Source organism: Citrobacter sp. Cc139, from assembly GCF_030334645.1.
GTDB classification, from domain to species: domain Bacteria; phylum Pseudomonadota; class Gammaproteobacteria; order Enterobacterales; family Enterobacteriaceae; genus Citrobacter; species Citrobacter werkmanii.
The window spans coordinates 1-55814 of record NZ_JAOWDM010000090.1; the positions used below are offsets into that span (position 1 = coordinate 1).

67 protein-coding genes, 2 tRNA genes, 1 other RNA gene and 2 pseudogenes (1 of these 72 running past the window's edge) are annotated in these 55814 nt (G+C 49.9%); 23 read left to right on the plus strand and 49 right to left on the minus strand.

The window, feature by feature from the left end; translation table 11 throughout:
• The 18 genes and pseudogenes from OGV69_RS16105 to OGV69_RS16190 all read right to left on the minus strand — a co-directional run.
• A partial coding sequence (locus OGV69_RS16105; RefSeq protein WP_286469409.1) for a phage tail length tape measure family protein occupies window positions 1-746 on the minus strand: 746 nt, incomplete at its 3' end.
• Window positions 724-1002 (minus strand): phage tail assembly protein T, encoded by a 279-nt coding sequence (locus tag OGV69_RS16110; protein ID WP_008322441.1) that lies wholly within the window; start codon window positions 1000-1002, stop codon window positions 724-726. The genes OGV69_RS16110 and OGV69_RS16105, both read right to left, overlap by 23 nt.
• 50 nt (window positions 1003-1052) lie before the next feature.
• A pseudogene (gene gpG, locus OGV69_RS16115) lies at window positions 1053-1460 on the minus strand (phage tail assembly chaperone G).
• A 36-nt stretch (window positions 1461-1496) separates the two neighbouring features.
• Complete coding sequence (locus tag OGV69_RS16120) at window positions 1497-2234, minus strand: phage tail protein (RefSeq protein WP_286469410.1); 738 nt, start codon at window positions 2232-2234, stop codon at window positions 1497-1499.
• A gap of 7 nt (window positions 2235-2241) precedes the next feature.
• Window positions 2242-2640 (minus strand): phage tail terminator protein, encoded by a 399-nt coding sequence (gene gpU, locus OGV69_RS16125; RefSeq protein ID WP_008784478.1) that lies wholly within the window; start codon window positions 2638-2640, stop codon window positions 2242-2244.
• Window positions 2637-3191 (minus strand): phage tail protein, encoded by a 555-nt coding sequence (locus tag OGV69_RS16130; protein WP_069324624.1) that lies wholly within the window; start codon window positions 3189-3191, stop codon window positions 2637-2639. Before OGV69_RS16130 ends, gpU begins: the two co-directional genes overlap by 4 nt.
• A gap of 12 nt (window positions 3192-3203) precedes the next feature.
• Window positions 3204-3479 carry a DNA breaking-rejoining protein gene (locus tag OGV69_RS16135; protein WP_008784476.1) on the minus strand — a complete coding sequence of 92 codons (276 nt, stop codon included), beginning with the start codon at window positions 3477-3479 and terminating at the stop codon, window positions 3204-3206.
• Window positions 3472-3798 carry a DUF2190 family protein gene (locus tag OGV69_RS16140; RefSeq protein ID WP_008784475.1) on the minus strand — a complete coding sequence of 109 codons (327 nt, stop codon included), beginning with the start codon at window positions 3796-3798 and terminating at the stop codon, window positions 3472-3474. The genes OGV69_RS16135 and OGV69_RS16140 overlap by 8 nt, the downstream gene beginning before the upstream one ends.
• Window positions 3799-3889: 91 nt before the next feature.
• Window positions 3890-5914: a ClpP-like prohead protease/major capsid protein fusion protein gene (locus tag OGV69_RS16145; protein WP_074458518.1), complete on the minus strand. Its 2025-nt coding sequence runs from the start codon at window positions 5912-5914 to the stop codon at window positions 3890-3892.
• Complete coding sequence (locus OGV69_RS16150; protein WP_069324625.1) at window positions 5859-7364, minus strand: phage portal protein; 1506 nt, start codon at window positions 7362-7364, stop codon at window positions 5859-5861. The genes OGV69_RS16145 and OGV69_RS16150 overlap by 56 nt, the downstream gene beginning before the upstream one ends.
• Window positions 7361-7576, minus strand: a complete 216-nt coding sequence (locus OGV69_RS16155) for a DUF6148 family protein (protein ID WP_069324714.1) — start codon at window positions 7574-7576, stop codon at window positions 7361-7363. The genes OGV69_RS16150 and OGV69_RS16155 overlap by 4 nt, the downstream gene beginning before the upstream one ends.
• Window positions 7573-9675 carry a phage terminase large subunit family protein gene (locus tag OGV69_RS16160; protein WP_069324626.1) on the minus strand — a complete coding sequence of 701 codons (2103 nt, stop codon included), beginning with the start codon at window positions 9673-9675 and terminating at the stop codon, window positions 7573-7575. The genes OGV69_RS16155 and OGV69_RS16160 overlap by 4 nt, the downstream gene beginning before the upstream one ends.
• Entirely contained in the window at window positions 9675-10163 is a 489-nt protein-coding gene (locus OGV69_RS16165) for a DUF1441 family protein (RefSeq protein ID WP_069324627.1), read from the minus strand. The genes OGV69_RS16160 and OGV69_RS16165 overlap by 1 nt, the downstream gene beginning before the upstream one ends.
• 230 nt (window positions 10164-10393) lie before the next feature.
• A complete protein-coding gene (locus OGV69_RS16170) occupies window positions 10394-10621 on the minus strand; it encodes a hypothetical protein (protein ID WP_065680538.1) in 228 nt (75 codons plus the stop codon).
• 275 nt (window positions 10622-10896) lie between these two features.
• Window positions 10897-11256, minus strand: a complete 360-nt coding sequence (locus tag OGV69_RS16175) for a hypothetical protein (RefSeq protein WP_065680537.1) — start codon at window positions 11254-11256, stop codon at window positions 10897-10899.
• 146 nt (window positions 11257-11402) lie between these two features.
• Entirely contained in the window at window positions 11403-11858 is a 456-nt protein-coding gene (locus OGV69_RS16180; RefSeq protein WP_069324628.1) for a DUF2514 domain-containing protein, read from the minus strand.
• A complete protein-coding gene (locus tag OGV69_RS16185; protein WP_069324629.1) occupies window positions 11855-12403 on the minus strand; it encodes a lysozyme in 549 nt (182 codons plus the stop codon). Before OGV69_RS16185 ends, OGV69_RS16180 begins: the two co-directional genes overlap by 4 nt.
• Window positions 12375-12653 (minus strand): phage holin, encoded by a 279-nt coding sequence (locus tag OGV69_RS16190; RefSeq protein ID WP_003832349.1) that lies wholly within the window; start codon window positions 12651-12653, stop codon window positions 12375-12377. Before OGV69_RS16190 ends, OGV69_RS16185 begins: the two co-directional genes overlap by 29 nt.
• 477 nt (window positions 12654-13130) lie before the next feature.
• Between OGV69_RS16190 and OGV69_RS16195 the strand changes: the two genes are divergently transcribed.
• On the plus strand, window positions 13131-14123 hold the full coding sequence (locus tag OGV69_RS16195) for an SDH family Clp fold serine proteinase (RefSeq protein ID WP_069324630.1): 993 nt from the start codon (window positions 13131-13133) through the stop codon (window positions 14121-14123).
• Between the two features lie 216 nt (window positions 14124-14339).
• Here the strand turns inward: OGV69_RS16195 and OGV69_RS16200 are convergent, their stop codons facing one another.
• From OGV69_RS16200 to OGV69_RS16225, 6 genes are all read right to left on the minus strand, one after another.
• Window positions 14340-14690, minus strand: a complete 351-nt coding sequence (locus OGV69_RS16200; RefSeq protein WP_069324631.1) for an antiterminator Q family protein — start codon at window positions 14688-14690, stop codon at window positions 14340-14342.
• Window positions 14691-14701: 11 nt separating this feature from the next.
• Window positions 14702-15742: a DUF968 domain-containing protein gene (locus OGV69_RS16205; protein WP_069324632.1), complete on the minus strand. Its 1041-nt coding sequence runs from the start codon at window positions 15740-15742 to the stop codon at window positions 14702-14704.
• On the minus strand, window positions 15739-16098 hold the full coding sequence (locus tag OGV69_RS16210) for a RusA family crossover junction endodeoxyribonuclease (protein ID WP_069324633.1): 360 nt from the start codon (window positions 16096-16098) through the stop codon (window positions 15739-15741). The genes OGV69_RS16205 and OGV69_RS16210 overlap by 4 nt, the downstream gene beginning before the upstream one ends.
• Before the next feature lie 2 nt (window positions 16099-16100).
• A complete protein-coding gene (locus OGV69_RS16215) occupies window positions 16101-16301 on the minus strand; it encodes a hypothetical protein (RefSeq protein WP_069324634.1) in 201 nt (66 codons plus the stop codon).
• 127 nt (window positions 16302-16428) lie between these two features.
• Window positions 16429-16674, minus strand: a complete 246-nt coding sequence (locus OGV69_RS16220; protein ID WP_074458519.1) for a hypothetical protein — start codon at window positions 16672-16674, stop codon at window positions 16429-16431.
• 45 nt (window positions 16675-16719) lie between these two features.
• On the minus strand, window positions 16720-16941 hold the full coding sequence (locus tag OGV69_RS16225) for a DinI-like family protein (RefSeq protein ID WP_069324635.1): 222 nt from the start codon (window positions 16939-16941) through the stop codon (window positions 16720-16722).
• 292 nt (window positions 16942-17233) lie between these two features.
• Here OGV69_RS16225 and OGV69_RS25225 point away from each other — a divergent pair, with 292 nt between their 5' ends.
• Window positions 17234-17581, plus strand: a complete 348-nt coding sequence (locus OGV69_RS25225; RefSeq protein WP_069324636.1) for a colicin E1 family microcin immunity protein — start codon at window positions 17234-17236, stop codon at window positions 17579-17581.
• Window positions 17582-17595: 14 nt separating this feature from the next.
• Here OGV69_RS25225 and OGV69_RS16230 read toward each other — a convergent pair whose 3' ends face one another.
• The 8 genes from OGV69_RS16230 to OGV69_RS16265 all read right to left on the minus strand — a co-directional run bounded on the left by OGV69_RS16230 (window position 17596) and on the right by OGV69_RS16265 (window position 22387).
• Window positions 17596-18870 carry a colicin-like pore-forming protein gene (locus tag OGV69_RS16230; protein WP_176722614.1) on the minus strand — a complete coding sequence of 425 codons (1275 nt, stop codon included), beginning with the start codon at window positions 18868-18870 and terminating at the stop codon, window positions 17596-17598.
• Window positions 18871-19019: 149 nt separating this feature from the next.
• On the minus strand, window positions 19020-19223 hold the full coding sequence (locus OGV69_RS16235; protein WP_069324638.1) for a hypothetical protein: 204 nt from the start codon (window positions 19221-19223) through the stop codon (window positions 19020-19022).
• The gene (locus tag OGV69_RS16240; RefSeq protein WP_069324716.1) at window positions 19220-19558 is read right to left on the minus strand and encodes a DUF977 family protein; all 339 of its coding nucleotides are present in this window, start codon (window positions 19556-19558) and stop codon (window positions 19220-19222) included. Before OGV69_RS16240 ends, OGV69_RS16235 begins: the two co-directional genes overlap by 4 nt.
• A 5-nt stretch (window positions 19559-19563) precedes the next feature.
• Window positions 19564-19980, minus strand: coding sequence for a PerC family transcriptional regulator (locus OGV69_RS16245; protein ID WP_065944701.1), 417 nt, complete (start codon window positions 19978-19980; stop codon window positions 19564-19566).
• Window positions 19981-19995: 15 nt separating this feature from the next.
• Window positions 19996-20541 (minus strand): replication protein P, encoded by a 546-nt coding sequence (locus tag OGV69_RS16250; RefSeq protein WP_082031712.1) that lies wholly within the window; start codon window positions 20539-20541, stop codon window positions 19996-19998.
• Window positions 20453-21364 carry a DnaT-like ssDNA-binding domain-containing protein gene (locus OGV69_RS16255; RefSeq protein ID WP_069324717.1) on the minus strand — a complete coding sequence of 304 codons (912 nt, stop codon included), beginning with the start codon at window positions 21362-21364 and terminating at the stop codon, window positions 20453-20455. The genes OGV69_RS16250 and OGV69_RS16255 overlap by 89 nt, the downstream gene beginning before the upstream one ends.
• 252 nt (window positions 21365-21616) lie before the next feature.
• Window positions 21617-22171, minus strand: a complete 555-nt coding sequence (locus OGV69_RS16260; RefSeq protein WP_069324640.1) for a toxin YdaT family protein — start codon at window positions 22169-22171, stop codon at window positions 21617-21619.
• 3 nt (window positions 22172-22174) lie between these two features.
• The gene (locus OGV69_RS16265) at window positions 22175-22387 is read right to left on the minus strand and encodes a helix-turn-helix domain-containing protein (protein ID WP_003832309.1); all 213 of its coding nucleotides are present in this window, start codon (window positions 22385-22387) and stop codon (window positions 22175-22177) included.
• Between the two features lie 105 nt (window positions 22388-22492).
• Between OGV69_RS16265 and OGV69_RS16270 the strand changes: the two genes are divergently transcribed.
• The 7 genes from OGV69_RS16270 (at window position 22493) to OGV69_RS16300 (ending at window position 28163) form a co-directional block, all read left to right on the plus strand.
• Window positions 22493-22873, plus strand: coding sequence for a helix-turn-helix domain-containing protein (locus OGV69_RS16270; protein ID WP_069324641.1), 381 nt, complete (start codon window positions 22493-22495; stop codon window positions 22871-22873).
• Window positions 22874-23091: 218 nt separating this feature from the next.
• A complete protein-coding gene (locus tag OGV69_RS16275) occupies window positions 23092-23307 on the plus strand; it encodes a hypothetical protein (protein WP_074458522.1) in 216 nt (71 codons plus the stop codon).
• A gap of 161 nt (window positions 23308-23468) precedes the next feature.
• Window positions 23469-23807: a hypothetical protein gene (locus tag OGV69_RS16280; RefSeq protein ID WP_135107954.1), complete on the plus strand. Its 339-nt coding sequence runs from the start codon at window positions 23469-23471 to the stop codon at window positions 23805-23807.
• Window positions 23808-23818: 11 nt separating this feature from the next.
• The gene (locus OGV69_RS16285; RefSeq protein ID WP_032944383.1) at window positions 23819-24145 is read left to right on the plus strand and encodes an RrF2 family transcriptional regulator; all 327 of its coding nucleotides are present in this window, start codon (window positions 23819-23821) and stop codon (window positions 24143-24145) included.
• Window positions 24146-24286: 141 nt separating this feature from the next.
• Window positions 24287-26758: a 3'-5' exonuclease gene (locus OGV69_RS16290; protein WP_074458523.1), complete on the plus strand. Its 2472-nt coding sequence runs from the start codon at window positions 24287-24289 to the stop codon at window positions 26756-26758.
• A gap of 51 nt (window positions 26759-26809) precedes the next feature.
• Window positions 26810-27043, plus strand: a complete 234-nt coding sequence (locus tag OGV69_RS16295) for an excisionase (protein WP_044691230.1) — start codon at window positions 26810-26812, stop codon at window positions 27041-27043.
• Window positions 27036-28163 (plus strand): phage integrase Arm DNA-binding domain-containing protein, encoded by a 1128-nt coding sequence (locus tag OGV69_RS16300; protein ID WP_069324642.1) that lies wholly within the window; start codon window positions 27036-27038, stop codon window positions 28161-28163. The genes OGV69_RS16295 and OGV69_RS16300 overlap by 8 nt, the downstream gene beginning before the upstream one ends.
• A 45-nt stretch (window positions 28164-28208) precedes the next feature.
• Here the strand turns inward: OGV69_RS16300 and ompW are convergent, their stop codons facing one another.
• A complete protein-coding gene (gene ompW, locus OGV69_RS16305; protein WP_069324643.1) occupies window positions 28209-28847 on the minus strand; it encodes an outer membrane protein OmpW in 639 nt (212 codons plus the stop codon).
• 283 nt (window positions 28848-29130) lie between these two features.
• Between ompW and OGV69_RS16310 the strand changes: the two are divergent.
• The 4 genes and pseudogenes from OGV69_RS16310 to yciA all read left to right on the plus strand — a co-directional run.
• Window positions 29131-29217 (plus strand): annotated as a pseudogene (locus tag OGV69_RS16310) (YkgJ family cysteine cluster protein); the annotation flags it as partial.
• 28 nt (window positions 29218-29245) lie between these two features.
• Window positions 29246-29989: a YciC family protein gene (locus OGV69_RS16315; RefSeq protein WP_038640992.1), complete on the plus strand. Its 744-nt coding sequence runs from the start codon at window positions 29246-29248 to the stop codon at window positions 29987-29989.
• A gap of 53 nt (window positions 29990-30042) precedes the next feature.
• Window positions 30043-30582: a septation protein A gene (locus OGV69_RS16320; RefSeq protein WP_069324644.1), complete on the plus strand. Its 540-nt coding sequence runs from the start codon at window positions 30043-30045 to the stop codon at window positions 30580-30582.
• Window positions 30583-30746: 164 nt separating this feature from the next.
• Window positions 30747-31148 carry an acyl-CoA thioester hydrolase YciA gene (gene yciA / locus OGV69_RS16325; RefSeq protein ID WP_038640996.1) on the plus strand — a complete coding sequence of 134 codons (402 nt, stop codon included), beginning with the start codon at window positions 30747-30749 and terminating at the stop codon, window positions 31146-31148.
• An 87-nt stretch (window positions 31149-31235) separates the two neighbouring features.
• Here the strand turns inward: yciA and tonB are convergent, their stop codons facing one another.
• Complete coding sequence (tonB, locus tag OGV69_RS16330; protein WP_038643203.1) at window positions 31236-31952, minus strand: TonB system transport protein TonB; 717 nt, start codon at window positions 31950-31952, stop codon at window positions 31236-31238.
• 224 nt (window positions 31953-32176) lie between these two features.
• Between tonB and OGV69_RS16335 the strand changes: the two genes are divergently transcribed.
• On the plus strand, window positions 32177-32473 hold the full coding sequence (locus OGV69_RS16335; RefSeq protein ID WP_006684292.1) for a YciI family protein: 297 nt from the start codon (window positions 32177-32179) through the stop codon (window positions 32471-32473).
• Between the two features lie 50 nt (window positions 32474-32523).
• On the opposite strand, the gene OGV69_RS16340 is transcribed toward OGV69_RS16335, so the two are convergent.
• The gene (locus tag OGV69_RS16340) at window positions 32524-32697 is read right to left on the minus strand and encodes a YciY family protein (protein ID WP_087856120.1); all 174 of its coding nucleotides are present in this window, start codon (window positions 32695-32697) and stop codon (window positions 32524-32526) included.
• 142 nt (window positions 32698-32839) lie between these two features.
• Here OGV69_RS16340 and cls point away from each other — a divergent pair, with 142 nt between their 5' ends.
• Together cls and OGV69_RS16350 are read left to right on the plus strand one after the other, a co-directional pair.
• Entirely contained in the window at window positions 32840-34300 is a 1461-nt protein-coding gene (gene cls / locus OGV69_RS16345) for a cardiolipin synthase (protein ID WP_038641094.1), read from the plus strand.
• Window positions 34301-34334: 34 nt separating this feature from the next.
• Window positions 34335-34664: an HI1450 family dsDNA-mimic protein gene (locus OGV69_RS16350; protein ID WP_003020691.1), complete on the plus strand. Its 330-nt coding sequence runs from the start codon at window positions 34335-34337 to the stop codon at window positions 34662-34664.
• Between the two features lie 33 nt (window positions 34665-34697).
• Here the strand turns inward: OGV69_RS16350 and OGV69_RS16355 are convergent, their stop codons facing one another.
• The 7 genes from OGV69_RS16355 to ychE all read right to left on the minus strand — a co-directional run bounded on the left by OGV69_RS16355 (window position 34698) and on the right by ychE (window position 42737).
• Window positions 34698-35534 (minus strand): ion transporter, encoded by an 837-nt coding sequence (locus OGV69_RS16355; RefSeq protein WP_069324645.1) that lies wholly within the window; start codon window positions 35532-35534, stop codon window positions 34698-34700.
• A gap of 46 nt (window positions 35535-35580) precedes the next feature.
• Window positions 35581-36585 (minus strand): murein tripeptide/oligopeptide ABC transporter ATP-binding protein OppF, encoded by a 1005-nt coding sequence (gene oppF / locus OGV69_RS16360; protein ID WP_069324646.1) that lies wholly within the window; start codon window positions 36583-36585, stop codon window positions 35581-35583.
• Window positions 36582-37595: a murein tripeptide/oligopeptide ABC transporter ATP-binding protein OppD gene (oppD, locus tag OGV69_RS16365; RefSeq protein WP_038641097.1), complete on the minus strand. Its 1014-nt coding sequence runs from the start codon at window positions 37593-37595 to the stop codon at window positions 36582-36584. The genes oppF and oppD overlap by 4 nt, the downstream gene beginning before the upstream one ends.
• A gap of 11 nt (window positions 37596-37606) precedes the next feature.
• Complete coding sequence (oppC, locus tag OGV69_RS16370; RefSeq protein ID WP_008784950.1) at window positions 37607-38515, minus strand: oligopeptide ABC transporter permease OppC; 909 nt, start codon at window positions 38513-38515, stop codon at window positions 37607-37609.
• Window positions 38516-38529: 14 nt separating this feature from the next.
• Window positions 38530-39450 (minus strand): oligopeptide ABC transporter permease OppB, encoded by a 921-nt coding sequence (gene oppB, locus OGV69_RS16375; protein ID WP_003020708.1) that lies wholly within the window; start codon window positions 39448-39450, stop codon window positions 38530-38532.
• A gap of 234 nt (window positions 39451-39684) precedes the next feature.
• A complete protein-coding gene (oppA, locus tag OGV69_RS16380; RefSeq protein WP_069324647.1) occupies window positions 39685-41316 on the minus strand; it encodes an oligopeptide ABC transporter substrate-binding protein OppA in 1632 nt (543 codons plus the stop codon).
• A 773-nt stretch (window positions 41317-42089) separates the two neighbouring features.
• Entirely contained in the window at window positions 42090-42737 is a 648-nt protein-coding gene (ychE, locus tag OGV69_RS16385) for an NAAT family transporter YchE (RefSeq protein WP_038643209.1), read from the minus strand.
• Between the two features lie 487 nt (window positions 42738-43224).
• Between ychE and adhE the strand changes: the two genes are divergently transcribed.
• Window positions 43225-45903 (plus strand): bifunctional acetaldehyde-CoA/alcohol dehydrogenase, encoded by a 2679-nt coding sequence (gene adhE / locus OGV69_RS16390; protein WP_038641104.1) that lies wholly within the window; start codon window positions 43225-43227, stop codon window positions 45901-45903.
• A gap of 239 nt (window positions 45904-46142) precedes the next feature.
• Here adhE and tdk read toward each other — a convergent pair whose 3' ends face one another.
• Window positions 46143-46760 carry a thymidine kinase gene (gene tdk, locus OGV69_RS16395; protein ID WP_038641106.1) on the minus strand — a complete coding sequence of 206 codons (618 nt, stop codon included), beginning with the start codon at window positions 46758-46760 and terminating at the stop codon, window positions 46143-46145.
• 631 nt (window positions 46761-47391) lie between these two features.
• On the opposite strand from tdk, the gene hns reads away from it, so the two are divergent.
• Window positions 47392-47805: a histone-like nucleoid-structuring protein H-NS gene (hns, locus tag OGV69_RS16400; protein WP_003020723.1), complete on the plus strand. Its 414-nt coding sequence runs from the start codon at window positions 47392-47394 to the stop codon at window positions 47803-47805.
• A 138-nt stretch (window positions 47806-47943) separates the two neighbouring features.
• Here hns and galU read toward each other — a convergent pair whose 3' ends face one another.
• From galU to rssA, 3 genes are all read right to left on the minus strand, one after another.
• Complete coding sequence (gene galU, locus OGV69_RS16405) at window positions 47944-48852, minus strand: UTP--glucose-1-phosphate uridylyltransferase GalU (protein ID WP_038641107.1); 909 nt, start codon at window positions 48850-48852, stop codon at window positions 47944-47946.
• Between the two features lie 204 nt (window positions 48853-49056).
• Window positions 49057-50070: a two-component system response regulator RssB gene (gene rssB / locus OGV69_RS16410; RefSeq protein WP_038641109.1), complete on the minus strand. Its 1014-nt coding sequence runs from the start codon at window positions 50068-50070 to the stop codon at window positions 49057-49059.
• Between the two features lie 89 nt (window positions 50071-50159).
• The gene (gene rssA / locus OGV69_RS16415; RefSeq protein ID WP_069324649.1) at window positions 50160-51071 is read right to left on the minus strand and encodes a patatin-like phospholipase RssA; all 912 of its coding nucleotides are present in this window, start codon (window positions 51069-51071) and stop codon (window positions 50160-50162) included.
• A gap of 111 nt (window positions 51072-51182) precedes the next feature.
• On the opposite strand from rssA, the gene OGV69_RS16420 reads away from it, so the two are divergent.
• The 5 genes from OGV69_RS16420 (at window position 51183) to OGV69_RS16440 (ending at window position 53081) form a co-directional block, all read left to right on the plus strand.
• Complete coding sequence (locus OGV69_RS16420) at window positions 51183-51638, plus strand: YchJ family protein (protein ID WP_038641113.1); 456 nt, start codon at window positions 51183-51185, stop codon at window positions 51636-51638.
• A gap of 55 nt (window positions 51639-51693) precedes the next feature.
• Entirely contained in the window at window positions 51694-52536 is an 843-nt protein-coding gene (purU, locus tag OGV69_RS16425; RefSeq protein WP_006684274.1) for a formyltetrahydrofolate deformylase, read from the plus strand.
• 168 nt (window positions 52537-52704) lie between these two features.
• Window positions 52705-52846: non-coding RNA, RtT sRNA (locus OGV69_RS16430), on the plus strand.
• Between the two features lie 28 nt (window positions 52847-52874).
• Window positions 52875-52959: transfer RNA gene (locus OGV69_RS16435), tRNA-Tyr, on the plus strand.
• A 37-nt stretch (window positions 52960-52996) separates the two neighbouring features.
• Window positions 52997-53081: transfer RNA gene (locus tag OGV69_RS16440), tRNA-Tyr, on the plus strand.
• Window positions 53082-53277: 196 nt separating this feature from the next.
• On the opposite strand, the gene narI is transcribed toward OGV69_RS16440, so the two are convergent.
• The 3 genes in view from narI to narH are tightly spaced (each overlapping or abutting the next) and all read right to left on the minus strand, a layout consistent with a single transcriptional unit that may run on beyond the window.
• Complete coding sequence (gene narI / locus OGV69_RS16445) at window positions 53278-53955, minus strand: respiratory nitrate reductase subunit gamma (protein ID WP_069324651.1); 678 nt, start codon at window positions 53953-53955, stop codon at window positions 53278-53280.
• A complete protein-coding gene (gene narJ / locus OGV69_RS16450) occupies window positions 53955-54665 on the minus strand; it encodes a nitrate reductase molybdenum cofactor assembly chaperone (RefSeq protein WP_069324652.1) in 711 nt (236 codons plus the stop codon). The genes narI and narJ overlap by 1 nt, the downstream gene beginning before the upstream one ends.
• A protein-coding gene (narH, locus tag OGV69_RS16455) for a nitrate reductase subunit beta (RefSeq protein WP_038641118.1) crosses the window boundary here: on the minus strand, window positions 54662-55814 show its 3' portion. It continues 386 nt past the right edge of the window; only the last 1153 of its 1539 coding nucleotides appear in the window; the start codon falls outside the window, past its right edge — the gene reads right to left on this strand; the stop codon is at window positions 54662-54664. Before narH ends, narJ begins: the two co-directional genes overlap by 4 nt.

Genomic DNA, 55814 nt, shown 5'->3' on the forward strand with positions numbered 1-55814 from the left:
ACGTTGTGGAACTGCTGCGCCATGGCAATCAGACCAGAGGTCGGATCGTTCGTCAGTTTGCCGAATGCCGCCGCCACCTTATCGACCGGCACGCCCGACGCATCGGTAAATTTCGCTACCGCCTGGCTCATCTCATCGAACCGGGCACCGGCACGCACTCCGGCGTTGACCAGCTCCGTCAGCGCGCTGCTGGTCTGGTTAAACGTGAGTCCTGCCTGCTCGCCGGATTTCGCCAGCACCAGCATGCGGTTTGAGGTCAGCCCGGCAGTATTACCGGACAGAACCAGCGTTTTGTTGAAATCAGACAGCGTGGACGAGCCCTGATACCAGGCGTAAACCACCGCGCCAGTGGCGGCAGCCAGCGCGCCAACACCTACCATCACCGGCGATATGGTGCCCAGCAGCGCCCGAAAGGTCGGAATAATACCGCCAAAGGAGTCTTTCACCTGACCGCCCTGCTGCAGCAGGATAAGCCACGGACTCTGCCCACCGGCCAGCTGAGTGGCGATATCCGTAAACTGCGCAGGCAGCATACGCATCGCCGCGTTGTACTGGCCGACTGAAATACCGGCCTTCTTCGCAGCGCTCTCCTGGCGGGTAAATGACTGCTGCACCTTCAGAGCAGAGTCATTCGCTGCGTCACCCGTCTGCTTAAACTGCCTTTTTACGTACTCCATCTGCTCGTTGAACTTTGACGAATTAACGTCAAGGTTAACGACCAGGTCACCCACTGCCGTCTGGGCCATAGCGAACACCTCCTGAAATGCCCTCGGCCTTTGCCATCAGCACAGCGTCACCAGGTTCATCATCGGCAATATCCTCCGCAGAAGGTGAAAGCAGGCTGAAGCTGGCAGGGGTTGATGTGGTTTTGGGGTCAAGCGCGGTAATGACGATATGCATCAGCGAGGAAAAATGTGCATCCAGTTGCACATCATTAAAAAAATTGTCCTGGTAGAACGTTCGCCAGTCGGCGTATTCCGTTGACGACATACCAGCAAGCATGGCGCGCCAGTCCGGGCGGCGAAATTCACGCGCCAGTTTCAGGACGAATGTCAGCTCGCTGGCGAGGACTTTTCCAGACTGACCGGCTCAGTCACAGCGATATCCTCTGGATCATTCGCTTCCTGCAGCGGCACCATGCCGGATAACAGCTTCACGCTGTACTCTGCTGCGGAAACAATCTCCAGCGGCCAGGTCATCAGCACTTCATTCTGGATCTGCTCAACGTCTTCTTTCGGCGTTTAGTGCGTCCCTTTCAGGGGATGTCCATGCCATAAAGACATGGCCACCAGCAGTGCGCCGGATTTAATCGTCATATCCATCGCCGCCTGCATGTCGGCATCGGTGATACTTTCCAGCGTCTTCAGGTGTTCAAGATGCTCAATACGCTGCAGCGCCGACAGTTCGTAGAGCGTGACGGTCTTACCGTTGCGTTCGAACGGCTCACTTTTTAAAAACATGGGTTACTCCAGAAAGCGGGGCCACAGCCCCGGAAGTCAGGAAACGGTGACTTTACAGGTCGCGACAAAAAGCCCGTCGTTGGTCATCACGATAATGTCGGCGGTTCCGACGGCAATGCCTGTTACCGTCAGCACCGTACCGGCGACAGTCACTGTGGCTTTACCTGCATCCGTGGTGGTGGCCCGGAAAGATTGATCGCTTGCGCTGGCTGGCCCCACGGTGACATTCAGCGTGGTAGTGGCAGCAACCGCAACAGTGGTGGTCGATTTATCCAGGCTGACGCCGGTTACGGCAATCGCTGCAGCAGCGCTGTCTTCAGCAAGGCCTGGCTTGCCGTTATTGCTGATTTTGACAGAACGGGTAATGGTGTCTTTTGCCGTCACCGTTTTACCCAGGCTGCTTACCCAGCCACGGAACACATCAATGGCGCCATTCGGGTATTTGATTTTGTACGCCAGCACGGTACCGTCATCAAACCAGCGAACCAGAGCCTGCTGCCCGCTCTCGGCAGGTTTCCAGGCCAGCGTAAAACTGGCCTCCTCCGCCGATTTCTGCCCCTGCGCGGTAGCAGTCCAGTCGGCATCTTCGTCGTCCAGGTAGGTATCATCGTTTGATTCGGCAGTCAGTTCACCGGGCTGCAGGTCTTTAATCTTTGCCAGGCGCGTCCAGTCAACATCCGATAATGGGTTAACGAATGGGTTGCCCGACCCGGAATAAATCCAGAGCGTGGTGGTGGCACCCTTTACCGGCGCCAGTGGGTTTGGTGTAGTCATTACGTCCTCACATAATGTAGCTGATGGAATAACTGAGGTCGGCAGATCCCCACGTCATGGCCTCTTCATCGCGCTGATAGTCATACCCCTGAGCCGCCATCAATTCGAGAAGATTTGCCAGTTCGGGAACATCAGCCATTGCCGGATAGATGCGGTCCTCCATCCAGGAATCCAGAGCACTGTCTGTAGCCGTGGCTTTTAGAAACACCTCAACATGCAGCACGGCTGTCCACATATCTTCATCAACACTTTCATCCGAGGCCCGGGCGTCAGAAAGGTAAACCGCAACCGCCGGAAGATCCTGCTCATCCAGAAACCCAGGACGACCATCGAACCATGTCACTGCATCTGAGATATTGCGCTGGAGCGCGGTTAGTACGGCTTTGCGGATATCACTGTTTTTCATCGTTTAAGGATCAGCCTCAGTTGGTTAGACAGGTTTTGTCGCATAATTTGCGGCATACGTTCGTCCATAAGTTTTGGCACTTCAGCCCGGAATGTCTCGGTCAGGGGAATTGCTAAGGGAATACTGACCACTTCAATGGGATACCGGCTCTTCGTGGTACGCCGCAAAACATGCCAGCGACCGTTTGCCAGTTGTTGAATAAAGGCCCCGGGAAAACGAAAACGCCCCACACGCAGCTCACTGTTCGTACCTGACTTATCACGTTTACGCCGTGACAGACGCATACTGGATGGTCCCAGTTTGATAGCGGGAAGATTCCCGCGGTTTATGCGAATCAGAGCGCGCGGCTTCTCCACCGTAGCCCGACGTATCCGTGCACGCTGCCTGACCAGTTTTCGGGGAACGCGGGTTGATTTCGCGACAGCGGACACACTGCGATTGACCGCCTGCGTGGCGATACGGTTCACCGTCTGGGCGGAAGCGCGCGGTACAGCTCTTTTACTGATGCTGTTCAGATTAGCAATGGCCTGCTCCAGCCCCTTAATCGACATACTCCCTCCTGCTTACTCGATAAAGATGCGCGGTTTGCCGTTAAAGCGTTCGTGACGGGTAAGATGGAACTCCTCCCCTTCAAAAATCACCACGTCATTACGACGCGGCCTGTATCCTGCAGTAAACACCACCAGCGATCGCCCTGTTCCGCTCAAAGGCCCCATTTCTTCCAGAAACTCAGCCGGAATAACAATCATGGGCTCCCCGTTGATGGTCGCTGGCTTGCCCATTTTGTTCACCGTGACCGCATCCATGCGGCTGACAAGTCTGTCAAAGGGATTAGGCATTGATTTTCACGGCTACAATTGCGGAACTGGCAGCAGCATCTTCCCAGGCAACCCCAGCCAGATCGGCACCTGTCGCGTCGTTCTGCACTTTTCCATCTTTTATATGAACCTGCTCACCGATGGTGATCGCATCGGTAGTCAGCTTAGGCAGCAGGAAAACACCTTCGGTAAAACCGTCTCCCGTCTGGCCTGCCGCAATATCAGTAATGGCAATCGCCACGACTTTCCCCACCATCACCGGCGAACCACTCAGGATCTCAACGCTGCCCGTGTTGGCAATCTCAATAGTTTTGCCATGCTGTACAAAATTCTTCGCCATAAATTCAGTCTCCATCCAGCCCCATACGGGGCCGAATTCAGATACAAAAAAAGCCCTGATGGGCTGTGATGTGCTGCTTGAGTGGAAGGAATTATTTCCCGGTTGATTTCGCCATGCCGCGATAATCCAGAGGTGATACACCGGCATCGATGCGCACTTTGGTGGCAATACCGTCGGTAGTGAAACCTTCCTGCTGATCGATATACGGAGTATCAACGCCGTTCAGGTAAGCCACTTCGATGGTGTCTGTGCCCTTAGCGGCGGCCAGATACCAAGCGCTGGTGTCTTTGGCATCAAGACGCGGCTCCGCGATAACTTCAGCAAAGTTCTGAATTGGGTTCATGATACCGGCGTTGATATCCGCCCCTTTCACACTGGCAGACTTGATCGTCTGGTTTGCCAGGGTTTCGAGCGCGACTGGCACCAGCATGAATGCCGGGCGAATATTCAGGGGACGTTCTCCCTCTTTCTGAAGACGCATCATCTTGCGCGCTTCATCAAGGCTGGCTACAGAAATCGCGCCTGCGGAGATATTGCCGTGATCAGCATGGAACAGCGGCTTGCCATCAGACAATTTCGCGTTTTCGGTCAGAACGGCATACACCAGATCGCCGATCGTCCCTTTTGCCGCGCGGCCCATCTTCATAGGTACATCGGTTAACTGATTCAGATCGTCGTTGATGATCGCCTGACGGGTAATAGAGAAGATTTCACCGTAGGTTGCCAGCGCGATGCTTTCACCTTTATCTTTGGTGGTCACATACTTATATTCAGCACCTTCGCGTACCTGACGCAGGGATGAGAAGCCGCCAAGACCGACACGATGTGCCGTTTTAAAGTCAGACAACTGGCCTTTCTTGGTCCACTGCTCAAAAGTTTCTGCTGCTTCCTCCCAGCCCTGCAGTAACGCTTTATTAGCAACGTCGAGCAGGATATTACCGAAGTCAGACGTGCTGTGCGTCAGTGCCATGCCGACCATTTGCATCGGGTTATAGCTGGAAACGCCGATGCCGCGTTCGGTCAGTGCCATACGGGCATATTCGCGCAGCGTCATGCCGTTATAGACGTTATCACGCTCCATGCTTTCGAAGCCTGCACGCGCCATCAGCGCCTGGCGGACACCATCACCAACAAAGTTACCGTTCCCGGCGTAAATATGCGCATCGGTGGTTTTATTCGACGGCGTGGCAGTTTTACCCAGCGCCGCCAGCAAATCATCTTTTGCCTGTGCAACGGTGCATTCCGGATCCGCGATGCATTTATTCTGCAGCTCATGATGCTTGCCGCCGAACATCGCAAAGAGATCGTTAATCGCGTTAACACGGTTCTTTTGCTCAGCAAGCACCTGTGCACGGATAGTGGCTTCATCAGAAGTGGCCGCCGGCGCTGTGGTCGTCGTTGTCGCCACCTGTGGTTGTGGTTGCTGAGGTTCGCGCTGGGTAGTATTGCGCGGCGGGGTGATCATGTTACGAATGCTGTTTGGCATCTTTTCAAAGTCCTCGATACGTTTTGATTGAATACAGGCCATCGCCTGCAGAGATGTTGTGACCTGATCAGCAAAGCCATGTGCCAAGCATTCTTTACCATCCATCCAGGTTTCATCTTCCAGCATGGCGGCAACTTCCTCGGTCGTTTTCCCGGTTTTCTCAGCGTATGCCGGGATCAGGACTGACTCGACCTTATCCAGCAGATCGGCATAATCCCGCATGTCGTTGGCATCACCACCTGCAAAGCCCCATGGTTTATGGATCATCATCATCGTGTTTTCCGGCATAATGACCGGGTTGCCAACCATCGCAATCACAGAAGCCATTGAAGCTGCCAGACCATCAATGTGAACGGTGATCGCCGCGCCGTGATGCTTAAGGGCATTAAAAATGGCGATGCCATCGAAGACATCGCCACCTGGCGAATTGATATGAAGGTTGATATGGGTAATGTCGCCCAGCGCCTTCAGGTCATTTACAAACTGGCGCGCCGTCACCCCCCAGTAGCCGATCTCGTCGTAGATATAAATATCCGCTTCGTTGTCGGCGCTGGCCTGCATACGGAACCAGGAATTACTTTTTGCGCTGGCTTTCGGACGGTGATGCGCCCGGTTCTTTGGCTTCAGCACTTGTGCCTCCTTTGTCATTGGCAGGGTCAGTGTCAAACACCAGCCCCATCTCTTTGTTTTCGTCGATTTCTGCCTTCCGGCGCGCCTTCACATCATTCGGGTTACGTCCGCTGGCGCGGACCCAGTCGGATTCCGTTGCCGCTCCGCCCCGGATCTGTAATTTCCAGGCATTGGCCTCTTTAACCGGATCGATCCACGGCATAACAGGGCCGGAATACACTGCCGAGTACAGCGACTCCATATCCAGACCGCGGGGTAAATTAATCTCGCCGGCGGCCACCGCCATTTTCAGCCAGGCGCGGTACATTGGCCGGGTCACCGCACCAATAAACCAGTCCTGCAAAATGAGATAGCCGTCTGTTGATTCCACCAGTTCCTGTCGCTGCGCGCTGTAGGTGCCGTTGTAGTTTCTGGCTGTGCTTGAAAAGCTGAGTCGGCTGCCTGCTGCGACAGCGCGAAGTTGCCCATTACGGAAGGTTTCAAGGTTAGGATTGGGCCGGTCAGATTTCACCATGCCGATATCTTCACCAGGCTTAAGATCGTCATAAATGATGCCTGGCTGAATCATCACTTCGCGATCATCATCGGAAGCAGTGTTACTCTCTTCGAAGCTTTGCCCGTCCCCCTTTTTGATGTACATCCCCAGCGCAGCAGCAATACGTGCGGCGGTGAGCTCAGCATCTTCATACTCTTTAAGTGCGCTCAGGCGCATCAGTACACCGGACAGCATCGATACGCCCCGGGTCTGGTTCAGACGGCGGACAAATTTAAGATGCAGCATGTTTTCCGCATCCACTTCTTTGGTATCAAGCTGACGGCCTGAAACGGGCAGGCTTTTATAAACCTGATATTTCCTTGGTCTGCCCCAGTTGTCGACGAATACCCCCTGATTAAGCTGGCTGGCAGCATCGCTGTTCATGGGAATAAAATCGGGTTCAAGCGCTTCAAGCCAGAAAGGGATACCGGCTGCTGGCGTAAGACCATTCCCGGTTCCACTGACAAGCTGGGCAAACACTTCGCCATCCCGCAGCCAGGTGCGCAACATCAGGCGCTCAAGCATCGGACGCGTAAACTGGTTCGTGACATCTGGCCTGACAGACCATTCTGCCCATTTATTACGGATCTGATCTGCCAGCTTTTTGGCGATTTTACCGTTCATCAGTTTGGGATGAGGTTCAACGATAATTCCGGCTTTCCCCACCACCCGCTCTTCAAGCTTATCGAACACCCCAATCACCAGATCGTGATTGTTATCGAGCCACCGGGCCTGCTCCCGCAGTGATACCGCCCCCATTTTGCTGAGCTGATCAGCTGAACGATTTTCACGGCGCCCTTTGTGCGTTCTGGTCGGGGTAACGGCTTCATATGCCCTGATTTTCGCGCGCGCCTGCAGACGGGCTGCTTTCCAGCCAGGCGAAAAAACCCCAATCGCATCATCTAAAAGGCTCATTCAAACCTCGCCAGTCGGTAACCTGGCCGCCCGCGGCGCTGAGAAATAACAGAAGAGAGACGGCGCTCCCACTCCTGCCGACCTTTACGGATTTCCGACAGGTTCTCCATCGTCATTTCCTGCCCATTGAAACGGATAGTTTTGCCATCCAGTACCGCCATTTCGGCTTCGGTATATCGCTGGATCATGGCTTCAATATCGACACGGTTCACAACCATCCTCCTGAAGTTCTCCAAGGGTTAGCATCATTGGTTACGGGCTTTTTCCGCTTCCTTTTTTTGGTGGGTACTGGTTCTGGTGTCTGGGATGACGCTTCGCCAGCTTCCGACGGCGCGTTCTCCAGCCAGGTTTCCCGCCTCGCCCACTCAGGAGCAGCGGGCCATTTGATTTTCTCGTAGCCGTGGAGGATGGCGAGCGCATCTGCGTAGACCAGCAGGTCAAATGCTTCGTTTGCACCACGTCCCGGCTTACTCCATTTGCCATCGGTCGATCGCTCCTCATAGGTCAGTTCATCGTAAAACCAACTGCCGAGCCAGTCAGGGAAATGCACATAGCCAGGGCCTGGTGAATCACGCCACAAAGCGTTGTTCACCCGGTCTTTCAGAGCATCGGTCTGGAGCAGGTAAAGCGGGACATCACCAGAAGCCTGTGCCCGTCGGCTTGAACGTCCGGTATTATCAGGAAAGGTCCTGGAGATGAGTTTGGATCGGCGGACACTGTCGCCTTTGAACAGATAAATCTGTTTTCCGAGTCCCTCCCGACGACACTTACGCCAGAATTTATAAGCGTTGTCGGTCACACCATCCTCACCGCCGGAGTCAACGGCCATCGCCATCAGCCGCATACACCGTGTCGGATCCGATGCCAATGGCCAGGCTTTGTTAAACACATCGGTCAGCAATAAATCCCAGTCTTCTGGATAGCTTGCCGGGTCAATCTGCTGGCTCAGGCCATTGGCGTCATAGCGCATCGACTGCCGGATGTTGTAGCGGTCAACCAGCCAGCGTTCTCCCATGCTGCCGTAACCAGTAACCTGAACAACAAAACGCCGGTTGCGCCCCGCCTGAACATCGACGGTCGCCATAAGAAAACAAACCCCGTCCGGAACAGAGCGCTTTGGTACAACCTCCGCACGCTGCTCAAGCAGTTCACTTTTGCGCTGTTCCATACTGGATCGGGGAAGATACGGACGCCCAAAGTCGGTATTGATTACCGTCTTCAGCGCTTCCTCGCTGCCGGTGGCCTGATAGTCCTGCTCGGCGGTAAGAAATTTATAGATGAGCTGCGCCCAGGTCTGGTACGCAGCGGCGGGTCCTTCCATCCAGAAGGAGGCAATGCGCGAGCGTCGTCCTTCCCCAGTGATAACACCATCGTTGTCGATGGTTTGCCCATCCCGCAGCCACACGCCTTTCATATTCAGCGAACGCTTCATATCCGGAGTGATGTGCTCTTTGCAGGCAGGGCATTGAAGACAGGCTTTCTCGCTGGCCTGAACAGGGTCCGCGATATCGCGGTAACCCGTCATATTGTCCATTTCAGGCTGGAAATATTCACCGCAATGTGGGCACGGCCAGTAAAGGCGACGGCGATCACCACGGTTGTACAGCGCCAGAATTCCCGTTGAGGGAGGTGCTTCATGCGGCGAGCTACGGCGCCATTTTGTGTCACGTATATCGCGGCCCGGCGAACTCTCAACCAGCGTCATACCTGACGACATGAACGTTGTTGTTCGCTTTGATGCCAGTGAAAAGGCGTCACCTTCCCCGTCAATGTCTTCCGGGAAACGGTCATAGTCGGTCAGTGCCACACATTTATAGTCCGATGAGGACATGATATTGACCGATGGCCAGCCGATTTTCAGGTAGTTCCCGGCGCGAAACGTGCGGTCATATACGTTGTTATCATTACGCCGCGGGCTCAGTCGGGATTTCACTTCAGGGCTGCAACGGAATGTACGATCAAGACGCTTTTTGGAGTGCTCGCGCGCCTTTTCCTCAGTCATCTGAATCAGGAGCATATCAGCCGGATCACAGACAACGTTGTAAACAATCCAGCCATCAATCAGACCAATGGTTTTACCCGTTCGCGCCGGACCAACAAACACTACCGCATCATATTCACGCGATGCCAGGCAGTTCATCGGTTCAATCACGTAAGGTGCCAGATCCGGATCCCATGGAACGGAGTTACCCGCCCCCATTGGCACGCGCATATAAGTACTGACCGCATCGGCCACCTGCATTCGACGCGGGGCACGTAAGATACCGGAAACATCGCGGCGGATGCCTCTGGCGGATGCCCGCTTTGCCATCAGTCCTCCTCTGGCTCTTCCTCCTCTGCTTCAGCGTCCTGCACCCTCTCCGCCATCTGATCGCGCAGGTCATCAATAACGCTCTGCACGCGAGAAACCGCAACAGGCGTTAATGCACAGTCACGCTCAAGTACATCAGGGAGGGTTTCAAGTACCATGACGACGGCTTTCGCCATCAATGAGAATTCGCGCGCAACTTCATCGGCGGGAATGAGCTGCCCCGTATCCTGCTCGAACTTGAGTCTCTCATTCTCTGCTTTCCAGTGGGAAAGCCTGTCCGATGGCGGCATATCATCGATATTGGCTGACACAGTGGGGATCATCAGTTCGGTCAGAATATCGGTTATCAGGTAAAGCTTTAATTTGCTGTTGCTACCTGGGGCCGGTTCAATATTTTTCAGCCTGGTGGCGACCGTCTGACGGTGTACGCCAGTAATCCCTGCCAGTTGGTTGATGTTCAGTTTTAAAGCGGCAATTTCCTGGTCCATGATGGTGAACACTTTTTAAACGATTCGACATCTGCACGAAATAGCCTCTAATGAGATCAATAACCTGCGCAAATGATGATGATGACCTTAGATCCGAAAAACTAGCCGTTTTCCGCGCCGCTGCCGCCCCGTGGCAGGCTACCCTGCCGGGAGGACCCATTAAATAATAATGATTACCATTTGCCGTAATAGGTGGGGAGTAACAAAAAGCCGCCCTAAGGCGGCTGTTATTAATTATTTAATAGCTTTTCGATGTTAGATGGAACTGGTACGCCAGGCTCTGCTTTTAGTTTGTTTAGCCTTTCGATGATAGCATTCCTTTCCATCTCACTCGCAGCCTGATAATAGGGCTTTATCCCTTTAATGATTTCATTAGCTGTAGCAGAAGAACCAACGCCAGCACCGATTTCATTTCTTCTCATGGCATTATAAATTACTTGCTCAATAGCCTGATTCATACTCATTACCCTAAATGAGTGGCGACATACCACAACCTGTATATATGTCCACCACATCAAAAATTAAGCCCTTTAAAACTAGCATTTTGACATGACCGCTTCGATTCGTTGTCGCACTAGTAGTACATCTTGACGATTTGACAGGAACCGTTGCAGAAGCTCGCGCTAGCCCAGTTTTGCCATATTCAGTTCCTAAGGTTAAAGCCATTGAAAAAGCCACTCGAAGGTGGCCTTTTCAATGGCTTTACAACATAGCATTCATGTAGTCAGTTTTTTCAAAACTTCAGATTTTTGAAAACTACGTTAGCCTTCTTAGCTGACTCTTCTGCCACTTGTTGTTCTTGCTGTTTTAAAGCCAATTGCTGTGCTTCCCAAACGCCAAGATCACGATCTGCTTGAGAACAGTTCCCATTAATTTCATTTATTTGGGATTGAAGCTCAGCAAGGGGGCAATTTACGACTATGTAATTCCCCTCAACTCTTACTGATCTCTTCATGTTGTGAAATGTGCCATTACGAGAGCGCTCGAAGAATGTGGCCCAATTGGGCGTAATCTTTCCATCAACTTCAAGGTATCTATCCCCCATAAACTCGCTGGTGCTACTTAATCGCTCGTTGATTTTAATGACTTTCATAGTGTTTCCCTTTCATCAAATTGAAGATATACATTACCGCCCAGAATAGTTTTGGGGAATTAAATATTTAGCTTCATCTCCGTGCCAACAACAGCGACATAGTTAACAAAAAAACGTTCTCGCACCTAGTAAATGATTGAAAATAGTTAATCCTTAGTTTTTTTGTTGTTCGACTCTCTAACTGACTCGTAAATCCTCTCGCACGTCATTCCAGCGCGGTACCGTTCGTCAGCGATTGCAGCATAATGTTTAGCCTCTTCTGCAATATCTCCGAGCATGTCGGCGAGCATTGCGGCGTCCAGGCGGGCGGCAAGCTTTGTTGCTTCGCTGCGCAACTGGCTAATAGTGGCAGACAGGCCAGCAGCAGTGGCAGCAGATTTAGCGGCTTGTGCTTGTGCATCTTTTACAGCCTCATCACGGGCAATAATTCGCCCTTGTTCAATCATGCGGGCTGCGGTCTGCGCGTTCGCTGTTTGCGATGATTCCACGCTGTCACGTTCCGCCCACTTTTTTTCCCAACCGCGGTTACTCCACTCGTTTCCGGCGATAAATGCGACGGCCACCAGCACCGAAATGGCAATGAACTGATAGCGCAGGCTCACTGGTCTATCCCCAAGCACGTCAGCGCGCTTTCCTGGTCTCGTCGTTCTACCTGGCCATAGCAGCCATTTTTCTGGCCTTTGGTCAGACGACAGTCGCGGCCACCATCTTTAATCCACCAGCGAATAGCTTCACAGGCTCCTTTACGGTCGCCCGCATTGATCCGCTTATAGAACGTGGAAGGGAAACATTTTCCAGGGCCGATGTTGTATGGGCAGAAAGAAGCAATACCTGCTTTCTGTGGTTCCGTCAGCGGTACCTTGATATTTCGCTCAACCCACGCCAGCGCCTTGTCGCGTTCTATGGCGTTCACCTTGGAACATTTCTCAGCAGACAGCTTCATGCCCTGAACTACTTGCTTACCATCAACCATCGTGGCGCCACGGCAAATGGTCCAGATTCCGCCGCCGTCGCGATATGCCGTCAGGCTGTTACCCTCTTTCTCATCCAGAAATTGATCGAGAATCACGGGTGCGGAAGCCCCGGCAAGAATTAACCCAACGACCGCTGCGCTCAGTTTATTCTTCAGCTTTGGTGACATTGCCATTAAGCCGGTCCTCCCTTTCCTTTTTCCTGTAATACCAGTTCACTGCACAGGTGATAACAGTGCATGCGATACCGACAATAATTGCCCAGTCGCTCAGGCTTAACCCTGCAATTCTGTCGGCCAACATCCAGGACACCTCTTTTGCTGTTTTTGCTGTTTCGGCATATGCCTTCGCTGATACACCGCAGCCGGTCAGCGTGGTGCCTGTTCCATATGAAAGTCTGCTGTAAATGGTGCTCATTCTGGTCATAGCCTCACCTCCGATTTTTCGGATGGCGCTGTGTGTGATGAAAGGGTCAGGCTTCACGGGCTGGATTTATCAACAAAGCACGCAGTGAGTGATACCCGTGAGCCTGAATACGAAAAAGCCCCGCATCAGCGAGGCTAGAAATTCTTATCCGCACTCTCGCAGTGGCGGCGCTCATGCCCTTGAGGTACAGTCGCTTCATCGCCGCTGATAACCTGAGCACGTCTGGCGTTCGTGCTGCTCTACCGGAGTTTTATGATATAAGAGCCTTGACCAGTCACTACACAGGCTCGCCCAATGCCGACTCAGAGCAGCAGCATGTTACATGCCGATAAGAACCAATCTTTATGACAATCCTTATCACACTACAACACTTTTTGCGTACGCATTAGCATCATTTTGCTTGTCTTGTAATTTTTGAAGCTCTAATATTCGTCTACTAATAACCACAGCTTTTTTCTGATATTAAGAAGAATAGAAATGTACGCACAACGCAGGGAGCTTTACTCTCGCTTAGAGGACATGCGTCAATCGAAAGTCATTTGCTTCGTTACCGGCGACAAGCCTGGCATGGAAACGCAGATCCATAGCGAAGTTTTCGATTATTTCGTCAACCACTTAGACATAATCGGCGTTGTCCCGAAAATCAGTTTATTCATCTATACGAGAGGCGGAGATACGCTAACCGCTTGGAGTTTGATCAACCTTATTCGCCAATTCTGCGATGAACTTGAAGTGATTATCCCTTCAAAATGTCACAGTGCGGGTACGATCATGTCTCTGGGTGCTAATTCGATTATTATGACTAAGCAAGCCACCTTGGGACCTATTGACCCCAGCATAACCACGGCGTTAAATCCTTCTATTCAGGCCAATGGGCAAGACATTAACCTCCCCGTCTCTGTTGAAGATATCAAAGGATATTTGTCACTTGCTACTGACGAACTTAAGATTTCTGATGCAAACTCGCTTTCTCAAGTTTTGCTATCCTTAAGCGAGAAAGTCCACCCGCTTGTCTTAGGTAAGGTTTACCGCTCAAAAGCGCAAATTCAGATGCTTGCTACTAAGCTTTTGTCATATCAAATTAGTGATAGTGAGAAAATTAGCAAAATTGTTAACTTCCTGTGTAGTGATTCAGGAAGCCATGACTACACTATTAGTCGTAGGGAAGCAGAAAATGAACTGGGCCTTAACATTGAGAAACCAGACGAAGCTCTTTACACATTGATAAAAAGCATCTATGACGACATTAAAGATGATATGAAGTTAGGGGAGCCGTTTATCCCTGCAACATACATAGCCAATGGTGCTCCTGGGAATTACAATTTGCCTCGAGCCTTAGTTGAGGCAAAAGATTCCTGTTCTTATCAATTCCGTACAAATGGATTGGTGAGACTTACTATTGATAACAACCAGCAGCCTGTTATCCAGAACAATCTAATGAGCGAAGGGTGGGGTAGATATGATGATTAACACACTAACGAAGGGAGTTGTTTACAAAAACTATACAACAAATAGTTCCGCGCCAGGTTCAGTGAGTTCTAGCTCCGCGAATCAGCCCGGTATTTACTATACGGTTGTTGGCGTTAGTCAAAATACAGGCAGTCAAAGTTCAAACGCTTCAGACATGACAAAACGTCGATAACGATGATGAGCGTACTGGGACAAGATCCCGGTACGCTCGGCAAATCAGTTTGCGCCTAACATAAAAATGCATCCTTCAACGAACCCCAACGCTGTCTGCAAATTCTTCCTAATGGTTCCATCCGAGCACTTACGCTTTTTCGCAATAGCACGTAGTGAGATACCTAACACAAAGTGTGCGATAATTAGTTCATACTCATCAGGTCTGTATTTTCTTAGACGAGCAACACAACCATCAATAACAATACCTTCATCATCATCACATTGAAGTCGTGACTTTTTACCATGTGGGAGTAATCCTTTAAATCCTGCAGCAATTGGTTGCCAGTCCACACCGCTACTGTCAGCTGCAGCCCATGCCCCCCAACGATCCATCACTTCATACATATCACGCATCAAACATCTCCTTACGCCAGAACACCGAGCCCATAAGCCCGGTCCAGCACTCTGATAATCATTACCGGCTGAGGCACATGCTTTCGCTCAAACTTCACCGGGTCGTTATGTAGTTCTGTATGGCACTTACGACACAAAGGGATCGCGAAAATATCATGCGCTTTCGTAGCCATCCCTCCCTGCCCCCAGCCGATTAAATGGTGTGGGTCATCTGATGGTTTGCCGCAGCATTCGCAGGGCTGTGTTTTAATCCATTCCAGATACCCGGGGGCCGTCCAGCGGATCCGCTTTGGACGTTTCATATAGGTTTGCGGGGACTCAGGATCAACCAGAACACCAACTACAGGTTTGAGCGCAGGCCCCTGCGCTGATGACATGTTTACGGTTAACGTGCTGGCTTTGTCTGTAATGAGGCTGGTGGTGGTTACCCCCGGTTCGATATCGCATTCACGCATAACGGACTGATGCTCTTCTGAAGGAATACGAAGCGCCCGCCTGGCTACTGATTCGGGAATTGCGTCAGTAACCCCCATACGTACCGCCCACCAGCAAAGCTCCGGCAGCGACAGTTCTCTGGAAGGGTCCTGATTAAGCGCCACCATGATGCTGTTGATAATCCAGTTAATAACATTACGTCTCGCCAGCTCTGCAAGTTGTTCGCTGTAGTGGTCACGCAGATGGTTATCACAATGCCCACACAGAAGAACCGATCCGGGTTCATGATGCAGGATGGTTAACTCATGATAATGATAATCACTGTGTGGCCACTGGCAGCGATTACCGCCATAACGCATAAGCCAGTAATCAAGACCACCAACCCCACCTGCGGCCTTTATAACCTTTTCATCCAGGAAGAAGGGCCACAGGGACTCGTCACTGGCAAGCGGCTGGCGAACGTCAGGAACACGGCCAGCAGGTAAACGCTCCATACCTGCTGGCTGGCTTTCCACCAGCACACGTTCACAACTGAATAATGACATCAGCTCACTGCCCGGCTTGAGCAGCACAATTCCAAGCTCATGCGCGATCACCGGCTTCAGCAGCGCCCTCATTCTGTAATCTCCCCGATAATTATTTGTCCCTTCTCTCCCCATAATTTAGTGACGCGTGAATCCCAGATGTGAGCGTCATCTTCGTAAATGGCATCCATCAGCGCTTTCATCATGTTGTCGAAATCAGGTTTAGCCTGGTGTGGTTTACCGTTGAACTCAGCCCGTTTCTTTTTGCTCCAGGTCGCTGGCATCGGCAGAATGAAGGTGACATGCGAGCCGCTTTCCGGCAGCTCAACACACTGCAGACGAACTTCATCACAGAAAGCCCGGTAACGCAGAACCTCGGGGCGCTTTTTCCATTTGTCAGCGCGCGTCATTCTGGGCTTGCCCATTGGAGTGATATCGTAGGCTTTCACATTCACCTCCAGATTCGTTGTTGCCAGGTTCTGTCCTGACGTGGAGGTTTAGATGCTTCCGGCAAGAACACGCTGATCGTCCAGTGAATAAAGTCATTATCCAGACTACGCTCTGTCTTAATTTGCTTTGCGCGATAGCGGGCTTCCAGTTCGTCAGCCTGCTCAGTGGTGAGTTGGGTATGTTGAAACCAGCTTTTCTTCATAACGCACCTCTGGATGCGGCAAAAAGAAAATCGCTGGCGTTGGTTAACGTCAGTGAATGGGTATTTTGGATTTGATTTTGCGCCATGGTTTATCTCCAGTGGCGCAGCAGGTATAGGTTGTTCAGGCCTATGACGAGAGTCTATCAGAATTTTGCGTGACACGATAACCCGCTCTTTTTAGCATTTCTGTAAAGAGGGTTGGTGTACCAATAATCTCATCGTCCTGAAGAGGCATGAAAGACACCATGCTACCGCGACGGTACATCAGGGCGCGCTCACACTCAGGAAATGATTGCAGCCTGGCAACGATGACCCCATCGTGACATCTGATGACTGCGTAGCCTTTTTTGGGCAATTCTACTTTTTCTTTCACTTAAACTCCCCCATGCAAACGGGATCAAAGCAACACCCAAAATAATTAATAAAACCACTCTTCAGCACTTTCCGAGGTCTCCAGGAAGCTCTTTTTACCTTGCTTTTCACCACCAGGAACACTCAATCCATCAGAACCAGCGCAACGTACGCGAAGGCTGCAGTTTTCATAATGATCGCCTAACCCTTTCAACAACACCTTCTCGAGTACAGATACCGAGGTTTTAGGCATTTCCTTCATACTATCAATGGTTAATTCAACTTTCATAATGGCCTCCATTGCACATACTGTATGAATATACAGTATACTTAAAAGATAGAATGATCAACGTTTTAACAGCACAAAATGGTAATAATGATGAGATTTGCGTGATGTGGAACATTGCAACAAAAAAAATAAAAATAATAAATATCAATCGCTTATTGGTTTTAGGTGTCTTCCTGCAAATATAAACACACCTAGCCATCATTGAGAATGATTATCGTTATTGAATTTTTTCTTAAACTTGTTAGTATCTTACTCACGGATGGAGAGCCGTTGATAACGGGAGCAAAACTCGATGGATTCAGGAATAACACTTAAATACTATCTTAAAAACAGTGTGTGGAGCGTAATAGTTATTGGTGTTTTTTTATACGCATGGATAAACAATCCTGACAATACTCTGTCTTTCCTGCTGTTACTGGCAATATGTATTAATTCGCTACTTTTTCCTTTTTCTAAATACATCATTCAAAGAAATGCCCTCTTGTTTTCGAAGAAAGAGTTTTGGCAAAGAGACTTTTTTATCAATCCTACTGGTGGTAGTTTAGTAGTTATTTTCGAATTTTTCTGCTTCATCCTGGCAATTCCAGTTTGTTTATTATTTTTAATCTTTAAAACAGTAAAGGCCCTCTCAAAATCTTGAGAGGGCTTTAATACTTAGATACCTATTAACTTGTTAATATCTTCGATAAGGCTGTCATTTACCAGAGCACTCATAGCAGCCATTATAATTGCAAATCCAAGAATACCAACGGGAGTTCCGACCATCAAAGCAAACGTCCATGCAGTTACTGCAGATGCAACCCTCCCCGCAGCAAGCGATTCCATTTTAACAAAGAATGGCCGCCAGTTATCAGTGCTGAGAGCTTTCTGCAATTCAACTGCCACGTCCAGACGGTCGAGACTCTTACTCACAAATCCGAACGCTTTGCTATAGATTCCAAAACTCTTGGCCATTTCAGCTCGATTAATTGACTCCAGAGCATAAGAAATAGCCTGACGGTCTTTTAGACTATATTTTTTATTCAGATTATTTCGGAATTTATCAAAGGATTTGAGCGCATCATCAACTCCCTTAATTTGTTTACCTCTTGAAGCCTCAGCCAGTTCCTTTGCAACTTTCGAAGAGTGCTCGCCTAACTTACCGGTTAGCTGATTGTAGAAATCAGCAGTTACTTTAAGCGCATCCTTGATTTGTTCTGCATCTTTAGATTTTAGCTCATCGACTTTTATCTGTTTGTTTTGCACATCTTCTTTAGATGCTGAGAGTGTTTTTTTTGCCTGTTCGACTTTGACATCCATATCTTTATCAATAGCAAACAAACGGCTCATTTCAGCCCTGACAATTTTCAGTTGTTGCTTAGCACGCCCGGGGTTTTCCAGCGATAGAAACCATTTCTCATTATTCTGTTTTAGATATTCTTCCCGTGCTCGTCTTTTAGACGCTTCTGTTTTCAGAAGGGCAGTATTATCACGCTCATACTTGACTTTACTCAAAGCCAACTGCATCTTTGCCATTTCAAATTCTGAAACATGCCCAGAAAATTCATTAACTTGCATTTCAAATTTTGCAACATCATGATTAAGCTGTTGCAGTTTTTTATCGAGATCTGCTTCGAGAGTCGTTGCGTATTTGATCTTATTATCACTCTCTTCGCGATAGATATCTTTCATCCCCTCAGGCATTGGTACGATAAAATCTTCATCCTCATCAAACGGACTTTTAGGTTTATTCATCTCCCCAATTTTCTGATCCCAAATGCGGGTAACGTTATCCGGACTCTTAGGAGGACTCCCAGACCATCCCTCTACAATCATATCATCTCCACTTCCCTGTAAAGCACGCTGCCACCCGTGACCATTCCAGTGATACCCCATTGACTCCATGATGTTTTTTTCTGTTGGATCAATGTCTTTATAATCAGCCATCATAAACTCCTTTTTCATAAATAATAAAAAAACTGTATGCATATACATATGTATATGCATACAGTTAAAATACACCTCAACTTTCAACAGATCAACAAATAATAATCATTATCATTTATACTGAATTCATAATGACATCCTCTCCACAACAGCTATAACCCCCGCGCATAACCACACTGTTTGTTACTGGATATGCGAAATTCCAGCACCTCATCAATCACTTTCACAGCATCAGCCATTGCGTAGCCAAGATTACCGCCGTCGCTTTGTGCTGCTGCTTTGCTGAGTGTTTCGCGTATCTGGAGCAGGCGCTCGAGTGATACAGGACCGTTCGCCGGGTGGTTGTTAGTTGTCATGCTGACATCCTCCCCACGATTTCAATGACCCGGCGCATAACCGCACTTCCCCGAAAATCTGCTGGTAATTCAATCGCAGACTTACTCGAGCCGTATGAAAAACGCTGGAGATCGAAATCAATCACAGCCTTCTGGTCCCTGAACAAACCAAGACGACCATAACGAATGAGTTCGCCGCGTTCGGCTGCTACGCGGAAATACTTCTCAGCAGTCTGACGGTGCAGCGATAACATCTGTGATGCCTCACTTACGGTTAAGCGTCCACGGATTTTCACCTCTTCGATGATCACCCGGATAAGTGCCGCCTGCTCTTCTGGTGTGTTTGGTCTTGGCATGCTGATCATCTCCGGGCCATACGCAGGCATTCATTACGTTGCTGTGCTATACGTGACACTTCAGCTGAACTACGGGCAATGTCTAACATATCGGTATATACCTTTGCCGCGCGCCGCCAGAGTCCCCGGGACTTCAGATCTTTCGCCATTTTCTCCGCTAATTGCGTTTCAACCGGATCACTTTTCTCTTCCATGAAGGGCAGTTTTACGTCAGGTAATTTTGCATCCGGAGCGATGTTATAAACATACTGAGTTCCGTTGTGAGTACGCAGGACTGTGCCGCTAACAGTCAGCGCGCGCAGAAACTTACCTGCGGTACCGGATGGAATATCCAGCGCTTCACACACATCACGTAATACGCAGTTCGGGGTATGGCGTACCACTATCGCTACCCGATCTTTCTGAGAGATTTCTATAGTCATTGGTCAATACTCGTTTTAGTTAATTAAACCTGCTGCTTTGCGGCGTTTGTATTCTTCCATCAATATTTGCGCTGGCGTTGGTCCCGCCGGATGGTGCGGCGCCGCCAGTTGACGTCGAATTGGTGGCACACTTAGTCCATTACCAACATGCTTCGACCACTTCGTAAGTAACTTTTCCGCCAGTCGTTTCAGCTCCCCCTCTGTCATTTGTCGTTCAACGCCCGTTCTGCGCATTTCGATGCAGATGTGATACAGCACGGGCTGAGGCCATGGATATTTATCGCTTCCTGAATACCGATATGACTCATTGCGCCAGCGCCGGTATTCCGTCATAACCTGTTCCGATGTCAGTCCGAATGGATTCGCTCCACTCTCTGAAACCAGAGAAACAAACTCAGCCAGGTCGGGCGGCCATGTATTTCCCATCGCACAGCGCTCCATGCATTGCTGACAGACCAACCTAATTTGCTGTTCAGTCATCGAACCTATCTGGGCTATCCAGATAGGCGAAGGCTCCGCCCCGTTCTTCTGGGTCCATCGGTTCGAATACACCTCCCCCATGACCTGCCACAGACGCCAGGCTGTTTCCGTCGCCATCAAGTCCATTCCTGCGGCGCCACTCTGCGTGTGCTGACTGAATTTGCTGAACTGACCGGGATGCTGTTGGTTCTGATCCTGCTCCCACATGACTGTTACCTCCGGTTTCTGGTTTTACCTGCGTTCTCACCCGGGCTACATGTCGGGCAAATTTTTGTTCCCACTGGATTTGTGTAAAAACTTTCCCTTCCGACTCCCAATACGCGGTGAATTCTGCGAGTTCAGTCAGAAGGTAATCTGGTTCAGGCAGGGAGATACCCCACGATGCGGCGCGCTGTCGGAAGTCTCTGGAGGGAAGCCAGCTATCTGTCATGCTGAATTTCCCGATCGGTTCATCAACACCGTCCAGGTATCGGGGCATGGCCGGGGATGGCAGTTCATCCCCATTCGGATTTTTCATCGCGCCCGCGTTAAGAGAGGGGTTTAAGATCTGTTTACTGCTAACTGCTTTCTGGATACCTGATGGCAAAGGTTTAGCCAAAGACTTAGCCTTATCCTTAGGCAAAGCGAAAGCCTTATCAAAAGCCGTCCCCATAGCGTCAGAAACCCCGTAGCAGGCGGCTTTGAGAGCTTCATATGCTTTATCTTTCAGTGAACATTCAGGCAGTAATTCAAACGATCTTGCCCATGATTTGATCACGTTCACTGATGCTGGAGGGTTATGTTTCACCGCGTTAGGCAACCAAAAAACTCTGGCTTTAAGATCGGCTTCCACCATACCTAACGCTATGGCTTCGCCTAAGGCTAAGTCGAAGGCTTCGACATCCCAGTTTAATTCTTCAGCCATAGCCGCCCTTCCCGCCTTATACAGCCCGGGAATAATCCCTGTGAATGGACCCGTAAGCAGGTAAATAAACAGACTCTGCCCACTTGGCGGGAGTGGTGATAAGGCTCGAAACTTAGGATCATCCCACATGGTGATCTTCACCTTACGGTAAGGCTCGTTACTAGCCTTACTCTTAGGCATGGCCTTAGCCAAAGGATTAGGCATACTTCACCCCGCGAGTTGCAGTAATAATGGTCATTGGTCAAAACTCGATTAAAACAATTGCGGCGCTACGGCGCTTATACTCGCCAGTAGTGGTCCCGCCGCGTCAGCAGGTAACATGTTGAACAATGCGATTGCCGCCTCACGAATCTCCTTCTCGAGCTTTTGTAATGGCGCGCCAATTAATTTCGCATGGTGTGCCTCACTGCACTCTTTGATAGCGTTCGCCACCAGCTCTGCTTCTGTGCTCGCATTACTTAACCCGTGCTTCCTGGCAATCTGAACTGGCATAGCAGCAATGATTGAGCCTGACAGCTGCATAACGTAAGCCGTATACTTTTCTGACCCCCCTTCGTTTTTCAGATACCGGAATAAATTCTGCTTATTAACAGCAATTCCGCGGCCATCTGCCTTGGCCCACTCTTCGGCCACCAGCTGAGCGATCCGTTCCTGTGCCTGTCCTGGTAATGTCGATTCCCATTCACGAACGGCGGCCAATATGGCACGATGCTGAATGCCGTCACGGCGCTGGGGTTTAAATTGATTTTGCGATTTCACCGGAGCGGCTACTCGTGGTTTATTATGGGTATAAGCTACTGATTGCATCATTCAGACCTCGCTTTGTGGCGGAAATACACTATCAAGAGAGCAAGTGCGCCCTAACTCGTTAAGCTTCTCCACAATCAATCTGCATTCCGGTAGGCCTGGTTGGCGTGTTCCGTTCTCATAATTTGAGAGCCTTGACTGACGCCACCCGAATAATTTGGCTAATTGCTCTTGAGTTAAACCGAGCGCTTGCCGTTCTTTGGCGATGTTATTCATCTTGTCCTCACATATAGTGTTTAGCTGAATTAAACACACAATGTGTTAGATAGTCAAGACGAAACGTTCTTTGAGCGTTAACACGTAACGTGGTAAAAATCAGTAATGAATATAAACACTGCAATTGCCGCCAGACTGAAGCAGCTACGCGAACAGAAAAATATGTCGCAATCTAAACTCGCAGAGTTATGTGGGTGGGCTCAGTCACGCATCGGGAACTATGAAGCAGGTCGCCGCAATGTTGGCGTTGACGACGCTATAACGATATCTAAAGCTCTCGGCATTAGCCCGGTTGAGCTAATGTTTGGTGATGATCACGCCGAATCATGGTTAACGCCAAAACATCGTAAGTTGATTACTCTTTTTGACCAGTTGCCGGAGTCTGAACAAGACAGAATGATCGATACCTTTCAATTACGGCTTAAAGAAATTGATGAGTATGTTGAGAAATACCTTCGGGGACGATTAAAGCCAACTGACGACTAAGCTACAATTTTCAGCACTCTAACCAGCCTCCTTGGCTGGTTTTTTTATGCCTTTCCCACTCCCTTTTCCCATATCGTTATCATCCACACCACCTTAAACACATGCTGTGTTGACTTTTAAACACATTTAGAGTTTAAATATAAACACATTTTGAAAAACGTCATCGAGGCAGGACGCCCACGAAGTAGCTGCCGGCGGCATACGAATCACCGGATGAGATGACAAGTATTAACACGCAGCAGGTTCAAAGTTCCGCCAGCCTGGCGACAAGGGCAACGCAAGAGGATAAATCCATGATCGATTTCGCACGTAAACCAGTGCGGTGTCAGGCCGTACATCTAAATCGCATTGAAGTAATCATTCGACTGATTTGCTACACGCTTGCCCAGAAGGGCGACCCGTCTGCCGACCAACAGACTGCAGTTCGTTCATAACGAGTTTGACCAATGGCTGTTGCCAGCCTCATGCCCGGTGCACAGGGCATTGTGATGGTAATACCACCATCGTAACCAAACAGGAGACGAAGACCTGTTCTGGTTAAATTGGAAAAGTGTTCTTTGCCCGTCCCGTGGCGGGCTTTTTTCCGGAGGTTTTTATGTCAGCTAACGATCTGGCATTGCGCTTCAGCAGTGCGCCAGCCGAGGCATTAATCGGGGTTTTGCCTGTTCTGGAAGTCAAAGAAGCATTACGTGAAGAAGTTGAAAGTGATGTGATGGATGAAGTCTGGACTGAGCACAACTTTGAAATGGAAGCGATGGGTGAACAAGTTGATGAAACAGCCAGGCTCGCTCGTAAGTTTGAATGTGCGGCTGAAGCTCTTGGAACGGCGATCAAACTTGCTCTGACTCTCCCACATAATGAGGCAATGCAGGTTTTGAATGACGCCTTAAACGATAACCCGGGATACGGTCGCGAACCGGCAAAGGATGCATGATGGAGTTTGGAATGAAACGTGTGGTGGCATCTGTTCAGGTGGTTGCCATCCTCAACAGGATTTACAACGGCAGTCCGGTTTCCATCGCATCAATCAGTAAGGAATCGAAGCTGTCTGTGTCTTACCTCGAGCAGATTTTCTCGAAGCTGCGCAGCAGTGAAATCGTCACCAGCCAGCGTGGCGCTGGTGGCGGATACCACCTTAGCAAAGCAAACCCCAGCGTGGCTGACGTCGTTCGCGCCGTTACTCACACGCCTGATTCATTTGAGCCTGTGCTGAATGCTCTGGAGTGGGTTCCCGTCGCACAACTGGCGCAGGGAAAATCCCCTACCCCTTAAAGCACAAAACCCGCGCAAGGCGGGTTAAGTACCCGGTCAGCCGACCAAAGCTTTCCGGAACGAGTTTTGACCAATAACCACTACCTTAGGCGGCGATCATCAGCTGCCGGGTATCTTACAATCCAATGGAGCCCAAACGCAATGTTAACGTATGCGTATCTTATTAAAGCCAAAGCGAAAGCAACTGAGGCAAAAAACCTGTTCTGCTGGTTCTCTGCGAAATCAGATTCCCGTGCAGAACGCGAAATCCTCAATATTCTCGAAGATAACGATATTGCCGTCGGCCGTGGCGCCGACTATCAATTACCTGTCCGCACCAACTGGTTTGTTGTTGACGATCTTCCTGAGGAAAGCACACTTGATGACACATGGTGCGATCGTTACGAACTGGCAGAAGACCAGCAAACGTGGCAACTGAAACAGAAGCCGGATAATGAAAATCTGGAGGCTTCCAGCCAGCAAAAACCTGAAACCTCCAGTGCCAATGTACCCACCAGCGATGCGCCAGCATTGCTCCGCCCCATATCTCGCCTGCGCCTGTCTCAGCGGCTGATTGCGCACCTGTTAAATGACGGTGAAGAGAAGGAAATCAGTGAAGCGCGGCACGTCCAGATCGGGCAAATGGAACTGGACGAAAATGATCTCTATGTACAAAACCTGTTACTGGCCGTTGTGAATGTGCCGGCGGTGAAAGAGCTTTCTGCTCATGTTGAGTGGAAGCTGGCAAATGCAATAAAAGAAGTCTTTGACCGTGAGCAGGTCTATGACGTTGCTTCATTTGAGCAATTTATTACCGAATGGATTGAAGAACCAGAAAAGCGAGCTCTTACCGTTCAGGAGTGGGTTAATCAAAAGAAAGCTGGAGTTGCGGGTGATGAACATGCCATTCCACCTGTAACGCCAGAGCTTATTACCGTTGCGACTTTGCCGCTACGCCAGCGCCTCTTAGCTCAGTTTATTTCTGAAGAATATGCTTACCATATTGATACTGAGCAGAAGAAAACCATTCAGGAACTCGAGCTGGATGTGGATAACAGCTATGTGCAGAACCTGCTGCTTGCCGCCGAGAATGTAGATCCATTCAGGAAAGCGCCAGAGATAGATATCTGGAAAATCGTCAGCGCGCTGAAAACCGTTTTTCCGGTTGATGGAAAACGAGTTGATCTGGTCACCGTTATCCAGTTCTTTAAGGCCTGGTTCAATACTGAGCACATTGACCGTGGGCTGCTGGTTAAAGAGTGGTGTAAGGGCAATCGTGTGTCGCAGATTCAGCGCACTGACTCCGGAACCAATGCTGGTGGAGGCAATAAGACCGATCGCAACCCGGAACTTGTCCACACGCTGGATACTCTGGACATTGATATTGCGCTGGCCACACTTCCAATGGATTTCAACATCTACGATATTCCTGGTGGCGTTTTCCGTCGTGCAAAAGAGATCATTTCTAAAAACGAAAGCCCGTTCAAAGAGTGGTCCGCCGCCCTGCGCAAACGCGCTGGCATCCTGGATTATTCCCGCGCCGCTATTTTCGCGCTTATTCGTAGTGCAGAAGAAAACACTCACCATTTCCCGGAACTGCTGAGCCGTTACATCAACAAAAACCTGACTGAAACCGACCACCAGCACCCAACTGAAGAAACCCTAGCGGCAGCCGGTCACGTACCAGAAAAAAGCTGGGAAAACGAGATGAAAGAGAGGTCCACAGCTGAACAGAAGGCAACAGCCGAACAACCAGAAATCGCCAACATGGGCAACGGTGTTTTCTCCATTGATGGCCTGATGGGTAACCAGCCGGCGCCAGCGCTTTCTGTCGTAGACCAGGTACGCCAGCGCGCCGTCGAAGAAAAATTACATCAAGCCAATACCGAGGAAACCACCAGCGATGTGCAGATGGAAAAAACTGACAACAGCGAAATCAAAACCAATCCTGATGTGCCTCAGGGCGAAGCAGCAGCTTTGCCAGTTGAAAGCACTGATGCAACTGGTGAGCCTGCAGCTTCACTGAATAATGAACCCGTTCACCATATAGATACGGATCACCTGAACGCTTTTTATACTCACCTGATGGTTGATTTGGAAACTATGGGCAGCGGTCCTGATGCACCAATAGTCTCTATCGGCGCCGTATATTTTGATCCTTCAACTGGTAACACTGGTGCCGAATTTTACCAAGTTGTCAGTCTTGAATCATCGATGTCGTTTGGCATGAAACCGGATGCGTCGACAATTCACTGGTGGTTGAAACAATCATCTGAAGCCCGTTCTGCCATTCTTGTGGATGAGGCCCTGGGGCTGCGTGAAACCCTTGAACTCCTGGCTGACTTTATCGCTGAAAACGCTGCTAACGGTAGCCACACTGTTCAATTATGGGGTAATGGTTGCTCGTTTGATAACGTCATTCTGCGCCGCGCGTACGCGTTAACAGAAACTCCCTTCTCTGTTCCGTTCTGGAATGACAGGGACGTAAGGACCATGGTCGAACTGGGTAAATCTGTCGGTATCAATCCACGCTTCGACATCCCGTTTGAAGGCGATATGCACAATGCGCTTTCTGACGCCCGGCATCAGGTCAAATATGTCTCTGCAATCTGGCAACGCTTGACCGCAAACTGATTTCATATATTCACTAAGTGGCCCATCACTGGGCCATACTCTGGGGGAAAAATGTCCAGACTGATTTTACTCTCTGAATGGGCGAGATCAGAGTTCGGTGACCCGATTCCGAGCAAGTCCACACTCAACAAATACGCTAAAAACGGGATGATCTTTCCTTTGCCTTGCCGTGTTGGGAAAAGCTGGCGCGTTGAGGCTAATGCGCGATTTACTGGGCTCACAACAGAACCTGTAATTAAAAATCAAGATCATCCATTACTCAGAAGGATTTTAGAAGATGGCTAGACCTCGAAAACACAACGTGACCATTCCCGGATTGTCATGTTTCCTGGATTCGAGGACCAACAGGGTGTACTGGAGGTATAAGCACCCTGTAACTGGTAAATTTCATGGATTGGGAACAGATGAGCAAGTTGCTAAAGAAATAGCTGTCGAAGCAAATAGCCGGCTCGCAGAAAGACAAATGCGGCACACTTTTAAAATCAGAGAAGAAATTAATAAACGGTGTGGGCTTTCTACAACGGTAAGCGAATGGATTGTTCGGTACCGAGAGTTGCAGGACCAGCGTTACGAAACTGGAGAGATAAAACTCAATACGCTCAAGCAGAAAAACGCCCCACTTAAGGTTTTCGAAAGTCATCTTGGCATGCGGTCAATCGACAGCATAACAGTTAAGGATATAGTTGGGATCCTTGAGGACTACAAGAATAAAGGCCAACTACGGATGGCACAAATTGTACGCAAGGTGCTATCGGATGTTTTTAAAGAAGCACAGCAGGTAGGAGAAGTACCGGCGGGATTTAATCCAGCTGACGCTACAAAAAAACCGCAGGTCCGTGTCTCCAGACAACGACTGACGTATGAAGAATGGCTAATGATCTATAAGGCAGCCGAAAAAGATAATTACTTTCTGCAGAAAGGAATGCTGCTGGCCATCATCACAGGACAGCGGTTGGCCGATATTTGTAATATGAGATTTTCAGATGTCAGGGATGGTCATCTCTTTGTTGAACAAAGTAAAACAGGAGCCAAAATCGCGATACCTTTAAAGTTACGTTGTAACAAGATAAACATTTCTCTTGAAGATGTAATCGCTCAATGCCGGGACAGAATACTTAGTCCGTATTTACTACATCATCACCACGATAAAGGGAAAGGCAAAAGAGGAGGAATGGTAAAACCGGCATCTCTAACTGGTGCGTTCAGAAAAGCACGTGACTCAGTTGACTACGACTGGTCAAGCAAAGGAGCTCCCCCTTCTTTCCATGAGCAACGTTCTTTGGCTGAAAGGTTATTCAGAGAGCAAGGTATCGACACACAAATTTTATTGGGCCATAGCAGTAAAGTAATGACCGATCACTACAACGATACGCGCGGAAAAGAGTGGAAAAAACTGGTCATTTGACGACCAGTTTTGCAGAAGAGTTTTGCAGGGGTTTTGCAGAAGAATTTAAAAACGATAACCCGCAGAGAACATAAACACCCACGGATCGAGGCGTACGCTGTCTCGCTGCTGGACGCCACCCATTTTATAGCTTGCGGTGGTGTCGATATCCATGTACCAGACCGACATGTTAATCAGCCAGTCGCGGTTAATCAGATAGTCCATACCGACTTGCCCTGCCGCACCCCAGGAATCTTTCAGGCTCAGGTCCGATAATCCGGCTTCCTTACCGTTGTTGTTAAAGCCTTCGTCGAAGAAGGTGGTGTAGTTCACACCAACACCAACATAAGGACGCAGTTTGCTGCTGGAATCACCGAAGTACCACTGTGCCATTAATGTCGGCGGTAAATGGTGAACAGTGGCAATATCGCCCGTCGCGGCAGTCCCAATTTTGTGACGGAACGGCGTGGCTGCCAGTAATTCAACACCGATATTGTCGGTTGCCATGTAGGTGAATGTCAGACCCAACTGGGTGTTATTACTGACATCAAAGCCACCTAAGCTTCCCAGCGTCCCCCCCGCGCCTTCCGTCGGCCTGACGGTAGCAGAACCCGCACGAATGAAGAATTCTCCAGCCTCATGCGCAAATGCGTTACCAGAGAGAAGAGTTGTTAAAGCCACTGCTGCAACTGTTAATTTTTTCATGTCCGCTCCATCGTTATGGTTATAAAAGCGGAACAAATATACCCACATTGGAGTAATAAGTGATCTTACCTGGATCACATTGACTTTGATAATTTAACATTTATTGATCCAGATTAAGTTAGAACTTGCATTCAAAATCCTGGTTAAATTAATTCAGATCAATTTTGATATATTTTCGCCATGCAAGTATCCGATACCTGCTGATGGAAAGCGTTGCTTATTTGCCCATGATGCGCAGAGAACAACCAGCGTTCTTGCATAACGCTGAAGTGATAGCCAAAAATTACCGGAGCTTTACAAAGATATGCCTTTCCATACATCGCGCGATGCTGCCACTGTAGAGTTATCCAGGGTACAATTGCCCGCAAATGAACACCTGCAAAACTCAAGGAGAGTGCATGTCTATCACGGCGAAATCCGTTTACCGTGACACGGGAAACTTTTTCCGTAATCAATTCATTACCATCTTGCTGGTATCGTTGTTGTGCGCGTTTATCACAGTGGTGTTAGGGCATGCCTTTTCTCCCAGTGACGCACAAATTGCGCAGCTCAGTGAAGGGGATCAGTTAACCAGTAGCGTAGGTCTGTTCGATCTGGTACAAAATATGACCCCGGAGCAACAGCAAATTCTGCTACGCGCTTCCGCGGCGTCGACATTTTCAGGCCTGATTGGTAATGCCATCCTCGCGGGAGGTATCATCCTGATGATTCAGCTGATTTCAGCAGGTCATCGGGTCAGCGCGTTACGCGCCATCGGCGCCAGTGCGCCAGTGTTGCCCAAGCTGTTTATTCTGATTTTTCTGACTACTCTGCTGGTGCAAATCGGTATTATGCTGGTGGTCGTACCCGGTATTCTGCTGGCCATCCTGTTAGCACTCGCACCGGTGATGTTGGTACAGGATAAAATGGGTGTCTTTGCCGCAATGCGCAACAGCATGCGTCTGGCATGGTCTAATATGCGACTGGTCGCGCCGGCAGTGATCGGTTGGCTGCTGGCTAAAACGCTGCTGTTGCTTTTTGCGCCAAGTTTTGCGGTACTTACGCCGAACGTAGGCGCGGTATTGGCGAATACGCTGAGCAATATGATCTCCGCCGTGTTGCTGATCTATTTGTTCCGCCTGTACATGCTGATTCGCCAATAAACCCTGAACGCATACCGGGCGCAGGCCTGGTGCTTTTGATGACGGAATGAAGAATGAAGCAGTTTCTTGATTTTTTACCGCTGGTTGTCTTTTTTGCCTTTTATAAGCTTTACGACATCTACGCGGCGACCTCGGCACTGATTGTCGCGACGGCTGTGGTTTTGATTTACAGCTGGGTTCGCTACCGCAAGGTCGAGAAGATGGCGTTAATCACCTTTGTTCTGGTTGCCGTGTTCGGTGGCCTGACTATCTTCTTCCACAACGATGAATTCATTAAGTGGAAAGTTACGGTGATTTACGGACTGTTTGCCGGTGCGCTGCTGGTTAGCCAGTGGGTGATGAAAAAGCCACTGATTCAGCGCATGTTAGGCAAAGAGCTGACCCTGCCGCAGCAGGTCTGGTCGAAGCTTAATTTAGCCTGGGCCGTCTTTTTCATTCTCTGTGGCCTGGCGAATATCTATATCGCTTTTTGGCTGCCGCAGAATATTTGGGTCAACTTTAAAGTATTCGGCCTGACAGCCCTGACCTTATTCTTTACGCTGCTGAGCGGTGTCTATATTTACCGCCATCTGCCGCAGGAAGATAAATCGTAATACATGTCCGCCAGATCTACCGATCTGGCGAATTTTTATCCCCTCACGTTCCTCATTACCGCTAACCCGGCTTACTTCCACTTCACACACCGCATCCCTCTGTTCTCAACGCGCAAATTCTAGTAGCATCGCGCCTGTAATCTTTCTCTATAGTCGGTTCAACAATGACAACAACGAATAATACTCCCCAGGGTGAACTGGTTTTACGCACTCTGGCTATGCCTGCCGATACCAATGCGAACGGTGATATTTTTGGCGGCTGGCTGATGTCACAAATGGATATAGGTGGCGCTATTCAGGCCAAAGAGATCGCACATGGTCGTGTGGTAACGGTGCGCGTTGAAGGAATGAGCTTTTTACGCCCGGTTGCCGTAGGCGATGTGGTTTGTTGCTATGCGCGCTGCGTAAAACGCGGGACGACCTCGATCAGCATTAATATTGAAGTCTGGGTGAAGAAAGTTGCTTCAGAACCTATCGGCCAGCGCTATAAAGCCACCGAAGCCCTGTTTATCTATGTTGCCGTTGATAAAGACGGTAAGCCACGCCCGATCCCTACCCTGGGCTGATAAGTCACGATAGCATCGCCCTCCGGCAATCACTCAATTCATTGCTTATTGCCGGAGGGCGGCGAACCGCCAAATCCGGCCTGCGCCTTATTCAATCTGCGTTGCGCCGTTCAGACGGAACACGATATTCACTACCAGTCCGGACCCCGGTTTCCCGGCCTCATAGCGCCATCTGCGCATCGCATTTTTCACTTCACGCTCAAACATATTCGCCGGCTGCGCGGACAGAATTTCCACGTTTTCAACACGGCCATCCGGCGTCACATCAAATTTAACTTTAACACGACCTTCTATGCGTAGCGCTTGCGCTCGCGCAGGATACTGCGGCTGATTACGGCTTAAAGCGCGAGGACCTGCTGGCGCACTTACCGCTGCTTTACTGGTTGCCGGCGCAGTACTGGTCGTTGGACGCGCAGGCGCCGTATTTTCAAATGGGGATGCCGGGCGCGGCTCTGCGGGTTTAGCATCACGTTTGGGCTGCTCTACCACTTTTTTCACCGGTTTTGGCTTCGGTTTAGGCTTGGGCTTCGGTTTCTCAATCACTACCGGCGCCTCTTTTGGCGGCTCCGGGATTGGCTCTGGTTCCGGTTCTGGCTCAACGACGGGTTCCGGCGGCGGCTGAACGGCCTGGGGCGGTTCGAGATCGGCAGGCGCGACCATGGTAACGGAGATCGGCTGCGCTGGCGCAGGCAGTTCAATAACCTGATGTACCGAGGTATACAATAGACCCGCCACTACAGCACCATGGATGCCGACGGAAAGTAACGTTGGCCAGGGAAAGCGACGAGGTAAATCAAGGGTCATTGAAGTCATAATCGTTTCAGTTAAAAAACCAGGCCCTGATTTTAAATGCAAATAGCAATCATATTCAATAAGACCTGGGCAGTAAGCCGCATTTAAAACACGATTTTATGTAAAAAAACCTTCATCACAATGTGGTCTTAACAAATCCGTTATCTTTACGTTGCAGTTGGCATGCCTTTCCAATAACGTAATTAACGACTTTTACCGATTAAGGAGCTCTACCCGTGCTGTACGTTATTTATGCTCAAGATATCGCAGACTCTCTCGACAAACGCCTTTCCGTGCGCCCTGCTCATCTGGCCCGTCTGCAACTCCTGCATGACGAAGGACGACTGCTCACGGCAGGACCGATGCCAGCAGTTGACAGTAACGATCCGGGTGTCGCGGGGTTTACCGGCTCGACGGTGATTGCAGAATTTGAATCTTTAGAAGCAGCGCAGGCGTGGGCAGAAGCCGACCCCTATGTCGCAGCAGGCGTTTACGCGCAGGTTTCAGTAAAACCGTACAAGAAAGTATTTTAAAAACAGTACGAAAGCAGACATTGGGCACCACCAGCGGTGCCCTTTTGAGATCAGATACTGTGGATTGCAAACAGCAACGAGTTACGTTGATGATTCAGAATACACTTTCTGATGCTATGGATACGCATGTTACGACGCGATTGTCCTTCAAGCCAACGTGCTTTACGGCGGCTAGCCTGACGCTGCATCCGCCAGCGTCCCACTTCCGTTCTACTACGCTTCATGTTAACTACTCTTCCAGTCACTGAGCGGCCATTATAACGCCACACCGAATGCAGGCCAGTGGTTTTCCCGTGTTTTTATTTGCCAGATTTATCCTGATGCGTAAACTCTTAACAATACGCTTTCAAAAGGATTTTTAAATTTATGACAACCTTCTACACCGTGGTGAGTTGGCTGGTCATTCTGGGTTACTGGGTACTCATTGCTGGCGTCACATTACGCATTCTAATGAAGCGACGCGCAGTGCCCTCCGCAATGGCATGGCTGTTGATCATCTATATACTGCCATTGGTAGGGATCATAGCTTATCTGTCCTTCGGTGAACTCCACCTGGGTAAACGCCGCGCCGAACGCGCCCGGGCAATGTGGCCTTCCACGGCCAAATGGCTGAACGACCTCAAAGCCTGTGAACATATTTTCGCACAGGAAAACAGCAGCGTTGCTTCTTCATTATTTAAGCTGTGCGAGCGTCGTCAGGGAATCGCCGGCGTTAAGGGGAATCAACTGCAGCTGCTCACCAGTTCCGATGACGTGATGCAGGCGCTGATCCGTGATATTCAATTGGCGCGTCATAATATCGAGATGGTGTTCTACATCTGGCAACCGGGAGGTATGGCCGATCAGGTTGCCGAGTCGTTAATGGCGGCCGCCAGAAGAGGCGTTCACTGCCGCCTGATGCTGGACTCTGCGGGCAGCGTGGCATTCTTCCGCAGCCCGTGGGCGGCGATGATGCGTAACGCGGGTATTGAAGTCGTCGAAGCCCTCAAGGTTAACCTGATGCGTGTGTTTTTGCGCCGGATGGACCTGCGCCAACACCGTAAGATGGTGATGATCGACAACTATATTGCTTATACCGGCAGCATGAACATGGTCGACCCGCGCTTCTTTAAGCAGGATGCGGGCGTGGGTCAATGGGTCGATTTAATGGCGAGAATGGAAGGACCTGTTGCCACCGCGATGGGCATCGTCTATTCCTGCGACTGGGAAATTGAAACCGGGAAACGCATTTTACCCCCGCCGCCGGACGTCAATATCATGCCGTTTGAGCAGGCCAGCGGTCACACCATTCACACTATCGCCTCGGGACCAGGTTTCCCTGAAGATTTGATCCATCAGGCGCTATTAACTGCTGCTTATTCGGCGCGTGAATATTTAATTATGACCACGCCCTATTTCGTCCCCAGCGATGATTTACTGCATGCGATCTGTACGGCCGCACAGCGTGGGGTCGACGTCAGTATCATTCTTCCGCGTAAGAATGATTCTCTGCTGGTTGGCTGGGCAAGCCGGGCATTTTTCACCGAACTGCTGGCTGCGGGCGTCAAAATATATCAGTTCGAAGGCGGCTTGCTGCACACCAAGAGCGTACTGGTTGATGGCGAACTGAGCCTGGTCGGTACCGTTAACCTGGATATGCGCAGTTTGTGGCTGAATTTTGAAATCACGCTGGTTATTGATGACGCAGGATTCGGGGGCGACCTCGCCGCAGTGCAGGATGATTATATTTCTCGTTCACGCCTTCTTGACGCTCGTTTGTGGGTAAAACGACCACTCTGGCAGCGGATTGCCGAGCGACTGTTTTACTTCTTTAGCCCGTTGCTGTAAAACGTGCCAATCAGACAGTAAACAGGTAGTCATTATGGATATGGATTTGAACAACCGCCTGACCGAAGACGAAACGCTTGAGCAGGCTTACGATATTTTTCTCGAACTGGCTGCGGACAACCTCGATCCGGCAGATATCATTCTGTTCAATTTGCAGTTTGAAGAGCGCGGCGGTGCAGAATTATTTGACCCGGCAGAGGACTGGCAGGAACACGTCGATTTTGACCTGAATCCTGACTTCTTTGCCGAAGTGGTGATTGGTCTGGCAGATACAGAAGACGGCGAGATTAACGATATTTTTGCCCGCGTTCTGTTGTGTCGCGAAAAAGATCACAAGCTCTGCCACATTCTCTGGCGCGAATAATTAAAAAAAGCTGCTCTCGCAGCTTTTTTACTTTTAGCCCGGTAATTTGCTTCCGCACCGGTTACAAAACTGCGCGCTGTGCTCATGCTGACTTTGCTGACACTGCGGACATTTACGCTGATTCTGCCGATGCTGGAACGCACTGCTCATATGCGTCGTTATCAAACCTGTCGGGATCGCAATCACGGAATAACCGATCAGAATCAGCACTGACGCTACCATGCGCCCGAGCGGCGTGTGGGGCGTGATATCGCCATAGCCGACGGTGGTTACCGTGACGATGGCCCAATACACTGATGCATTCAGCGTACTAAAACCATATTTGGGTCCTTCAATCAGATACATTAGCGCGCCGAATACAATCATCAGAATGGCAATAAATGAATAGAACAAGATTAGCTGATGCCGGGCGCTTTTTATTGCGCTCCAGAATATACGCAGAGAAGGCATAAAGCGCAGCAGTTTGAGAATTCGCAGTACACGCAGGACACGCATCGCCCGCCAGGCGAAAACATAACTCAGACTGATTTCCGGCCATAACCACATCACATACAGTGGCAGAATGGTGGCAAGATCAATAATCCCCCAGAAGCTAAATACATATTTAGCGGGATTAGCCCAGCAGCATAATCGCAACAGATATTCGAGAGTAAAGACCAGAGTGATAAAGACTTCCAGCCAGACAAATACGCGCCACTCCTCAAAGGTCAAATGGTATTGCGTCCCGACCCCAGACTCAACGAAGATAACAATCACGCTGAGCAGCGCGAACACTGCGCACATACCTTCAAAACGGCGCCCCGAGCGTGTGTCTAAATCAAATAATGTACGATAAAGCGTACGGCGAACAGAAGAAACTAAGCCAGACACAAATACCTCACCAAAAAGAAGGGCTGACCTTTGTCAGCCCTCACGATTATAGCGGGTCTACTTTCAGGCAGGAAACGGCGTGTCGAAAACTGCCTTCGAGTACCGGGCGTGTTTTTGCACACTCTGGTCCGGCAATCGGGCAGCGCGTACGGAACACACAGCCCGAAGGAGGATTAATCGGCGACGGCAACTCGCCTTCCAGCAACTGGATAACTTTGTTCCTTTCCATATCCGGATCGGGGATCGGCACAGCAGACATGAGCGCTTTGGTATAAGGGTGCAGCGGATTATGGTACACCTCGTCATAGGTGCCTAATTCCACTGCGTGTCCGAGATACATCACCAGTACGCGATCGGAGATATGCTTAACCACCGCCAGGTCGTGGGCAATGAAAATTAATGACAGCCCCATTTCACGCTGTAGCTGCTGCAGGAGGTTGACGACCTGGGCCTGAATGGATACGTCCAGCGCAGAAACCGGTTCATCACAGATAATCAGTTTCGGTTCGAGAATCAGCGCGCGGGCAATACCGATACGCTGACATTGGCCGCCGGAAAACTCATGCGGGTAACGGTTAATCAGGTTTGGCAGCAACCCAACCTTCATCATCATTGCCTTCACGCGGTCACGGACTTCCTGCCCCGGCAGTTTCGGATGATAAGTCCGCAGCGGCTCGGCAATAATTTCACCAATGGTCATACGCGGATTTAATGACGCCAGCGGATCCTGGAAAATCATCTGAATATCACTGCGCACCTCCCGCCATTCATCAGGTTTCATACCCAACAAATCTTTCCCCAGCCAGGCGACCTTTCCATCAGTGGCTTTCACCAGACCGATAATCGCCCGAGCAAAGGTCGATTTTCCGCAGCCGGATTCCCCCACCACGCCAAGGGTTTCACCTTCATACAATCGCAGGGTGACGCCATCAACCGCTTTCAGGGATTTCGACGGTTGCCAGAACCACTGCTTACCATCCTTAATGTCGAAATGGACTTTGAGATCGGCAATTTCAAGGAGTACTTTTCGTTGTTCGGTGACTGCATTCATACCAATTCCTCCACCGGTTTAAAGCAGGCGCGCAGACGGCCCGGACTAAATTCCTCCAGTGGTGGGGCACTGCTACAGATTTCCATCGCATGCGGGCAGCGCGGCTGGAACGGACAGCCTTTTGGCAGACGCAGCAGGTTCGGCGGGTTGCCCGGGATAGTTAACATCTCTTCCCCTTCAGCGTCCAGACGCGGTACGGCATTCAGCAAACCAATTGAATACGGATGAACGGGCTTATAAAAGACATCCCGTGCACTGCCATATTCCATGGTTCGTCCGGCGTACATCACCAGCACTTTGTCACAAATACCGGCGACAACCCCCAGATCATGGGTGATCATGATAATTGCGGTGTTGAATTCGCTTTTCAGTTCATTCAGCAGCGTCATAATTTGCGCCTGTACCGTAACATCGAGCGCGGTAGTCGGCTCATCGGCGATCAATAATTTTGGTCTGCACAGCAGCGCCATGGCGATCATTACGCGCTGACGCATTCCGCCAGAGAATTCATGCGGATACATTTTCATGCGCTTACGTGCTTCCGGCATTTTCACCGCATCCAGCATTTTTACTGACTCTTCAAACGCTTCTGCTTTACTCATGCCTTTGTGCAGCATGAGAACTTCCATCAGTTGCTCTCCGACCCGCATGTACGGATTCAGAGAGGTCATCGGATCCTGAAAAATCATTGAGATTTGCTCGGCGCGCAGTTTGTTCAGCTCGTGCTCCGGTAAATTCAATATTTCACGCCCGTTAAACGTAGCGGAACCTCCGATACGGCCATTCGCCGCCAGCAGCCCCATCAGGGCAAACGCGGTTTGCGATTTGCCCGAACCGGACTCACCCACAATACCCAACGTTTCTCCGGCTCGCAGGGAAAAGTTTAAATCGTTTACTGCAGTAACATCGCCATCGGGGGTGGCAAACGTCACGCGCAAATCCTTAACGTTCAGCAGTGCGTTAGCCTGTTGTTGCGCGAGCGGCGCGGTTGCGGTCTCAATTACGCTCATGGCGGCGCTCCTTAACGGTCTTTCGGGTCGAGGGCATCACGCAGGCCATCGCCAATAAAGTTAAAACAGAACAAAGTAACCACCAGGAAACCGGCCGGGAACAGCAACAGCCATGGCGATACTTCCATTGAGTTGGCACCATCACTCAGCAATGCGCCCCAGCTACTTAACGGCTCCTGCGTCCCTAATCCCAGAAAACTCAGGAAAGACTCAAACAGGATCATGCTGGGCACCAGCAACGAGGCGTAGACCACCACAACCCCCAATACGTTTGGCACAATATGACGGATAACGATGCGCACGGTAGACACCCCGCCGACTTGCGCCGCCTCAATAAACTCTTTGCGCTTCAGACTCAGCGTTTGTCCACGCACGATACGCGCCATATCCAGCCAGGAAACCATCCCGATAGCGACAAAAATCAGCAGGATGTTTTGTCCAAAGAAGGTCACCAGCAGGATCACGAAGAACATGAACGGGAAGGAGTTGAGGATTTCCAGCAGGCGCATCATTACCGAGTCGATTTTACCGCCGAGATAACCCGACAAAGAACCATACAGCGTGCCAACCACGACCGCCACCAACGCGGCGGCAATGCCAACCATCAGCGAGATGCGCCCGCCAATCGCCACACGCACCAGCAGATCGCGACCCGATGAGTCGGTGCCAAAGTAGTGCCCGGACTCCATATCCGGCGCGCTGGACATCATTCCCCAGTCGGTATCAAAGTAGGTAAACTGCGACAGCATTGGCGCCAGCGTCACAAACAGCGCAATAATCACCAGCACCACCAGGCTTGCCACCGCCGCGCGGTTATGCATAAATCGGCGACGCGCGTCCTGCCACAGGCTGCGACCTTCGACCTCCAGCTTTTCACTGAAATTCTCCAGCGCCTCGCTGTTTTTCTTACTTAACATCATAGCGAGCTCCAGTATCAGTAACGAATCTTCGGATCGATAACGGCATACAGCACATCGACAATCGCGTTAAACACGATAGTCAGCGTACCGACCAGAATGGTCAGACTCAGGACCAGCGAATAATCGCGATTTAAGGCGCCATTGACGAACAGTTGCCCAATGCCCGGCAAACCATAGATGGTTTCAATGACCATTGAACCAGTAATTATGCCGACAAATGCCGGTCCCATATAAGACAGCACGGGTAGCAGCGCAGGTTTTAACGCATGGCGGAAAATAATCCGCCGCATCGGCAGCCCTTTGGCGCGCGCGGTACGAATAAAGTTTGAATGCAGCACTTCAATCATTGAGCCGCGGGTAATACGGGCAATACTGGCGATATAAGCGAGCGATAACGCCACCATCGGCAGGATCATAAATTTCAACGCCCCGCCGTTCCAGCCACCGCCGGGCAGCCATTTCAACGTTATGGCAAATATCATGACCAATAAGGGAGCAACGACGAAACTGGGGATAACCACCCCGGTCATCGCGACCCCCATTACCGTGTAGTCCCAGCGCGTATTTTGCTTCAGCGCGGCGATCACCCCTGCGCTAACGCCGACGAGCACCGCCAGAATAAAGGCCGCTGCGCCAAGCTTCGCTGACACCGGAAAACTTGAAGCGACAAGGTCGTTAACCGTGTAATCTTTATATTTAAAGGATGGCCCAAAATCGCCATGCGCCAGTTGTTTCAGGTAGCTGAAATACTGTGTGGAGATGGGATCGTTGAGATGATATTTCGCTTCTATATTAGCCAGCACTTCTGGCGGCAATGCGCGTTCCCCGGTGAATGGGCTTCCCGGCGCAAGGCGCATCATAAAGAATGAAATCGTAATAAGAATAAACAGCGTCGGAATCGCTTCCAGACAGCGACGTAAAATAAATTTCAACATAACCCGTACCTTCCGGCGTGTGCCTTTATACCCGTCATACTTCCAGTCGCAGGTGCGTTGGCTTTCTCACTCACCCCGGTCATTTACTACTCGTAAGCTCCCGGGGATTCGTTGCGTCGCCGCCTTCCTGCAGCTCGAATTATTTAGGGTATCCCCCTTTTCATTCGAAGAGGTGTGAATAGTGCGATGAAAAAAGACACTGTGGGGCAAAATTGATTGCCCCACGTCTTGCCATTAATGCTTGATAATATACAAGTCTTTCACATGGATATTATCCATCGGGTCTTTACCGGAGTATCCGCCAACCCATGGTTTCACCAGGCGGGCGTTAACATAGTAATAAACCGGTACAATCGCAGAATCTTTATCCAGTTGCTGCTCCGCTTTCGAATACAGCTCACTGCGCTGCGCTTCATCTGTCACTTTCAGGGTATCTGCAATCAGCTTGTCAAATGCAGGGCTCTTATAGTGAACCGTGTTGTTGGAGCTGTCGGACAGCACCATATTCAGGAAGGAAGTCGGCTCGTTATAATCCGCACACCAACCCGCGCGTGAAACATCATAGTTGCCCTGATGACGCGTATCGAGGAATGTTTTCCACTCCTGGTTTTCCAGCTTGACGTTAGCGCCCAGATTTTTCTTCCAGATAGAAGCCGCGGCGATAGCCAGCTTCTTGTGCAGGTCTGAGGTGTTATACAGCAGGTCAAAGGTCAACGGTTTTTCAGCGGTATAACCGGCCTCAGCCAGCAATTTCTTCGCCTCTTCATTACGTTTTTCCTGTGACCATTTGAACCACTCTGGCTCAACCAGTTTCGCGCCATCGGTGTAAGGAGGCGTAAAGCTATAGGCAGGCAGGTCGCCCTGGTTTTTCACTTTGTTGACGATGATGTCACGATCCATCGCCAGCTTCAGAGCGGTACGAACACGAACATCGTTGAACGGTGCTTTCTGGTTGTTGATTTCGTAATAATAGGTGCACAGATACGGGTCAACGTGAACTTCGTTCGGGATCTCTTTTTTCAGTTTCTGGAATAACTCGATCGGCATGTTGTTATAGGTCATGTCGATTTCACCGCTGCGATAGCGGTTAACGTCTGTCACTTCAGAAGAAATTGGCAGGTAGGTCACCTGGTTAATAACGGTTTTGGCGTTGTCCCAGTAGTTGGTATTACGCTCAAGCACAATGCGCTCGTTAACCACCCAGTCCTTCAGTTTATACGCGCCGTTAGTGACAATGTTGGCGGGCTGAGTCCACTTATCGCCGTATTTTTCAACGGCGGCTTTAGGAACCGGTGAAACGGAAGAGTGCACGAGCAGTTTGTAGAAATAAGGAACAGGTTCGCTCAGGGTTACTTCAAAAGTATGATCATCAATCGCTTTCACACCGAGATCGGTGACCGGCTTTTTACCGGCGATGATGTCATCAATATTAACGATATGACCGTACTGCAAATAACTGGCGTACGGTGAGGCAGTATTTGGGTTAGCCAAACGTTGCCAGCTGTACACAAAATCTTGCGCGGTAACAGGTGTACCGTCAGACCATTTAGCATCTTTACGCAGATGGAACGTCCAGACTTTAAAATCTTTATTGTCCCATTTCTCAGCCACGCCCGGCGATGGTTTGCCATCGACATCGCTGATTAATAAACCTTCAAACAGGTCCCGGTTAATGTTGGATTCCGGCACCCCTTCGATTTTATGTGGGTCGAGAGACTGAACTTCCGAACCGTTATTACGCACCAGAGTCTGCTTTTCAGCAAGCTGCACTCCCGCTGGCACAACTGCCGCCGTGGCCACATTTCCAGCGATTAGCGCAGTGAGGATCCCCGCAGCTACTAAACTTTTTTTAGTGATGTTCGTCATTGTGTTTGTACTCCCTCATTATTATGGCTGGTTTTTTAACCAGACTGTTAATCCTGTCAGGATCCCTGTACGGCACCGGAGATTTTCTGCCGTCAGGTGGTTTATTGTTTTACTGCTTGCTATCACCGACTTTATTTATTCTGGCGATTCGTACGACCGCCTTGCGTCGATTATCTACGTGTCTCCCCTGCCGGAAACACGCTATTACCCTGTTGAGAGAAACCAAGTGAAAATCATTCTCATCAACGTCAATTCTTCTGCAAAATACCTGGCCGGAAAGTACCAAATGCGTTTCTTCATCGCCAATACATTTTACAAATTTGTTAACCAATTCTCTTTTATTAGAAATAAATCTCACTGGCAAAGGCTTACGAATGAAAATTCATGGCAATAAAACATTAATAATCAATGAATTGCCTGATGGGCTTAGTTGACGCCCCTGTCCGGTATCAACACCATGCCAAAATGCACATAAATTTAACAATTGATTATTAATTAGCACATTCATCTAAAAAAAACGCTGAAATAACTAATAACATTTCGATAATCCCACAGCAAGCCCCAGAGTATGATGTTAATAAAATAACAGCAATATCGTGCTTCCTCTGACGCAGCGCTGAGGGTTATATCCATAAAATCAATGAATAACCGAATCGTTAACCATCAGCATTTTTCATTATTGTTATGCTGATTATCAACTTTAGTGAGAAGTTTTACTGATAATGAAAGGAAACGGAACCAACAGCGGCTCCGTTTATACTGAAGAAGGAATATCAGGCAAGCAAACCGGGGAAAATGGATTTGATACCAGTAACAATGAATTCAATCCCTAAGGCCATGAGTAACAGCCCCATAATACGCGTAATAACGTTGATCCCCGTTTGCCCCAGCAAGCGCACTAACCACGGCGCCATGCGAAACAGCCCCCAACAACACAAGGCAAACAACGCAATCGCGATAAAAAAGCCAAACAGATTAATCGCACTGTGGTAACGCGTCCCCCAAACGATGGTCGAGCTAATTGCCCCCGGTCCCGCCATCAGGGGCAAAGCCAACGGCACCACGCCAATGCTTTCACGAATGGCGGTTTCTGATTTTTCCTGTTTGTTCTGCTTATCTTCGCCAAGTTTGCCACTAATCATCGACATCGCGATAGTCACAACCAGAATACCGCCGGCAATCCTGAACGAATCTATAGAGATACCGAAAAGTTGCAGGATACCGTCGCCCAGGAACAGCGAAGTCCACAGGATGATAGCGACCGACAGGTTTGCCGTGAGATTGGTTTTGTTTCGCGCAGCCGCAGTTTGGTAGCTGGTCATACTGATAAAGACCGGGATGATCCCTACCGGGTTAACCAGGGCAAATAACCCAATAAAAAATTTAAAATAAACAGGAAAATCAAATAGCGTTTGGATCACGGTTAGCTCCGAAGCGTTAGCCGGATAAAATGAGTCATAAAAATTGGAAAAATCCGCGCTGAAGATACGCCTTTTGTCAGCATACTTCACCTTCTATCTGCGTATATCTACGTAAATACGCTACTAATACTTAGTGTTATTAATATGTATTAAATATGCTAATGTGATTAGCATTCATCACCTCAATTTTTTAACACTTACCGAGAAACGCTAAAAGGGCCTGCTGAAAGGTGTCAGCTTTGCGAAATCTTGATCCAGATCACGCAATTACTACTCAGAAGTGAGTAACCTTGCTTACGTCCCCTGGAGGTAAAGCGTAAAAGTTATCTGGCGCTTGCGTATAAGCTCTTTTAGTAAATCAAGGTAAAGTGGACGTTAATTAACCGTTTGATTTTCAAACCGTTACACAAATTTTCGTCGGTCTGTCTATACTCTCGTATCGAGCAGATGATTTACTAAAAAAGTTTAACATTATCAGGAGAGCATTATGGCTGTTACTAATGTCGCTGAACTTAACGCACTTGTAGAGCGCGTAAAAAAAGCCCAGCGTGAATATGCCAGTTTCACTCAAGAACAGGTTGACAAAATCTTCCGCGCCGCCGCTCTGGCTGCCGCAGACGCTCGAATCCCTCTCGCGAAAATGGCCGTTGCCGAATCTGGCATGGGCATTGTCGAAGATAAAGTGATTAAAAACCACTTTGCTTCTGAATACATTTACAACGCTTACAAAGATGAAAAAACCTGTGGAGTGCTGTCTGAAGACGACACTTTCGGTACCATTACTATTGCTGAACCGATTGGTATCATCTGCGGTATCGTTCCAACCACTAACCCGACTTCTACTGCTATCTTCAAATCGCTGATCAGCCTGAAGACCCGTAACGCCATCATCTTCTCTCCGCATCCGCGTGCTAAAGATGCCACTAACAAAGCTGCTGACATCGTTCTGCAGGCGGCAATCGCTGCTGGCGCACCGAAAGACTTGATCGGCTGGATCGATCAACCTTCCGTAGAACTGTCTAACGCGCTGATGCACCACCCGGACATCAACCTGATCCTTGCGACCGGTGGTCCAGGCATGGTTAAAGCGGCATACAGCTCCGGTAAACCGGCAATCGGCGTAGGCGCAGGTAACACCCCTGTTGTTATCGACGAAACCGCTGATATCAAACGTGCTGTTGCATCTGTTCTGATGTCTAAAACCTTCGATAACGGCGTAATCTGTGCTTCTGAACAGTCTGTTGTCGTGGTTGACTCTGTATACGACGCAGTACGTGAGCGTTTCGCCACTCACGGCGGCTACCTGCTGCAGGGCAAAGAGCTGAAAGCTGTTCAGGACGTTATCCTGAAAAATGGCGCGCTGAACGCCGCTATCGTTGGTCAGCCAGCCTACAAAATTGCTGAACTGGCAGGCTTCTCCGTACCAGAAACCACTAAGATTCTGATTGGTGAAGTTAAGGTTGTTGACGAAAGCGAACCGTTTGCTCACGAAAAACTGTCTCCGACGCTGGCTATGTATCGTGCGAAAGACTTCGAAGACGCAGTGGACAAAGCTGAAAAACTGGTTGCGATGGGCGGTATCGGTCATACCTCTTGCCTGTACACCGACCAGGATAACCAGCCAGAACGCGTTGCTTACTTCGGTCAGATGATGAAAACCGCGCGTATCCTGATCAACACCCCTGCTTCTCAGGGTGGTATCGGTGACCTGTACAACTTCAAACTCGCACCTTCCCTGACTCTGGGTTGTGGTTCCTGGGGTGGTAACTCCATCTCTGAAAACGTTGGTCCTAAGCACCTGATCAACAAGAAAACCGTTGCTAAGCGAGCTGAAAACATGTTGTGGCACAAACTTCCGAAATCTATCTACTTCCGTCGTGGCTCTCTGCCAATCGCGCTGGATGAAGTGATTACTGATGGTCACAAACGTGCGCTGATCGTGACCGACCGCTTCCTGTTTAACAATGGCTATGCTGACCAGATCACCTCTGTTCTGAAAGCGGCTGGCGTTGAAACCGAAGTGTTCTTTGAAGTTGAAGCTGACCCGACTCTGACCGTTGTTCGTAAAGGCGCTGAGCTGGCTAACTCCTTCAAACCAGACGTGATTATCGCGCTGGGTGGTGGTTCCCCGATGGACGCCGCGAAAATTATGTGGGTTATGTACGAACACCCGGAAACCCACTTCGAAGAACTGGCGCTGCGCTTTATGGATATCCGTAAACGTATCTACAAGTTCCCGAAAATGGGCGTGAAAGCGAAAATGATCGCCGTCACCACCACTTCCGGTACCGGTTCTGAAGTAACACCGTTTGCGGTTGTGACCGACGATGCAACCGGTCAGAAATATCCGCTGGCTGACTACGCCCTGACCCCGGATATGGCGATTGTCGATGCCAACCTGGTGATGGATATGCCGAAGTCCCTGTGTGCGTTCGGTGGTCTGGATGCCGTTACTCACGCTCTGGAAGCTTACGTTTCCGTACTGGCTTCTGAGTTCTCTGACGGTCAGGCTCTGCAGGCGCTGAAACTGCTGAAAGAAAACCTGCCAGCGTCCTACCACGAAGGTTCCAAGAACCCGGTAGCCCGTGAGCGTGTACACAGTGCAGCGACCATCGCCGGTATTGCGTTTGCGAACGCCTTCCTGGGTGTATGTCACTCCATGGCGCACAAGCTGGGTTCTCAGTTCCACATTCCTCACGGTTTGGCGAACGCCCTGCTGATCAGTAACGTTATTCGTTACAACGCGAACGACAACCCGACCAAACAGACAGCATTCAGCCAGTACGACCGTCCGCAGGCGCGTCGTCGCTATGCTGAAATCGCCGACCACCTGGGTCTGAGCGCACCGGGCGACCGTACTGCCGCGAAAATTCAGAAACTGCTGGGCTGGCTGGACGAAATCAAAGCTGAACTGGGTATTCCTAAGTCTATCCGTGAAGCTGGCGTGCAGGAAGCTGACTTCCTGGCACACGTTGACAAACTGTCTGAAGATGCGTTTGACGACCAGTGTACTGGTGCTAACCCGCGTTATCCGCTGATTGCTGAGCTGAAGCAGATTCTGCTGGATACCTACTACGGCCGTGAGTACAGCGAAGGTGAAACCACCGCTAAGGCTGAAGCAGTAGCTGCACCGAAAGCTGAGAAAAAAGCGAAGAAATCCGCTTAATTCCTTCAGTAAAGTTTTAGTCTGACTATAAACGGTCCCTTTTCGGGACCGTTTTTTTTGTACCTTACACGACCAAAATCAGGTAATACCTGACTCCACCACTTGCGAGATATGGCCTGGTGAAGATTACTTGCAGGGAGGAAGCCAGGATGGCGTCAGAAGAGCGTGTGACAGGGTAGAGACACGCATGAATGGTTGTGGCCTACCCTGTGTTTATAAGCGCCCAGAAGCGCATAGGGTTAATCGTGGCTGTGTCGTTCTTGTATTGCCGTCAGAGAGCCTTCAGACTGCGCTTGCTTATAATGCTTACGGCATACCGACACATAGCGCTCGTTTCCGCCTATAACCACCTGCTCGCCTTCGTTAAAAGGTCTTCCGGCCTGATCAAGACGTAGCACCATGCTGGCCTTACGGCCACAGAAGCAAATAGTTTTTAATTCAACCAGCTTATCTGACCACGCAAGCAGGTATTCACTGCCGCAGAATAGCTCACCACGAAAATCGGTGCGTAAACCGTAACACAACACGGGAATATCCAGCCGATCGACAACTTCAGATAATTCATAAACCTGTTGTCGCGTCAGAAACTGAGACTCATCAACCAGTACACAGTGAATTCTTTGCTGCGCATTGTCGGCGCGAATCTCTTCGAACAATGATGAATTTTGGTTAAACAATTTTGCAGGTGACGACAGACCTATACGTGAACTTACTTTTCCAGTGCCAAAACGGTCATCAATTTCCGCTGTATATACTACAGCGCGCATTCCACGTTCCTGATAATTGTACGAAGATTGCAGCAATGCAGTCGACTTACCGGCATTCATTGCAGAATAGTAAAAATATAGCTGTGCCATTGACCGTAGGCCCTCATCTGGGGAAATAAATATGGGCGGGATTGTAGCATATTTCACGAACATGTCGGTGCAGCGTTGTCCCGAAAGACGTATAAAGAAGCGTACCGACTCGCTCAGTGCCGCCTTAATAACCAGAGAATGCAGGTGCTCTTTATGGCTGGGAGTATGATAGCGCGACATCTTAACCCAAACAGGCTGGAGCTGAACCGTATATACACATTCTTTCACAAATAGTGCTCATGAAATTGATCGGCCTCGCTTATCAAGGGTCGACAATTAAGAAACCGTTCCCTTATTGTTATTGAATCGCCCCACCGCCGCCATGTAATAGCGAATTCACGTAAGCAAAACTAATACAAAAGGTTGAAATCACTGCAAAGTGATACTATTTGAACACGATAAAATGTGACCTGAATCTTGAATTTTTACTCTCAACCGTTGAGAAGCCCCCCCGCCAATAAGCCTTTTTTATGCCCAACATCACGGATGAATTTAAGACAGAGGAATTAATTCTGATACTAAATAAAGCGCAATTTTGAATTCCTTACATTCCTGGCTATTGCACAACTGAAATTATCGCTCTATTATTAGCTCAACAAACCACCCCCAATATAAGTTTGAGATTACTACAATGAGCGAAGCACTTAAAATTCTGAACAACATCCGTACTCTTCGTGCGCAGGCAAGAGAATGTACTCTGGAAACGCTTGAAGAAATGCTGGAAAAATTAGAAGTTGTAGTTAGCGAGCGTCGTGAAGAAGAAAGCGCTGCCGCTGCTGAAGTTGAAGAACGTACTCGTAAACTGCAACAATATCGTGAAATGCTGATTGCTGACGGTATTGATCCGAACGAGCTGCTGAATAGCATGGCTGCTGTTAAATCTGGCACCAAAGCTAAACGCGCTGCGCGTCCGGCTAAATATAGCTATGTTGACGAAAACGGTGAAACTAAAACCTGGACTGGCCAGGGTCGTACACCGGCTGTGATCAAAAAAGCGATGGAAGAACAAGGTAAACAACTGGACGATTTCCTGATCAAGGAATAATTCAGAAATAGTTTGCTTAAAATCCCGCCACTGGCGGGATTTTTTTTACCTGTACTTCGCATGGCCCCTACCCGGATTAGGTATAAAAAAAACGGCGCTGGATTAACAGCGCCGCTCTGACCTGATAATTACTGGTGGTTACTTCTTAATACCCATCTCTTCTTCCAGCCAGGCTTTAAATTCAGCGCCGAGGGTATTATGGCGAATACCATATTCAACGAACGCCTGCATATAGCCCAGCTTATTACCACAGTCATGGCTTTTGCCCTTCATGTGATAGGCTTCAACCGTTTCTTTTTCAATCAGCATATCGATAGCGTCAGTGAGCTGAATTTCGTCACCTGCTCCCGGAGGGGTTTTTGCCAGCAGAGGCCAGATATCCGCACTGAGAACATAGCGGCCCACGACCGCCAAATTAGATGGCGCAACATTCGCTTTCGGCTTTTCAACAACGCCAACCATCGGCACGCTTTCGCCCGGCGCTAATTCAACGCCTTTACAATCCACTACGCCATAAGCGGTAACATCTTCTACGGGCTCGACCATAATCTGGCTGCTGCCGGTTTCATCAAAACGATGAATCATTTCGGCCAGGTTTTCACGGGATAAATCTGATTCGTATTCATCCAGAATTACGTCTGGCAGAATAACCGCAACCGGCTCATCGCCAACAACCGGGTGCGCGCACAATACTGCGTGACCCAGACCTTTAGCCAGCCCCTGACGTACCTGCATAATAGTGACATGCGGCGGACAAATAGACTGCACTTCTTCCAGCAACTGACGTTTTACACGTTTTTCCAGCATAGCTTCTAACTCAAAGCTGGTATCGAAGTGGTTTTCAATGGAATTTTTAGACGAGTGAGTTACAAGTACAATTTCAGTGATACCCGCAGCAATACATTCGTTTACCACGTACTGAATTAATGGCTTATCAACCAACGGTAGCATCTCTTTCGGGATTGCCTTCGTAGCCGGTAACATCCTGGTTCCTAATCCCGCAACCGGGATAACGGCCTTTTTGACTTTTGAATTAATAGCAGCCATTTAAAACTCTCCTGGACTGTTCATGTATTGAACGTGTTCATCAATCTGTATCGCATCCAAGTATATCAGTACAGCGGTAAGCCTCTGGTCTGAAAAGGACGCACGTCGGTATAATTAAGACAAATACGAATAAATCTGGCGCTGATAGTAGCACTCGCAGCATGAGGGAGGTGAAGCAATTTCATTCCTCTCTCGCTCAATTGTTCATTCCGCAGACAACATCAGGCGCAGGCGACCACCCGCCCCCCAAATTTGGCACTGCCATGACTCACAACGCTGGCTCAACTGATTAAGATAGGTATTGCCAAGCGTTCCCAGCGGTACGCCATTGCTGATTTGTACCTGATGGGAACCGGTATTTAATGTCGCATTCAGTCCTGCTGATACCAGAATCAGGTTTTTTAACCCGCTGTGGTAATACCCTACCAGCAAGGGAAACTGGCCGGGTAAATTAGCCTGACGCAGCAAATGGTTCACCTGTTTCAATAACGCCCCTAACTCTGGCAACCGCTGATTTTGTTGCGTCAGCTGCTCCTGCAGCAAACCGTTAAATAGGGCTCGCAGTAATAATGCGGCCAGCACGCCATTATCCCCTGCCCGCGTGACATCCAGACAATAAAAAGCAAGGTCGTGATCCGACAGCGGCGCAATATCCAGCACCAGTCCCGGTTGATCGGCGGCAACCAATTGCCGATAGTTTATGCGACATTGTGAAATCACTTGTGATACAGGAGGCTGTAGCTCCTGCAACAGCTTTGCTGCAGCAGCAGGATCGTCCACCATGGCATCCCAGTCGCGAAACAGCCGCTCTTCTTCTTCAACCCGCGAATTGAACATATTGGGATACAGGCACGCAAAAACCGTTTCTCGCAGACGATTAAGATCCTTCACCGGTTTCAGAAGAACGTCGTCCACACCGAGTCGCAGCGCTTTGGCTATATCAGACATGTTTTCCGTCGCTGAAATCACCAGTATTGGCGTTTGATCGCCCCGATTGCGTAAATACTCAACCAGTTTAAGACCGTTCATTCGTGGCATTGCCAGGTCGCAGATCATCAAGTCAGGCGTAAAATGGCCAAGTAAATCCAGTGCTTCAAGCCCATCGCCGGCCACCGCCGTTGTCGCTCCCAAAGAGGAAAACCATGAGTCCATGAGTGAGCGGAATACCGGCTCATCCTCAACGATAAGAATCTGTTTTCCGACCAATGGCTGCGTCATATTCTCCCCCCTGACTGGCTTTAATAAATAGTGGCATGCTATTGCTACTCACGCCTGTCAGATTTAACTTAAGTATTGATAAAAAATGCCTAGACGTTGGTCTTCACCAGAGGTAGAAGCTCATCCATTTTCTTCTCAACCGCCAACTGCCCGGCAGCAATTGCTGCACTGGCGCGGTGGAAATCCAGCGTGGATATTTGCGGACAAAACGGCTGAATCAGGATATCAGGCGGGTCACCAGCCATACGGTTACGTTTCAGACGATTTTCCAGAACCTGAATAGAGGTTGTCATGATCTCCATCGCCGTCGGCGCGGTCACTGTCCGCCTCGCCGTAATGTTGCTCAGACGCTCTTTCAGACGGCCATGCCATGAGAGTTCGTCAGCGCCATCGCCTGATTCAGCATCGCTACTGACGTTGAAGGAGAGTAAATCTTGCTGCATAAGGTGCGCATCGTGCTGCAGGTCGACCGCAATAACGATATCGGCGCCCAGCGCACGCGTCAGGGAAACGGGGACGGGATTCACCACCGCGCCATCGACCAACCAGTAGCCATTATGCGCTACAGGGGACATCAGACCAGGAATACTGCAGGATGCCCGGACAGCCAGGTGCAAATCACCTTCGGTGAACCAGAGTTCCCGACCCGTACTTAAATTGGTTGCAACAGTTGCGAAACGGCGTGTGCATTGTTCAATCGCTTCTACTGGCATGACATTACGGTACTGGTTGAACACCCGTTCTCCGCGCAGTAGTCCTCCCCTGCGCCAGGAGAGATCCATCAGGCGTAAGACGTCCCAATAACTGAATGAACAAACCCACTGTTCGAGTGCAGGCAACTTATTGCAGGCGTAGGCAGCGCCAACCAGCGAGCCAATGGAGCACCCTGCCACAATATCAACATCAATCCCCATATGCTTAAGGGCTTTAATCACGCCGATATGCGACCAGCCGCGCGCCGCGCCGGAACCTAGCGCCAGCCCAATTTTAATTTTTCTCATTGTACGTACAAACTTCCCCTGGCTTGCAGACGTAGCAACATCGCTACCGCTCAGTTAACATAGTGCCACCCTGGCGTTTTTACGCCGTTTTTTTATTCCAGGGAGTACTTTGTGTCTCAGCTTTGTCCCTGTGGTAGCGCTGTCGAGTATAGCCTATGTTGCTACCGTTATGTGTCCGGCGCGCAAGTAGCACCTACGCCGTCACACCTCATGCGTTCTCGTTACTGCGCTTTTGTGATGAAAGACGCAGATTACCTTATAAAGACCTGGCATCCGGACTGCCATGCCGCTGCGTTTCGTGACGACATTATCGCAGGATTTACGCATACCGAATGGCTTGGGCTGACCGTTTTTGAGCAACACACGGCAGATTCAGAAAATATTGGCTACGTCAGTTTTGTCGCGCGGTTTTCTGAACAGGGAAAAACTGGCGCAATTATCGAACGCTCTCGTTTTTTAAAAGAAAACGGTCAGTGGTACTATATAGACGGTACACGCCCTCAAATTGGACGAAACGACACCTGCCCTTGTGGCTCGGGTAAAAAATTTAAGAAGTGCTGCGGCTAATCAACGCCCGACAGTATCAATTTTGCAAACATTCTCAATAGGATCACCGCTGCAAATGCATTCATTACAACGAAAAGTGCTGCGTACTATTTGCCCGGACCAAAAAGGTCTGATCGCGCGCATTACAAATATCTGTTACAAGCATGAACTGAATATCGTGCAGAATAATGAGTTCGTGGACCACCGTACCGGGCGCTTTTTTATGCGTACCGAGCTGGAGGGCATTTTTAATGATGTCACGCTGCTTGCCGATCTTGATAGCGCCTTACCAGATGGTTCCATCCGTGAATTAACGCCGGCAGGACGCCGCCGTATCGTTATTTTAGTGACCAAGGAAGCGCATTGTCTGGGCGATCTGTTAATGAAGGCCAATTATGGCGGGCTGGATGTTGAAATCGCTGCGGTGATCGGCAACCACGAGACGCTGCGTCCTTTGGTTGAGCGCTTTGATATTCCGTTTGAACTGGTCAGTCACGAAGGTTTAACCCGTGACGAACACGACCAGAAAATGGCCGATGCTATCGACGCGCACCAACCTGATTATGTCGTGCTGGCAAAATACATGCGCGTACTGACGCCGACCTTTGTTTCACGCTTCCCGAATAAGATTATCAATATTCACCATTCATTCCTGCCGGCATTTATTGGCGCTCGCCCATACCACCAGGCTTACGAGCGCGGGGTGAAGATCATTGGCGCAACGGCCCACTATGTGAATGATAACCTCGATGAAGGCCCTATCATTATGCAGGACGTAATTCATGTTGATCACACCTACACCGCAGAAGACATGATGCGTGCCGGCCGTGACGTTGAAAAAAATGTATTAAGTCGCGCGCTGTATCAGGTTCTGGCTCAACGCGTATTTGTTTACGGTAACCGAACGATCATTCTGTAATCGATTGATAATTTAATTGGTTACCTTTACATCTTTACGCGTAAAAATCAGGCAACCAGTTCTTTTTTATCAACGGAATACTTTACAGGGGCGCATCATCTGTTATGATGCGCCCCGCTTCCAACAGAAGCAGGCCAGTAATAAGCATTACCCCGTGGTGGGGTTCCCGAGCGATCATAAGGGAGCTGACTGCAAATCTGCCGTCATCGACTTCAAGGTTCGACTCGAGCGATAGTGAGAGAACGTTGCCGCAGGCAACGGCCCGAAGGGTGAGGAGCTTTAGCTCCGAATAATCCTTCCCGCTATAGAATGCAAGCAGCATAATGAATTTACCCTGTGGTGGGGTTCCCGAGCGGCCAAAGGGAGCAGACTGTAAATCTGCCGTCATCGACTTCGAAGGTTCGAATCCTTCCCCCACCACCATTCATTTTTGTAAGTTCTCAAAAATAAGTATACCCCTGGTGGGGTTCCCGAGCGGCCAAAGGGAGCAGACTGTAAATCTGCCGTCATCGACTTCGAAGGTTCGAATCCTTCCCCCACCACCATCATTTCATAAAGCATTAACACCCAATCCAACTGCAATGCCCTATCGTGCCCGCAATAGGCCTGATACGCTGCGCTTATCAGGCCTACAGAGAGTTGACGTCTACGTAGGCCGGATAAGGCGGTTACGCCGCCATCCGGCACACAGGCATAAAAAAACCCCGCCGGAGCAGGGTTTTATCTTACACAGATAACCGATTAGTGACGCGCGCGTACAATCTGGTATTTGCGGGTCAGATACTCGACCGGAACGCTCCAGATGTGCACCAGACGCGAGAACGGGAACAGCAGGAACAGCGTCATACCCAGCACCAAGTGCATACGGAAGATAAACGCCACGCCATCCAGATATTCAGACGCGCCGCCGTGGAAGGTCACCACAGTTTGCGCCCAGTTCACCAGTTTCATCATCTCGCTACCGTCCATATGCTGAGCGGAGAACGGAATGGTCAGCAGGCCAAGGGTACACTGGATAACCAGAATGGACAGCACCAGAATATCCGCACCAGTGGTGGTGGCCCGCACGCGTGGGCTGAACAGACGACGTTTCAGCAGCAACACGCCGCCGACCAGACACATCACGCCTGAGGCGCCGCCCGCAAACATAGCCATCTTTTGTTTCACTTCCAGCGGTAGCCACGCTTCGTACATCCAGTGCGGCGTCAACATGCCCAGAAAGTGCCCGGCAAAAATGCCCAGGATCCCGATATGAAACAGGTTTGACGCCAGGTTCATCCCTTTGCGATCCAGCATCTGACTGGACGCCGCGCGCCAGGTATATTGCCCGTAGTCATAACGCAGCCAACTACCGATCAGAAAGACAGAACCCGCGATGTACGGATAGATGTCAAAGAAGAACGTATTCAGGAAGTGCATTATTGCTGTCCTCCGGTGGTGATATTCAGATACTGCGGCGCAACGGCCCCGGCAAAACGACGCTGGTGAGCGGAGATTTCCGACTCGCCACACCCCTGATCGGCGAAGAATTTCACCTGCTCTTCTTCCCAGACCGCATCAAGCGCTTGTGGTGTATCATCACGCGCTTCATCCACAATTTTTTCAGCCACTTTGTCGCTGTCGATAACGGTATTCGCCAGTTTTAGCAGCAGATCAAACAGCACCGCATAACGGCTGTCACGCTGTTGCAAGCGAGCGCTGAGCAAAGCCAGAATCGGTGCGATATCCTGTAAACCACCTAACGCTTCGCTTTTCGGCAACTGCGCAAGGTATTCCAGATACAGCGGCAGATGATCGGGAAGTTCACGGCTGTCGAGCTGTAAACCGTGCTGCTCATACTGTGCCATCAGGTCAACCATCGCCTGACCGCGATCGCGGGACTCCCCGTGAACATGTTCAAACAGCAGCAGCGATGTGGCGCGGCCCCGGTCAAACAGTTCGCTGTAGGCGGCCTGAACATCCAGCATGTCCTGCGCGGTTAAATCGCGCAGGAAAACGCCCAGGGTCTGGGCATCCTCTTTATCCAGGTTCTCAGATGACGCGAGTGCATCGAAAAGCTCCTGCTGATGCTGCCATAAGGCAGCATCCGGGTACTCGAGCAGACGCGAAACAATGACGAGTTCAATCATTGGTGCGGCTCCGTTTTGCTGGTCACATCAACAGCGTCGATGCGGCGGCTGTTGAACAGATTGAATTTGGTATCAGAACCGTGGCAACCATCGCCGAAGGTAAAGCCACAACCGCTTTTCTCCGGAAATGCCTCACGGGCCAATTCACGATGGCTGCTTGGCACCACGAAACGATCTTCGTAATTAGCAATCGCCAGGTAACGATACATTTCCTGTGCCTGCGCTTCGCTTAATCCCACCTCTTCCAGCGCACGGGTATCAACTTTTCCGTCAACAGTTTCCGCACGTTTGTAGTGACGCATTGCCAGCATACGTTTCAGCGCCAACAGTACCGGCTGAGTGTCGCCAGCGGTCAACAGGTTCGCCAGGTACTGAACCGGGATACGCAGACTGTCTACATCCGGCAGAATGCCGTTGCTGCCAAGCTCGCCCGCATCGGCGGCAGATTGAATCGGTGACAAAGGCGGCACGTACCAGACCATCGGCAGCGTGCGGTATTCCGGATGCAGCGGCAGCGCCAGCTTCCAGTCCATCGCCATTTTGTAAACCGGAGACTGTTGTGCAGCATCGATGACGCTCAGTGGAATACCATCTTTTAGCGCCTGTTCAATGACAGCCGGATCGTTCGGATCGAGGAACACGTCCAGTTGACGCTGGTACAGATCTTTTTCGTGCTCAGTGCTGGCCGCGCTTTCGATCGCATCTGCGTCATACAGCAGTACGCCGAGATAACGGATACGGCCAACACAGGTTTCGGAGCAAACGGTCGGTTGACCCGCTTCGATACGCGGGTAGCAGAAAATGCACTTCTCGGACTTCCCGCTCTTCCAGTTGAAGTAAATCTTCTTGTACGGGCAGCCGGTGATGCACATACGCCAGCCGCGGCACTTGTCCTGGTCGATCAGCACGATGCCATCTTCTTCACGCTTGTAGATAGCACCACTCGGGCAGGTCGCCACACACGCCGGGTTAAGGCAGTGCTCGCACAGGCGCGGCAGGTACATCATGAAGGTGTTTTCGAACTGGCCGTACATCGCCTTCTGCATGTTTTCGAAGTTCTGGTCCTTGGCGCGTTTTTCGAATTCGCCGCCCAGAATTTCTTCCCAGTTCGGACCGCTGGTGATTTTGTCCATCCGCTGACCGGTAATC

Coding starts and splice junctions, on each gene's coding strand:
- OGV69_RS16110 (WP_008322441.1), bottom strand. CDS start 1,002: ATGCTTGCTGGTATGTCGTCAACGGAATACGCCGACTGGCGAACGTTC.
- OGV69_RS16120 (WP_286469410.1), bottom strand. CDS start 2,234: ATGACTACACCAAACCCACTGGCGCCGGTAAAGGGTGCCACCACCACG.
- gpU (WP_008784478.1), bottom strand. CDS start 2,640: ATGAAAAACAGTGATATCCGCAAAGCCGTACTAACCGCGCTCCAGCGC.
- OGV69_RS16130 (WP_069324624.1), bottom strand. CDS start 3,191: ATGTCGATTAAGGGGCTGGAGCAGGCCATTGCTAATCTGAACAGCATC.
- OGV69_RS16135 (WP_008784476.1), bottom strand. CDS start 3,479: ATGCCTAATCCCTTTGACAGACTTGTCAGCCGCATGGATGCGGTCACG.
- OGV69_RS16140 (WP_008784475.1), bottom strand. CDS start 3,798: ATGGCGAAGAATTTTGTACAGCATGGCAAAACTATTGAGATTGCCAAC.
- OGV69_RS16150 (WP_069324625.1), bottom strand. CDS start 7,364: ATGAGCCTTTTAGATGATGCGATTGGGGTTTTTTCGCCTGGCTGGAAA.
- OGV69_RS16160 (WP_069324626.1), bottom strand. CDS start 9,675: ATGGCAAAGCGGGCATCCGCCAGAGGCATCCGCCGCGATGTTTCCGGT.
- OGV69_RS16165 (WP_069324627.1), bottom strand. CDS start 10,163: ATGGACCAGGAAATTGCCGCTTTAAAACTGAACATCAACCAACTGGCA.
- OGV69_RS16170 (WP_065680538.1), bottom strand. CDS start 10,621: ATGAATCAGGCTATTGAGCAAGTAATTTATAATGCCATGAGAAGAAAT.
- OGV69_RS16175 (WP_065680537.1), bottom strand. CDS start 11,256: ATGAAAGTCATTAAAATCAACGAGCGATTAAGTAGCACCAGCGAGTTT.
- OGV69_RS16185 (WP_069324629.1), bottom strand. CDS start 12,403: ATGGCAATGTCACCAAAGCTGAAGAATAAACTGAGCGCAGCGGTCGTT.
- OGV69_RS16190 (WP_003832349.1), bottom strand. CDS start 12,653: ATGACCAGAATGAGCACCATTTACAGCAGACTTTCATATGGAACAGGC.
- OGV69_RS16195 (WP_069324630.1), top strand. CDS start 13,131: ATGTACGCACAACGCAGGGAGCTTTACTCTCGCTTAGAGGACATGCGT.
- OGV69_RS16200 (WP_069324631.1), bottom strand. CDS start 14,690: ATGCGTGATATGTATGAAGTGATGGATCGTTGGGGGGCATGGGCTGCA.
- OGV69_RS16205 (WP_069324632.1), bottom strand. CDS start 15,742: ATGAGGGCGCTGCTGAAGCCGGTGATCGCGCATGAGCTTGGAATTGTG.
- OGV69_RS16215 (WP_069324634.1), bottom strand. CDS start 16,301: ATGAAGAAAAGCTGGTTTCAACATACCCAACTCACCACTGAGCAGGCT.
- OGV69_RS16225 (WP_069324635.1), bottom strand. CDS start 16,941: ATGAAAGTTGAATTAACCATTGATAGTATGAAGGAAATGCCTAAAACC.
- OGV69_RS25225 (WP_069324636.1), top strand. CDS start 17,234: ATGGATTCAGGAATAACACTTAAATACTATCTTAAAAACAGTGTGTGG.
- OGV69_RS16230 (WP_176722614.1), bottom strand. CDS start 18,870: ATGATGGCTGATTATAAAGACATTGATCCAACAGAAAAAAACATCATG.
- OGV69_RS16235 (WP_069324638.1), bottom strand. CDS start 19,223: ATGACAACTAACAACCACCCGGCGAACGGTCCTGTATCACTCGAGCGC.
- OGV69_RS16240 (WP_069324716.1), bottom strand. CDS start 19,558: ATGCCAAGACCAAACACACCAGAAGAGCAGGCGGCACTTATCCGGGTG.
- OGV69_RS16245 (WP_065944701.1), bottom strand. CDS start 19,980: ATGACTATAGAAATCTCTCAGAAAGATCGGGTAGCGATAGTGGTACGC.
- OGV69_RS16250 (WP_082031712.1), bottom strand. CDS start 20,541: ATGGGGGAGGTGTATTCGAACCGATGGACCCAGAAGAACGGGGCGGAG.
- OGV69_RS16255 (WP_069324717.1), bottom strand. CDS start 21,364: ATGGCTGAAGAATTAAACTGGGATGTCGAAGCCTTCGACTTAGCCTTA.
- OGV69_RS16260 (WP_069324640.1), bottom strand. CDS start 22,171: ATGCAATCAGTAGCTTATACCCATAATAAACCACGAGTAGCCGCTCCG.
- OGV69_RS16265 (WP_003832309.1), bottom strand. CDS start 22,387: ATGAATAACATCGCCAAAGAACGGCAAGCGCTCGGTTTAACTCAAGAG.
- OGV69_RS16270 (WP_069324641.1), top strand. CDS start 22,493: ATGAATATAAACACTGCAATTGCCGCCAGACTGAAGCAGCTACGCGAA.
- OGV69_RS16275 (WP_074458522.1), top strand. CDS start 23,092: ATGACAAGTATTAACACGCAGCAGGTTCAAAGTTCCGCCAGCCTGGCG.
- OGV69_RS16280 (WP_135107954.1), top strand. CDS start 23,469: ATGTCAGCTAACGATCTGGCATTGCGCTTCAGCAGTGCGCCAGCCGAG.
- OGV69_RS16285 (WP_032944383.1), top strand. CDS start 23,819: ATGAAACGTGTGGTGGCATCTGTTCAGGTGGTTGCCATCCTCAACAGG.
- OGV69_RS16290 (WP_074458523.1), top strand. CDS start 24,287: ATGTTAACGTATGCGTATCTTATTAAAGCCAAAGCGAAAGCAACTGAG.
- OGV69_RS16295 (WP_044691230.1), top strand. CDS start 26,810: ATGTCCAGACTGATTTTACTCTCTGAATGGGCGAGATCAGAGTTCGGT.
- OGV69_RS16300 (WP_069324642.1), top strand. CDS start 27,036: ATGGCTAGACCTCGAAAACACAACGTGACCATTCCCGGATTGTCATGT.
- ompW (WP_069324643.1), bottom strand. CDS start 28,847: ATGAAAAAATTAACAGTTGCAGCAGTGGCTTTAACAACTCTTCTCTCT.
- OGV69_RS16315 (WP_038640992.1), top strand. CDS start 29,246: ATGTCTATCACGGCGAAATCCGTTTACCGTGACACGGGAAACTTTTTC.
- OGV69_RS16320 (WP_069324644.1), top strand. CDS start 30,043: ATGAAGCAGTTTCTTGATTTTTTACCGCTGGTTGTCTTTTTTGCCTTT.
- yciA (WP_038640996.1), top strand. CDS start 30,747: ATGACAACAACGAATAATACTCCCCAGGGTGAACTGGTTTTACGCACT.
- tonB (WP_038643203.1), bottom strand. CDS start 31,952: ATGACCCTTGATTTACCTCGTCGCTTTCCCTGGCCAACGTTACTTTCC.
- OGV69_RS16340 (WP_087856120.1), bottom strand. CDS start 32,697: ATGAAGCGTAGTAGAACGGAAGTGGGACGCTGGCGGATGCAGCGTCAG.
- cls (WP_038641094.1), top strand. CDS start 32,840: ATGACAACCTTCTACACCGTGGTGAGTTGGCTGGTCATTCTGGGTTAC.
- OGV69_RS16350 (WP_003020691.1), top strand. CDS start 34,335: ATGGATATGGATTTGAACAACCGCCTGACCGAAGACGAAACGCTTGAG.
- oppF (WP_069324646.1), bottom strand. CDS start 36,585: ATGAATGCAGTCACCGAACAACGAAAAGTACTCCTTGAAATTGCCGAT.
- oppD (WP_038641097.1), bottom strand. CDS start 37,595: ATGAGCGTAATTGAGACCGCAACCGCGCCGCTCGCGCAACAACAGGCT.
- oppC (WP_008784950.1), bottom strand. CDS start 38,515: ATGATGTTAAGTAAGAAAAACAGCGAGGCGCTGGAGAATTTCAGTGAA.
- oppB (WP_003020708.1), bottom strand. CDS start 39,450: ATGTTGAAATTTATTTTACGTCGCTGTCTGGAAGCGATTCCGACGCTG.
- oppA (WP_069324647.1), bottom strand. CDS start 41,316: ATGACGAACATCACTAAAAAAAGTTTAGTAGCTGCGGGGATCCTCACT.
- adhE (WP_038641104.1), top strand. CDS start 43,225: ATGGCTGTTACTAATGTCGCTGAACTTAACGCACTTGTAGAGCGCGTA.
- tdk (WP_038641106.1), bottom strand. CDS start 46,760: ATGGCACAGCTATATTTTTACTATTCTGCAATGAATGCCGGTAAGTCG.
- hns (WP_003020723.1), top strand. CDS start 47,392: ATGAGCGAAGCACTTAAAATTCTGAACAACATCCGTACTCTTCGTGCG.
- galU (WP_038641107.1), bottom strand. CDS start 48,852: ATGGCTGCTATTAATTCAAAAGTCAAAAAGGCCGTTATCCCGGTTGCG.
- rssB (WP_038641109.1), bottom strand. CDS start 50,070: ATGACGCAGCCATTGGTCGGAAAACAGATTCTTATCGTTGAGGATGAG.
- rssA (WP_069324649.1), bottom strand. CDS start 51,071: ATGAGAAAAATTAAAATTGGGCTGGCGCTAGGTTCCGGCGCGGCGCGC.
- purU (WP_006684274.1), top strand. CDS start 51,694: ATGCATTCATTACAACGAAAAGTGCTGCGTACTATTTGCCCGGACCAA.
- narI (WP_069324651.1), bottom strand. CDS start 53,955: ATGCACTTCCTGAATACGTTCTTCTTTGACATCTATCCGTACATCGCG.
- narJ (WP_069324652.1), bottom strand. CDS start 54,665: ATGATTGAACTCGTCATTGTTTCGCGTCTGCTCGAGTACCCGGATGCT.